Consider the following 57,671-nt stretch of genomic DNA (forward strand, 5'->3'; position numbering starts at 1 on the left):
GATCGAGTCGATCGCCGAGATGAACGAGAAGGCCCGTCCGGCAAGATAATCCGACGATCCGCTGCACCAGAACTCGATGTCGGTGCGGGCGATGCCGAGTTCGGCGTAGAGCTTGTCGAAGCACGGGATGAGCATCTCGACGCCATTGGTGGTGCCGTGGGTGCCGACGACGTTGGGGCTGTGGGCGAACCCGATGATCGCGATCGGTGGCAGTGTCATCAGAGGTGGTCCTTCGTCACAGGTGGGCTCGGTAGGTCTCGTACTCGGCATCGGGTTCGCCGGTGGGTGCGAAGTGGCTGATGTTGCCGATCGAGTGTTCCCACTCGTCCTCGGGCAGCCAGACGGCCTTGACGCGCATGCCCATTCGGACATCGGCGGCCTCGCAGTCGAGGATCAGGTGCAGGAAGGGGATGTCCGCACCGTCGAGCAACACATATGCGGCGACGTAGGGCGGCTTGATCCGCTGTCCCTGGAACGGCACGTTGACGATGCAGAACGTCGTCACGATGCCGGTGTGCGCGAGTTCGACGCGCTCGACGGCCCGTGACCCGTCGGCGGGACTCACCCCGCGGGGCGGGAAGTAGACGCGGCCGGCATCGACTCCCGAACCGATCCGGGTTCCGATCAGCTTGCCCGCCTTGAGGCCCTCGAGGTAGACGGACTCCTCCTCGTTGGCGGAGTGCGTGATCTCGGTCGTGACGGGTGTAGGGATGACGACGAGCCCGTCCTCGGCGCCTTTGGGGGCGTCGGCGGTGTTCTCCGGCGCGGCCTGGGGGCTCTCGCCGGGTGCGAAGTACGCGATGTCGTCGATCCGGCCGATCCGGGCGGCGGAGAAGACCGCGTGCACCCGCTGGCCGGTCGAGATGTCCGACGCGGAGTCCACCGAAACCGCGTGCAGCAGTGCGGTGTCCGCGCCGTCGAGTTTGATCAGGGCCCACGCGAAGGGCTTGTCGAGCGGCTGTCCGGGGACGGGATCGTCGTGCCATGTCCAGCTGGTGACGGTGCCGACGCTCGAGACCTCCACGATCTCCGTCGACTGCTTGCCGGTGACGGGATCGAACTCGACGGGCGGCACGGAGACCTTGCCGTCGCTGCCCTTCGACCCGACGATGCGGCCGTCGCGCAGTGCGAGCGCGAACTGGCTCAGCACCGGACCCAGCGACCGTGTGTAGTCGAAGGAGTTGATCAGGGGAGCGGTCAGGATCGGGGACTTCGGCTCGGGCACCTCGGCAGTGGGACTGCCGGCGGCCGGAGACGTTACGCTCATGCTCACATCTCGAGTAGAACACGTTCTAGTATTGGAAACAAGACGCATGTCAGGCCGTGGGAATCTCCGTGGCCCGGCGAGAGGGGAGTGCGATGAAGCTCGGTCTGCAACTCGGATATTGGGGTGCCGATCCGATCCCGAACGCGCCGGAGTTGATCGCGGTGGCCGAGGAATGCGGGTTCGACGCGGTGTTCACCGCGGAGTCCTGGGGGTCCGACGCGTATACGCCGCTCGCGTGGTGGGGTGCGGCGACCTCGCGCATCCGATTGGGTACCGCGGTGGCCCAGTTGTCGGCGCGGCCGCCGACGTCGCTGGCGATGCACGCGCTCACCCTCGATCACCTGTCGAGCGGCCGGCACATCGTCGGACTCGGTGTCTCCGGTCCGCAGGTGGTGGAGGGGTGGTACGGCGAACCGTTCGCAAAACCGTTGGCGCGCACCCGCGAATACGTTCAGGTGGTGCGTGACGTACTCGCCCGCGCCGACAAGGTCACGAACGACGGGCCGCACTATCCGCTGCCGTATCCGGCCGATGGACCCGGCGCCACCGGACTCGGCAAACCGCTCAAGCCGATCACGCATCCGCTGCGCGCCGACCTCCCGATCTGGCTGGGTGCCGAGGGGCCGAAGAACGTCGCGCAGACCGCCGAGATCGCCGACGGCTGGCTCGCCATCTTCTTCAGCCTCGGACTCGCCGACCAGTACAACTCCTGGCTCGACGAGGGATTCGCCCGGCCGGGTGCTCGTCGAAGTCGTGAGGACTTCGAGGTCGCCGCCACCGTGCAGGTCGTCATCACCGACGACGTGGCGTCGGCGATCGAACGGTACCGGCCGTCGACCGCGCTGTACGTCGGCGGGATGGGCGCCAAGGAGAAGAACTTTCACGCCGAGCTCTACAAGCGGATGGGATACGGCGACGCGGTCGACGAGATCGTCGGCCTGTTCCTGAGCGGCAAGAAGGCCGAGGCGATGGCCGCTGTGCCCGACGAGATGGTCCGCGAGACGATGCTCGTGGGTACCGCCGACGAGGTCCGCGCGCAGATCAAGGAGTGGGAGGCCGCGGGCGTCACCATGCTGATGGTCACCGCACGCGACACCGACACGATCCGGCAGCTGGCGGCGCTGGTGTAGCGACTCGGGGTCAGAGGCTGTCCATGATCTCCGCGAGCGTCTCGTCGGCGAGCGGAAACGGTTGGTAGATGGCCACATCCGTGGCGATGTCGTGCGACCGTGCCCGGATCGTCGCGGCGACATCCCGGGGGCTGCCGTGGGCGGCGATGAGTTCGAGCAGATCGTCGTCGACGAGCCCGACCATCTCGGCCCAGCGGCCCTGCTTGGACAACAGGTTCAGCTCGGTCTGGAGGTCGCCGTAACCGTGCATCTCGAGCACCGGTCGATAGGCGGGTGTCGAACCGTAGAACGAGAGCAGGCGCCGGGCCGCGTCGACGGAGGTGTCGAACTCCTCCTCGGTGCGGCCGGTGGCCACGATGATCTCCGGGACCACCGAGAAGTCCGCACGGGTGCGCCCGGACGCGGCGAGTCCGGCGTCGACGCGCGGCAGGATCGATTCGCGAACGAATCTGTCGGTGGTGAACGGCATCACCAGCAGGCCGTCGGCATGTTCGGCGACCGCGCGGGTGAGGCGCGGCCCCAACGCGCCGACGAAGATGGGCGGCACCCCGTGCGGGTTGGGTCCCGGGTTGAACATCGGCGTCATGAGTCGATGGCGGTAGAACTCGCCGTCGAAGTCCAGGCGGGTGCCGTTCTGCCAGCAGTCGAAGATCGCGCGCAAAGCGGAGACGAACTCGACCATCCGGTCGACCGGACGCTCGAACGGAACCCCGAACCGCTTCTCGATCTGCGGGCGGATCTGGGTGCCCAGGCCGAGGGTGAACCGGCCGCCGCTGAGTAGTTGCAGATCGTTGGCCTGGTGGGCGAGCGTGATCGGATTGCGCGGAAACGCGATGGCGACGTTGGTCATCAGCGCGACGTCGGCGACGCCGGCCGCGCCGAACAGCGGACTGAAGACGTCGTGCGGACCGTCGAAGGTGAAGACCCCGTCGAGCCCGACGTCTCGCAGTGCGTGGGTGCGTTCGGCCGCCTGCTGCGGGCCGAAGAGCGCGGTGTGGATTCTCACCGGTGGTGGGTGGCCCTCACTCGCCGGTGAACTCCGGGGTGCGCTTCTCGGCGAACGCGCGGGGGCCGACCTTGGCGTCCTTCGACTTGAAGACCGCGACGCCGATCTCGGCGTCGAGCTCGAAGGCATCGAGTTCGTGCAGGCCCTCGGTGTCGCGGATGGTCTTGAGGATGCCCTGGACGGCGAGCGGGCCGTTGGCGGCGATCTTCTCGGCGAGTTCGAGCGCCTTGTCGAGGGCTTTGCCGTCGTCGACGACGTGCCCGATGAGGCCGTACTCGAGGGCTTCGCGCGCGGTGACGTGACGGCCGGTGAGCAGGATGTCGCAGGCGACGGTGTACGGGATCTGGCGAACGAGTCGCACGGCGCTGCCGCCCATCGGGTACAGGCCCCAACGTGCTTCGGAGACACCGAACTTCGCGCTCTCACCGGCGATGCGGATGTCGGTGCCCTGCAGGATCTCGGTGCCGCCGGCGATGGCCGGGCCCTCGACCGCGGCGATGAGCGGTTTGGTGAGACGACGCCCCTTCAGCAGGGCCGGCAACGAGGCGGGGTTCCAGGCGCCGGAGTCGACGGTGTCGCCGGGGGCCTTCTTGTTCATGCTCTTCAGGTCGGCGCCCGCGCAGAAGTAGCCGCCCGCGCCGGTGAGGATCGCGACCCGGATGTCGGGATCGGAGTCGACCTGGTCCCAGGCCTCGGTCATGATCCGCATCATCTCGGTGGACAGCGCGTTACGCGCCTCCGGACGGTTCATCGTGACGATGAGGATGTGCCCGCGCTTCTCGACGAGGCACTCGGGAGCCCTGTCGGTGACGGACTCGGTGGGGGTGGCTGTGGTCATCGCTGTCTCCCGGTCATATTCCGCACTTGCCCAGAACGGTAACACGTTCTAATTTTGAGCCATGGCCTATACGATCGCCGACCTCATCGAGCATGCCGTCGACCTTGTTCCCGAGCGCGTCGCCCTGGAATCCGGCGACCGCTCCCGGACCTATGCCGAACTCGAGGCGCGGTCCAATGCCCTCGCCCACAAGCTCCGCGAGCTGGGTGTGCAGCCCGGCGATCGGGTGGGCCTGTACAGCAGAAACACCATCGAGTCGGTCGAGTCGATGATCGCCATCTTCAAGGCCCGGGCGGTCATGGTGAACGTCAACTACCGTTACGTCGAGGCCGAGCTCGAACACATCTTCACCGACTCCGGGCTGAAGGTGCTGATCCATGAGCGCCGCTTCGCGGGACGAGTGTGCAACACGTTACCGAAATCGCCCGCGATCGAGTACCGCATCGCCATCGAGGACGGCTCGTCGGAAGACCTGTGCTGTGAGGGTCACGGCGACGCGATCCGGTTCGAGGACGCGATCGCCGGATCGTCGGCGGAACGCGATTTCGAGGACCGCTCGAACGACGACCTGTACATGCTCTACACCGGCGGCACGACCGGGAAACCCAAGGGCGTCGTCTGGCGCCAAGAGGATGTGTGGCGGGTCCTCGGTGGCGGAATCGACTGGTACACCAGCGAACCCGTGCCCGACGAGTGGCACCTGGCGAAGACCGGTGCCGAGGGCGGCCAGCTCGTGCGGTACCCGATCCCGCCGTTCATCCACGGCGGCTCCCAGTGGGCCATCTTCCAGTCGCTGTTCGCCGGCGGAAAAGCGGTGGTGTACCCCGAATTCAGCGGCTCGTCGGCCTGGGAGATCGTCGAACGGCACAAGGTCAACGTCGTGTTCATCACCGGAGATGCCATGGGGCGCCCCATGGTCGAGGCGCTGGGGCAGGGCAAGGAGTACGACCTGTCGAGCGTCCTCTCCATCGCCTCGTCGGCCTGCCTCTTCTCGCCGAGCGTGAAAGAGCAGTTCCTGGAACGATTCCCGAACGCGGTGATTGTCGATGCGATCGGCTCGTCGGAAACCGGCTTCGGCGGTCTGGGCATCGTCGCGAAGGGCACGCCGCACACCGGTGGCCCGCGCGTGAACGCCGACAGCGAGACCCACGTTCTCCGCGAGGACGGTACGCCGGTGGAGCCGGGCAGCGGCGAGGTCGGGGTGTTGGCGCGGTCCGGGCATGTGCCGCTGCGCTATCACAACGATCCGGAGAAGTCGGCGAAGACGTTCAAGGTCTTCGACGGCGTGCGCTATTCGCTGCCCGGCGACAACGCGGTACTCGAGGCAGACGGCAGCATCACCATGCTCGGCCGCGGCTCGGTGTCGATCAACACCGGCGGCGAGAAGGTCTTCCCCGAAGAGGTCGAGGGTGCGCTCAAGGCACATCCCGACGTCTTCGACACCGTCGTGGTGGGCGTCGCCGACGACCGCTGGGGTCAGCGGGTCGCCGCGGTGATCGCGGGCCGCGACGGAGCACGCCCCACCCTGGAGAGCCTCAACGACGTGGTGCGCAAGGAACTGGCGGGCTACAAGTGCCCGCGCAGCGTCTGGTTCGTCGACGAGATCAAGCGGTCGCCCGCAGGTAAACCCGACTATCGCTGGGGGGCGGCGGTCACCGCCGAACGACCCGCCGACGAGGCGCTGTAGCGCCGGAAACGAGAAGAGCAGATGCGTACCGAACTGGCCGACAAGTTCGGCATCGAATACCCGATCTTCGGTTTCACCCCCAGTCAGGACGTCGCGGCGGCGATCAGCCGAGCCGGTGGACTCGGCGTGCTCGGCTGCGTGCGTTTCAACGAGGCCGAGGAGCTCGACGAGGTCCTCGAGTGGATGCACGAGAACACCGACGGCAAGCCGTTCGGCGTCGACATCGTGATGCCGGCCAAGATCCCCACCGAGGGTTCCAAGGTCGACCTGGATTCGATGATCCCGCCGGAGCATCGGGCGTTCGTCGAGCGCACCCTCGATGATCTCGGTGTTCCGCCATTGCCCGGTGAGGACCGCGTCAACGCGGGCGTCCTGGGCTGGCTGCATTCGGTGGCGCGTTCACACGTCGACGTCGCGATGGAGCACCGTCGTAAGTACGGGCAGATCAAGCTGATCGCGAATGCACTCGGTTCGCCGCCGGCGGATGTCATCCAGACCTCCCACGACAACGGCGTGCTGGTCGCGGCGCTGGCCGGCGCGAAAGATCATGCGCTGCACCACGTCGAGGCCGGCGTCGACATCGTCATCGCCCAGGGCTACGAGGGAGGCGGCCACACCGGCGAGGTCACCTCGATGATCCTGTGGCCCGAACTCGTCGACGCGGTCGGCGACACCGCACCTGTGCTCGCCGCCGGCGGCGTCGGAAGTGGGCGTCAGATCGCCGCCGCCATCGCGCTCGGTGCGCAGGGCGTGTGGATGGGCACGTACTGGCTGACCGCCGCCGAGTACAAACTCGGCGTACCCGAGGGCTCGGACCAGCCGTCGACCGTGCAGCAGGCGCTACTCAAGGCGACGTCGCGGGACACGGTGCGTCGTCGTATCTACTCCGGCAAGCCGGCGCGGCTGCTGAAGACCGCCTGGACCGATGCCTGGGACGCCGAGAACGCTCCCGACCCGCTGCCGATGCCACTGCAGAACCTGCTGGTCGCCGAGGCGCACGCACGGATCTCGGCGGCCGACAATCCCGACGTCGTCGCGATGCCTGCCGGCCAGATCGTCGGACGTTGCAACGCGATCACCCCGGTCGCCGACCTCATCGCCGACCTCGTCAGCGAGTACGAGGAAGCAGTCGGCCGGATGAACAAGACACTCCACGGCTGACCCGCCCCACAAACCCACCCTTTTTCGACAAACCCAGCACCCGGTCGGGTGGTGATTCTGCCGAAAAGGGGTGAGTTTGCGTGGACTAGCGCGAACCCGTCGGCCCTAGTTCAGAAAGAAGACGCCTGCTACAGCAAAGCCCACGACGAAGACCAGGGTGCCGGTCGCGATGCCGGTGCTCACTTGTCGCGTGCGTCCGTGGGCGACGGTTCCGACCGCGCCGATGACGAGGAGCAGGACGACGAACACGAGACCGAGGCCCCACAACAGTGCGTAAGCGAGAATCGAAACGGCCAGTGCCGCAGTCGCCGCGAACGGGGTTGCCGGACCGAAAAAGCGTTTGTCCATTTCGCTAGGCTCCTAACGGAATCAGGACGATGCCGCTGACGCATGCGGCGGCCGCGACGACTCGTCCCCACGGCCAGGTGCGTGGAGAGACCAAGAGCCCGCCCCGGTGACGAGGACCGCGGTGACGAGCACCAGGAACACGACCAACCCATTCGCGTCGAACAGGGACGGCACGCCGACGATCAAACCTACGAGGGCAACCACCGCGAAACGTCTGACCGGCATACGCGCGCTGTCCTGGACCGCCGTCGGATTCCACTGAAGGAGCGCGCGATTGTTCGGACATCGTCCCTCCCCTGAGCCTCCTGCTGACGCTCACACGGTAACGCCGGAGGACCGTGGCGCCGAACCGGTGTCCACATGCCCCGCAAACCCACCCCTTTTCCGTAAATCCGCCCCGTGAGCGAGGGGCGTGTTTACGGAAAAGGGGTGGGTTTGCGCTACGGGTAGTAGGCGCGGCCTTCGCGCCGCCAGGTCGGCGGCTCTGGATTCGCCGCGAGCAGGCGCTTCACCGTCTTGAACGTCGCGGTCTCGGGAAGCGAGTCGACGATCCGCACGCGATGCGGCCACTGTTTCGGGCCGAGATCGTCCTGCGCGGAGAGGAACTCGGTGAACTCACCGGAATCGAGGTCGCCGTCCGCGACGACCACCGCCTCGATCTCGTCGCCGATCTCCACCGGTATCCCGTGCACCGCGACCTGCCGGATCTGCGGATGCCGCAGCAGGATTCGTTCGATGGGACCGGTACCGAGGTTCTCGCCGTCGACGCGCAGCCAGTCACCGAGGCGGCCGGCGAAGTGTAGGTACCCGTCGTCGTCGACCCAGGCCAGGTCGCCCGTGTGGTAGATGCCGCCGCGCATGCGCTCGGCGGTCGCGTCCGGGTCGTTGTAATAACCGGCGAACAGTCCCGGACCGGAAGAGTTCACGATCTCGCCGATCGCGCCGGTCGGCACGGGTTCTCCGGTCTCGACGTCGACGACGGCCGTCGGTGCACGAAGCGGACCCAGCGCGTCGTGCGGGGTGTCCGGCGTGCGCGTGATGGCGACACCGCCTTCGGTGGAACCGAATCCGTCGACGACTCGGCAACCGAACCTCTCGGTGAAGCGCTGCCGGTCGACCGCCGACGCCTCGTTGCCGTACATGATCCGCAGCGAACTCGATGCGTCGTCGGGATGCGGGTCGGTGGCGAGGATGTAGTTGAGCGGCTTGCCGACGTAGTTGGCGTAGGTCACGCCATAGCGGTGGAGGTCGGCGACGAAGCCGCGTGCGGAGAAGCTGCGGCGCAGAGCGATCGACGCGCCGCCGGCGACTGCCACACTCCAGCCCGCGATCATCGCGTTCGAGTGGAACATCGGCATCGACAGATAGACGACGTCGTCGGCGCCGATCTCGAAACGCTCGGCGAGCATCGGTCCGCTGACCGCGAAGGTGCGATGCTTGCAGCGAACGGCCTTCGGGTCGCCGGTGGTTCCCGAGGTGAAGATCAGCATCAGCAGGTCGTCGGGCGCGGCGTCGACGACAGGTGCCGCGAGATCGTCGGACAGAGCCGCTGACCACTCCGGACCATCGACGTCGACGACGCGGACATCACCGAGATCGACGTCGGCGAGCAGGTCGCGGGTGTCGCTGCCGCACAGCACGATCTGGCAGTCGGCGCGCGCGACGTCGGCGGCCAGCGCGGTGCCGCGTCGGGTCGTGTTCAGCCCGACGAGCACGAAGCCGTGCCGCGCAGCTGCCGCGAACAGGGCGCTGAACTCCGGTGTGTTGGAGAGCAGTACGCCGACATGGGGAGGTCGGTCCGGCGACAACCACTCGAGCAGCACACCGGCTCGCGCCGCGGCATCGTGCAGATGGCGTGCCCAGGGCGTGAACTCCTCCTCGAAGTGCACCCCGCGGTCGGTGACCTCTGTCAGGTCGGCGAGCAGGCCGGTGACCGTGGTCGGCTGGGTCACGGCTCCGGGAACACTCACGCCGGGGTGGCGGCCAACTCGGAGCCGATCGCACGCACCGACGCCGTCGCGGAACCGTAGGCGAACTCGTTGTGCTTGGCGCGCAGGAAGTATCGATGGACCGGATGGCTGGTGTCCAGACCGACGCCGCCATGGACATGGACCGTCGTGTGCGCGACCCGATGACCCGCCTCGGCAGCCCAGAACTTGGCGGTGGCGATCGCGTTGTGGACCTCGGTGGCGTTGTCGGAGTTCGCCAGCAGCCAGGACGCCTGCGTGGTGGTGAGCGAGAGGCCCTGGGCATCGATGTATCCGTCGGCCAGACGCTGGGCGACGGCCTGGAACGAACCGATCGCACGGCCGAACTGCTCGCGCTCACGGGCGTATTCGGCGGTCAGTTCGAGTGCGCGCTGCACGACGCCCGACTGCTCGGCGCTACAGGCCAGCGTGGCCCGTGCCCACAGGGCCCCGGCCACGTCGACACCTGTCAGCACGGCGTCGGAATCGACCGGCACGGCGTCGAACTCGACCTGTGCGGTGGGGATCAGTCCGGTCGCTCCCGTGGGCGTCACCCGGACGCCGCTCGCGTCGGTGGGAACGGCGACCACCACGACGCCGTCGGGTCCGAGGGCATTGACCAGCAACAGATCGGCGGCCTCGGCGTAGGGCACATTGACCTTGACGCCGGACAGTCGCGAACCGTCGGACGAGAGGGTGGTGGTGGGGGAGTCGGCGGGCGAACCGAGGTCCTCCTCGATGGCCACCGAGACGACGACGCCGCCCGCGGCCCCCGAAGCCAGCACCCGCTGGCGGAGGCCCGCCGACCCGTGAGCTGCGATCACCGGCAGCGCCGCGACCGCGTGCGGCCCGAACGGAACCCGCGCGAGCACTCGTCCGAGTTCGGTTGCGACCAGCGTGTTCTCGACGACGCTCAGATCGCCACCCGCATCGCCCACGAGCTCCGCGGACAACTCGAGCCCCAGCAGACCGGCGCTGCCGAGTTGCTGCCAGAGGTCGGCGTCGATCGGTGCGCCGGTGGATTCGAGGTCGGCGACGCGTTCGGGCGTGCTGACGGCGGTGGCGATGTCGCGGGCCAGGCCGCGGACGTCGTCACCGGATTCGGGGAGGGAGAAGTCCATGGTTGCGTCTCCATGTTCGGGATCTGTGTGGTTTCGATACGCCTCGTGCTCGCTGCGCTCGCTCGGGGCTACTCAGCCAGCGGGGGTGGCTTGTTCGGGGCTGCTCAACCAGCGGGGGGTTGGGGCCGGCTCGGGGCTACTCAACCAGCGGGGGGCGGGTGGGGTCAGCGACGCTGATGCGGCAGGCCGAGGGCGAGCATGGCGATGATGTCGCGCTGGACCTCGTTGGTCCCGCCGCCGAAGGTGAGGATCAGCGAGGTGCGCTGGAAGCGTTCGAGCCGACCGTTGAGGTGGGTGCCGGGGCTTCCCGTGCGCAGCGTCGCGGCCGGTCCGACGACCTCCATCAGCAACCGATAGGCCTCGGTGGCGAACTCGGTGCCGTACACCTTGGTCGCCGAGGCGTCGGCGGGGCTCGGCGCCTCGCCGGAGCCGGCAATCGAGGCGATCTTCCAGTTGATGAGCTTGAGGAACTCGACCTTCGCGTGCACCCGGGCGAGGTTCTGCTGTACCCACGGGGCATCGATGACACGGTGGCCGTCGCCGGTCTTGGTGTGCTGCGCCCATGCGATGGTCTCGCGCAACGCGGTCTGGATCGGTGCCGCGCTGCACAGGGCGACCCGCTCGTTGTTGAGCTGGTTGGTCACCAGCGGCCACCCGCCGCCCTCGTCGCCGACGATCGCCGACGTCGGTACCCGCACGTCCTGGTAGTAGGTGGCGCTGGTGTCGACACCCGACATGGTGTGCACCGGGGTGTAGCTGAAACCCTCGGCCGTGGTCGGCACGATGAGCACCGAGATGCCCTTGTGCTTCTTGCCGCCTTCCTGCAGCGTCGACGGATCTGTCCGGCAGGCGAGCCAGATGTAGTCGGCGTAGGGGACCAGGCTCGTCCACATCTTCTGGCCGTTGATCACGTAGTCGTCGCCGTCGCGGACCGCGGTGGTGCGCAACGCGGCGAGGTCGGTGCCGGCGCCCGGCTCCGAGTAGCCGATGGAGAAGTGCAGCTTGCCTGCGGCGATGCGCGGCAGGAAGAACGCCTTCTGTTCCTCGGTGCCGTAGTGCATGATCGTCGGCGCCACGGAGTTGATGGTGAGGAAGGGGACGGGGGCACCTGCGATGGCGGCCTCGTCGGTGAAGATCAGCTGATCCATCATCGACCGGTTCTGGCCGCCGAACTCGGTGGGCCAGCCCAGAGCGAGCCATCCGTCGGCACCCATCTGCTCGACGACGTCGCGGTAGGCATCACCTTCGCCGAGCTCGCCGTCGCCGCCGGACAGCGCCGCCCGACGCTCCTCGGTCATCAGGTTCGAGAAGTAGGCGCGGAGCTCCCGCCGGAGCTCGGATTGTTGATCGGTATAGGCGATTCGCATCGAAACTCCATGGGTGGGTGGCTAGCGTCCGGTCCCCGCTTGTGGTCAAGTTATGGGGGTAAGGCTCGTCTAGTTTCTGAAACACGTTCTAACCTGTTCTGGCAGCCCCGTCAACAGGCGACGAGCCGGTGAGGAGAGGGTTCTGATGCGTATCAAGGCAGATTTCGACCTTTGCGAGTCCAACGCCATCTGTGTGGGGATGGCGCCGGATTTCTTCGACCTGGATGACGACGACTACCTGGTCATTCTGCAGGAGGAGATCCCTGCGGACCGCGTCGAGGAACTGCGGCAGGTGGCGGCCAACTGCCCCAAGTCCGCACTCTCGGTCGAAGAGGACTGACAGCGGCGGTATTCCCGTTCGGTTCCATCCGATCGGGAATCATGCTAGAACAGGTTCTAGTTTTAGCTCAGGAGGATGTCGGGTGGGTTACTCGTTGGACGGACGCGTCGCGGTCGTCACCGGTGCAGGTGCAGGTCTCGGTCGATCGGAGGCCATCGGTCTCGCGGCGGAAGGTGCCGCGGTCGTGGTGAACGACCTTCCGGCGGCGCTCGATTCGAGCGATGTCATCGACACGATCACGTCGGCCGGTGGCCGCGCGATCGCCATCGCGGGTGACATCGGCGACTCGTCCACCGCGAGCGCGATCATGACCGCGGCGACCGAGCAGCTCGGTTCGCTCGACATCGTCGTGAACAACGCGGGCGTGGTCCGCGACAAGATGCTGTTCAACATGACCGACGACGACTGGGATCTGGTCATCCGCGTGCACCTGCGGGGCCACTTCCTGCTCAACCGCAATGCGGCGTCGCACTGGCGTGCGGCGTCGAAGGCCGCTGGTGGTCCGGTCTACGGCCGGATCATCAACACCTCCTCGGAAGCGGGCCTGCTCGGTCCCGAGGGGCAGGCCAACTACGGTGCCGCCAAGGCCGGCATCACCGCGCTCACGCTGTCCGCGTCGCGAGCACTCAAGCGTTACGGCGTCCGCGCCAACGCCATCTGCCCGCGCGCGCGGACCGCGATGACCGCGGACGTCTTCGGAGAGGCGCCCACCGACGGCGTCGATCCGCTCGATCCAGCACATGTGGTCCGGCTCGTGACCTACCTCGCCGGACCCGAGGCCGACGGCGTCACCGGTCAGGTGTTCGTCGTGTACGGCCCCAAGGTCACCCTCATGGCGGCACCCACGATCGACGAGGTGTTCTCCGCCGACGGCGATGCATGGGACTCCGAGGATCTGGCCAAGACCCTCACGGGCTACTTCGCCGACCGCGATCCGGGACGCACATTCTCGGCAAGCGCTCTGGTCAACTGACCATTTCGTCGAGTTTCTGCGTGATAGGTTTCGCGATGGTGCGAGGGTGAAGGGGGTCCGCTTGTGCTGAACAAACTTGCAACGCCCCTCGGGGGGATCGGCGACTTCGTCGCGCTGGGTGTCGAATCGGCGCGCGAGTTGTTCCATCGCCCGTTCCAGTGGCGGGAGACCGTCGAACAGTCGTGGGCGATCGCCCGCGTGTCGATGGTGCCGACGCTGCTCGTCGCCATCCCGTTCACGGTGCTCGTGAGCTTCACGCTGAACATCCTGCTGCGCGAGATCGGTGCGCAGGACCTGTCCGGCGCCGGCGCGGCCCTGGGCACGATCACCCAGATCGGCCCGATCGTGACCGTGCTGATCGTCGCGGGCGCCGGTGCCACCGCCATCTGCGCCGACCTCGGAGCCCGCACGATCCGCGAAGAGATCGACGCGATGAAGGTCTTGGGCATCAACCCGATCCACCGTCTCGTCGTCCCGCGCATCGTGGCGTCGACGGGCGTCGCCCTGCTGCTGAACAGTCTCGTCTGCACCATCGGCATCGGCGGCGGCTTCATCTTCTCCGTCTATCTCCAAGACGTGAACCCGGGCGCCTTCGTGGCCAACCTGACCCTGCTCACCGGCTTCGGTGAGCTGATGATCTCCATGGTCAAGGCCGCCTTGTTCGGTCTCTTCGCCGGCATGGTTGGCTGTTACCAGGGACTCAACGTCAAGGGAGGCGCGAAGGGTGTCGGCGACGCCGTCAACGAGACAGTCGTGTACTCGTTCATGGCACTGTTCGTCGTCAACGTCGTCGTCACCGCCGTCGGACTCAAGGCAACGGCGGGCTGAGCGATGGTACTTCCCTTCACAACTCGCTTCCGCACCGCGCGCGTCGCGGTGAAACGCGCCGGCGAGGACTGGGATCAGATCGGCGATCAGGCACTGTTCTACTGGGACAGCGTCGTGTCGATCCCCCGGGCGATCAAGCAGTACAAGAAGGAGACCCTGCGGCTCATCGCCGAGATCTCCATGGGCACGGGGGCGCTCGCCATGATCGGCGGCACCGTCGTGGTCGTCGGCTTCCTGACGCTGTTCACCGGCGGCACCATCGCCGTCCAGGGCTACAGCTCGCTGGCCAACATCGGCGTCGAGGCGCTCACCGGCTTCTTCTCGGCCTTCATCAACGTGCGTATCGCGGTGCCGGTGATCTCCGGCATCGCGTTGGCCGCGACCATCGGCGCCGGTGCGACCGCGCAGCTCGGCGCCATGCGGGTGTCCGAGGAGATCGACGCGCTCGAGACGATGGCCATCTCCTCGATCCCGTACCTGGTCAGCACCCGGATCATCGCCGGCCTGATCGCGATCATCCCGCTGTACGCACTGGCCTCGCTCGCCTCGTTCCTCGCGAGCCGCTCGGCGACGGTGTTCCTCTACGGACAGTCACCGGGTGTGTACGACCACTACTTCGACACCTTCCTGATCCCGTCGGACATCCTGTGGTCGTTCGTCCAGGCCATCTGCATGGCCGTGGCGGTCATGCTCATCCACACCTACTACGGCTACAACGCCTCCGGTGGCCCGGTCGGCGTCGGCGTCGCGGTGGGGAACGCGGTCCGCGCATCGCTCGTTGTTGTGGTCGTGATCACACTGCTCACCTCCCTCGCCATCTACGGCGCGGACGGCAAGTTCAACCTGGCGGGCTGAACCATGAGCAGAAAACAAGAACGGACACGGACCACCCGTCGCCTCGCGGCCGTCGTCATGGTCGGGGTGCTTCTCGCCCTGATCATCGGCGCCAGCGCGTCGTTCCTCGGCGCATTCAAGGGCACCCAGCAGGTCACGCTGGTCGCTCCGCGCGCCGGCCTGGTGATGAACCCCGACGCCAAGGTGAAGCTGCGCGGGGTCGAGGTGGGGCGCGTCGGCGACATCACCGAACGTGACGGCAATGCCATCCTGACCCTCGACATCGCCGACAGCGAGATGTCGAAGATCCCCGGCAACGTCATCGCCGACATCAAGTCGAACACCATCTTCGGTGCCAAGGCCGTCAACTTCGTGGTCCCGGACGACGATCCCCAGGGGAAGCTCGCCGCGGGTGACGAGATCTCGGCCGATCGCGTGGTCGTCGAACTCAACACCGTCTTCCAGCAACTCGTCTCGGTGCTCGCCGAGTTGCAGCCGGAGAAGCTCAACGCGACGCTCGGCGCGGTCGACACCGCGCTGTCCGGTCAGGGCGAGGAGGTCGGTGTGGCCCTCGAGCAGCTGACCACGCTGCTGGGAAAGACCAACCCGCACCTGCCGGCGCTCAACCGGTTGTTCCGCGAGGGCGCGACCGTCACCAACGTGTACGCGGATTCGATGCCGGATCTGCTGCGCACCGTCGACAACTTCACCGTCGTGGGGAACACCCTGGTGGACAACACCTCCAACCTCGACGCGCTGCTGATCAACGCCACCGGGATGGCCAACACCATCGACGGTGTCATCGCGCCGACGAAGGAGACACTCATCGGCGCACTGTCGGATCTCAATCCCATTGCCGCGCTGCTCGGTTACAACGCGCCGGGCATCAAGTGCTTCCTGACCGCGGGCGCCGTGGCCTCGGAGGTCGCCGCCCCGTTCATGGGTGGGCGCAACGGCATGCTCATGCTCGACGCCGGTCTGCTGCCGGGCAAGGACCCCTACCAGTATCCCTACGACCTGCCCAAGGTCGCGGTCGAGGCACCGCCCACCTGTGCGGGCGGCCTCTCCGACCCGGGCACCACCGAACACGCCCCGTTCTTCGTGGGCGACAACGCACCTCAGCCCTACCAACCCAGGACCAAGCCGAAGGTGAACTCGAAGAAGCTGTTCCAGATCCTGTTCGGGGAGCCGCCCCGTGGATAACCGCGCACGCGCGTTCCGCGCGACCCTCATCAAGCTCGGCGCGTTCACGGTCGTGATGGTCCTGGTGTTCGTCGCGCTGGTCGTGGTCTTCAGCCGATACCGCTCCGGGGCGTCGAACGAGTTCTCCGCGGTCTTCACCAGTGCTTCGGCGATGAAGTCGGGCAGCAAGGTCAAGATCGCCGGCGTCGAGGTCGGGGCCGTCGGCGACGTGGGGCTGAACCGTGCCAACGAGGCAGTGATCACCTTCTCCGTCGACGAGCAGTACCCGCTCCCGAAATCCGTTCGGGCACTGATCCGTTACGAGAACCTCACCGGTGACCGCTATCTCGAGCTCCAGCAGGGGGCCGGCGACACCTCGACCTTCCTCGGCGACGGCGCGCAGATCCCGGTCACCCAGACCGAACCGGCGCTCGATCTCGACAAGCTCGTCGGTGGCTTCAAGCCGCTGTTCCGCACCCTCAACGCCGACGAGGTCAACGCGCTCACCAGCTCGCTGATCGCGGTGTTCCAGGGACAGGGCGGGGCGCTGAACACCCTGCTGTCCAACACCGCGTCGTTCACCGATGCCCTCGCCGACCGGGATCAGCTCATCGGTGACGTCATCGACAACCTGAACACCACGCTCGCGACGCTCGACGGCGACCGCGCGGGACTCGACACCAGCGTCGACCTGCTGCAGCAGCTGGTGACCGGGCTCGCCGAGCAGAAGGGCACGATCGGCAACGCCCTCACGCAGACGTCTCGGGTCACCAACGGTCTCTCCGACCTCCTCTCGACGACCCGGCCCACGCTGCAGTCGATGGTCACCAACACCGGCCGGGTGTCGGAGGAGCTGCTGGCTGCCGAGCCGTTCGTCCGGAACCTGCTCACGCGCCTGCCGGAGGACTACAAGACCCTGTCCAACCTCGGTTCCTACGGGGCGTGGCTGCAGATCTACTTCTGCCGCCTGCGTCTCCTGCTCCCCGCACCCGGTGGGCAGACGATCATCTACACCTCGAACAACGTGATGGGTGACACCACCCGTGCGGGCGGAAGGTGTGACGGCTCATGAGTCTTCCCTTCGGCGGCATGTTCTCCAGCCGCAGAACAGAATCGGACCAGGCCGACATCGCGCGCGAGGAGAAGCACGGCGGACGCACCCGCGCCCAGGTCGGTGTCATCGGCATCGTCGTCATCGCCTTGGTGGTCATCACCGCGATGCAGATGGACAAGCTGCCCTACCTGGCGCCCATCAGCACCTACAGCGCGTACTTCGACGACGCCGGCGGGTTGGCCAAGGGCGACATCGTGTCGGTCTCCGGTGTGCAGGTGGGGACGGTCGAGGGCATCGAACTCGCCGGCACCGACCAGGGCACCAAGGTGAAGGTGTCCTTCCGGATGGACGACACCATCGAGATGGGCGACGAGACACAGGCCGCCATCCGCACCGAGACCGTGCTGGGCCGCCGCAACCTGACGGTCATCCCGCACGGCGGCGAACGCATCAAACCGGGCGGATCGATCACGCTGGGCAACACCATCGCGCCGTACTCGCTGCAGGACGCGCTCGAAGGTGCCACCGACACGATCTCCGGAACCGACACCGACCAGCTCAACACCGCGCTGAACACCCTCACGGTCACCTTCTCCGAGACCCCGGATCAGGTGCAGGGCGCGGTCGACGGCGTCGCCCGACTGTCGAAGGCCGTCGCCGACCGCGACGACGAACTCCGGGCCCTGCTCGCCAAGGCCAACCAGGTCAGCAAGATCGTCGGGGACCGCAACGACCAGATCAACCGACTGCTCATCGACGCCAACGCACTCGTCGGCGAGATCGAGATGCGCCGGTATGCGCTCGACCAGCTGATCAAGGGGATCGGCGACGTCACCACGCAGCTGCGCGGCTTCATCGCCGAGAACAACGCCCAGCTGACACCGGTGCTCGAGAAGTTCGATCGCGTGGCGAACATCCTCACCGACAACGAGAAGAACCTGAAGGAGACGATCGACCGGTTGGGTCCGTTCGCCAACACCCTCGGTGAAGCCGTCGCATCCGGTCCCAACTTCGATTCCCTGGTCGGCCTGAACACCTTCGGCGACTACACCGCCATCTTCCTGAACGCGCTGCGCGGCCGGTACCCGCAGGTCTGGCAGTCGCTGATGTACTCTGCTTTCCCGCTGATCCCGGACAACTACAAGCTGGGCCCGCCGGACAACACCGACACCCCGCGCGGTCCGCTGCCGTCCCCGACCTATCCCAAACCGGCACCGACCACGAGAGGAGGACGGTGACCATGACCATCGGACGCAAAGTCCTGCTCGGCGTGCTCGCCGTCGTGCTCGCCATCGCCCTGGTCGTCGTCGGGTGGACGGTCTTCCTGAAGTCCACGACCAACACCTTCACCGCCTACTTCGGCTCGGTCGCCAGCCTCTACGAGGGCGACCCGGTGCGGGTGCTGGGCGTCAACGTCGGCAGCGTCTCGAAGATCACGCCGCGCGAGAACGACGTCAAAGTCGAACTGCGCGTGGACAAGAGCATCGACATCCCCCAGGACGCGAAAGCGGTCATCGTCGCGCAGAGCCTGGTGTCGGGGCGGTTCGTCCAGCTGACCCCGGTCTACTCGGGCGGACCGACCATGCCCGACGGCCACGACATCCCGATGGATCGCACCGCCGTCCCGATGGAATGGGACGACATCAAGGCCCAGCTCACCAAGCTGACCGAGGCAATCGGTCCGGAGGGACCGGATCAGGGCTCGGCGGCCAAGGCGGTCAACGTCTTCGACGAGAACCTCGCGGGCAACGGTGCCGCGATCAACAAGTCGATCCGTGAGGTGTCCGATGTGATCGGCACCCTCGCGGCCGGACGCGGAGATCTGTTCTCGACCATCCAGAACCTGCAGAAACTGACCGATGCCCTCGCGGGCAGTCACGAGCAGCTCGTGCAGTTCAACGGCCGGATCGCTTCGGTCAGTTCGGTTCTCGCCGACAACACGACCGAACTCGACGAGGCGCTCAAGGGTCTGGACTCGGCCATGACCGACGTACAGGTCTTCATCGACACCAACAAGGATTCGCTGTCGTCGTCGGTGGAGCGTCTGGCGTCGACGACCAAGATCGTCGCCGACAAGAACGAGCAGGTCGAGGGTGTGCTGCACTCCGCACCCAACCAGCTCGCGAACTTCTACAACATCTACAACCCGCTCTCCGGTTCCCTGTCGGGTGTCTTCGGCCTCGCGAACGGCACCAACCTGATCACGCTGCTCTGCGGCTCGATGGATGCCACCAACCGGCCGGGGACGTCCAAAGTGGACATCGACAAGTGTGTGGAGATCCTCGCGCCGGTGCTGTCGTCGATCTCGATGAATTACCCGCCGTTCCTCGCCAACCCGGTGCAGGGAGCGAATGCGTTGCCGAGCCAGCTGCAGTACCAGAACGCGGACGTGAAGGCCCGCGCCCAGGCCGGTGTGCGTCGCATCGACAACGAGACCCGGCGGGACAACGCCGGCTCTCCGCTCGGAAACCTGCTGGTACCGTTCGGGGGTGACCGATGATGTCGTCCCGCCTGCGGGGCGGACTCGCGGCGGGCGCGGTGGCGCTCACGACGCTGCTCGCCGGATGTTCCTTCGACGGACCGAATTCGCTGCCCGTCCCCGGTGCGGCCGGAACCGGCAGCGGGTCGTACCAGATCACCGCGCTCATCCCGTCGGCCGCAGGCCTTGTCAACAACGCACCGGTCCTCATCGACGACTCGACCGTCGGCAGCGTCGGCGACATCGAGGTCCAGGACTGGAACGCACTCGTGACGATCCGCCTCAACGAGGGCGTCATCATCCCGCGCGGATCGCATGTGATGGTCGGGATGACCAGCGTGCTGGGGTCGACGCACCTCGAGATCGTCCAGCCCGCCGAACCGGAGGGCGGACGCCTAGAAGAGGGCGACGAGATCCCGCTGACCAAGTGCCCCGAGCAGTCCAACATCGTCACCGATCCGAAGGTGCCGGCGGTGCCCGACATCAACGCCGCACAACAGGTTGCGGCCTGCACCTACCCCAGCACCGAACAGGTACTCAGCTCGCTGTCGGTGGTCCTCAATGGCGGCGGACTGTCGCAGGTCGGCGACATCGTGCACGAGATGAGCGAGGTGTTCGGCGGACGCGAGGACCAGATCAAAAAGCTCATCCCGCGACTGAACACCCTCGTCGCGGATCTGGATGCGCAGAAGGACAACATCATCCGCGCCACCGAAGGACTCGATCGGTTGTCCCGCACGATGAACGAGCAGAAGGACACAATCGAACGCGCACTCGACGCCAGCCCGCAGATCCTGCAACTGCTCGTCGACCAGCGTCAGCAGTTCCTCGACACCCTCGCCTCGGTGTCGAAGCTGTCGAAGACCGCCAACGACATCCTCGACGCCAACACCGAGGACCTCGTCACGATCGTCGAGGGTATCGAACCCGCCCTCGACCAGCTGCAGGCCTCGGGACCGGCGATGACGCAGTCGCTGAACATCCTGCTGACCTTCCCGTTCTACGAGCCGACCATCCGGACGATCGTCAAGGGCGACTTCGTGAACTCCGACCTCGTACTCGATCTCACGGTGGACCGCCTGAGCGAGACCATGTTCGCCAGCCTCGGCGTCACCGGACCCGAAGGCGTCTTCGGTAGGCCGGCCGGTGCGGCCGCCCGCGGACTCAATCCGTTCACCGCGCCGCTGATCCCCGGCGGGGAAAAGCTCCCGGACACCGCGGAACCGGTTCCGGCGAACCTCATCCCGCCGGTGCAGGTGCCTTCGCCCACCGCCCCGCCGACGGTGCCCGCCGATCAGAAGGGCGGCCGCTGATGAAGATCACCAGATTCGTCCGGATGCAGCTGATCATCTTCTCGATCGTCACCGTGATCGCGATGGTCGTGATGGCGCTGTTCTACATCCGCATCCCGTCGATGTTCGGCGTCGGCAGTTATCGCGTGCAGCTGAACATGGAGACCAGCGGCGGGCTGTACCAGAACGCCAACGTCAGCTACCGCGGCGTCTACGTGGGCAAGGTCGACTCGGTGAAGCTCACCGACGACGGCGTGCAGGCCACGCTCGTCATCGACTCCGGCACCGACATCCCGGCATCGGCCAAGGCATCGGTACGCAGCGTCTCCGCGATCGGCGAGCAGTTCGTCGAGTTCACCCCGAACCCGGACCCGCCGGCCGACGCTCCCACCGGATACCTGCACAACGACTCCGAGGTCACCGTCTCCGAAGTGCCCGTGGAGATCTCGACGATGCTGGACCAGGCCGATGCGCTCCTGAAGGAGATCGGCGACACCAAACTCCGCTCGCTCGTCGACGAGGCCTTCGTCGCCTTCAACGGCACCGGTGAGTCGCTGCAGCGCCTCCTCGACTCGATGACGCTTTTCATCGGCGAGGCCAACAAGAACACCGACACGACCATCCAACTGGTCGAGCAGGGTGCACCGTTGCTGGCGACGCAGTCCCGCACGGCCGACGACATCCGGGCGTGGACCCGCGACGTCACCGCGTTCACCGATCAGCTCCGGGCCGACCGCCCCGAGATCGGCGACATCCTCCGCAAGGGACCGTCGACGACGTCGAAGGCGCAGGACCTGTTCGAATCGCTGGGCGGTTCCTATCCGCTGCTGGTGTCGAACCTGGGCACGATCGCCGAGACCCAGGCGGTGTACCTGCCGAACTGGAAGCAGATCCTGGTGCTCTACCCGCGCCTGATCAACTCGTTGATCACCGCCCTGAACACCGGCACCAACAACTTCGGGCCGAACGTGAACTTCTCCCTGAGCTTCCAGGACCGGCCGGGGTGCAACATCGGATTCCTGCCCAAGGAGGAGTGGCGATGGGCATCGGCGCAGAACGCTCGCGAGCTGCCGCCGGGAATGCTGTGCCGGGTTCCGCAGAACTCCAACATCGCCGTGCGCGGCGCCCGCAACTACCCGTGTGCGGAGTTCCCCGGCCGCCGCGCGCCGACGCCGGCCGAGTGCCGCACGGGCTACAAACCGCTGCCGGGGTCGGTCGATCCGTTCCAGAGCGGTCTCCCGTTCGGCCTGAAATGGCAGCCGGCGTCCTCCGGTACCGTGACACCGGGCACACCGAAGGACTTCGACGCGGAGCCCGCGGTGTACGCCACGACATACGATCCGGAATCGGGCGACTTCATCGGACCGGACGGCAAGACGTACAACGCCGGCACGGGGCGTGAAGGGCAGGGACAGAGCAGTACATGGCAGACGATGATCAGCGGGACGGTCAGTCCGTGACGCCCGAGGGCACCGGCACCACGTCGACCCCGGTCAGCTCGACACCCGGCCGTACCGGTCAGAACGACCGTCGCACCACGAAGCGGCCGGTCCGGTCGGCACCGATCCGGCGCGGCCGCTCGACGTCGAAGAAGTCGTCCGGGCCGACGCCGCCCGTCGAGGCCCCGGCAGTCGGGACCCCGATCGAGGAGTCCCCGGCCGAGGAGGTCCCGGCCGAGAAGCCGACGATCTCCGCGGTGTCGCTCGCGAAGCCGGCGGCCGACCCCGAGATCGCACCCGATCCGTCCGACGTCGAGAAGACGGTCAGCTACCGCGAGCGGCGTCGGGCACGCCAGGCGTCGAGTTCCCCTGGGAAAGCGACCGGCGACGCCAAGGTCCGCTACCGCGGATCGGGACGGCGATCGCCGCGAGCCGTGGTCGGGGTCGTCATCGCGATCGTGGTCATCGTCGTCTGCGCGGTGGCCTCGGTGGTGTTCGCGCTCGGCATCGCGCGGCAGGACGAGCAGAACGACCTGCGCTCGGAGTACTCCGCATTCGCCTCGCAGGTGCTGATCAACCTGACGAGCATGAACCCCGAGACCGTCGACCAGACACTGAAATCGGTGCAGGAGGACACCTCCGGCAAGGTCAAGGAGGAAGTCCAGAACAACATCCAGCAGGTCGCCTCGCTCGTGCGGGACGGGAAGCTGGAGACCAAGTCGATCATCCTCAGTTCGGCCGTCACCAAGGCCGAACCCGACGAGGGCTCGGTGATCATGGTGTTCGGCTGGCATCAGCAGTCCCTCGACGGACAGACCCCCGCTCAGGACAAGGTGTTCCGCTGGCGCGTCGACATGACGCGGATCAACGGCGACCTGAAGATGACCGACTTCGAGTGGGTGGCGTGATGGCCGACAAGACCCCCGGGATCGACAAGGGGCGCCTCGGACTGATCGTGCTCGCCGTCCTGGTGGTGGCAGCCGTCGCGGCCACCGCGTTCCTCGGTTACCGGTACACCCAGGGCCGCTCGGTCGAGGAGGCGCGCGAGTCCTCGCTCGCCGCCGCCCGCGACTACGCGAACACGATGTTCGGGTACAACGCGGAGAACGTGAGCGAACACATCGACCAGTCGATGAGCGTGCTGACCGGCCCGGCGAAACCCGAGTACACCAAGCTGATCACCGAGAACAACCTGGCCGCCGAGGTCCGCAAGCAGGAGGTCGTGTCGGAGGTGACCATCCAGGACGCCGGCGTGGTCACCAACACCGCCGACACCTCGCAGGTGCTCATCTTCATGAACCAGTCGGTCACCCGCGGGCAGAAGGAACTCGTCAGCATCAACCCGTCGCGGCTGACCTTCGACATGGAGCGTCAGGGCGACCGCTGGATGATCAACCACATCGAGGTCATCACCGACGACACCTTCCGCTCCAAGCTCGAGGTCGTCGAGTCCCTGCCGCCGGATGCGAAGCCGGTGCCCGGACAGTCGCCCGCACCGTCGTCGGCCCCCGCGGCCCCGGCGCCGGGTTCCGGCGCTCCGGTCCCCGTTCCCTGAGAACCCGAAATCCCGTTGCGGGACGCCGAAAGCGGGCGTACGTTCGCGTGTACACAGGGAAGGAGGTGGTCTGATAGTGATTTCTCATCGGACAAGTGAGGTGACCACCCGTTAGCAGCTGACCGTGTGGCATTCGTGTCGCCGCTGGTGGGTCACCACCTCGTCAGCGCAACGAATCCCAGGTGGTCACCCGGCCCCCGCATCCCGACCCGGTCCGGTCGGCAAGTGGCTCGTATGAGCGATGCGGGGGCCGTTCCATGTCTGGAGCACCCGTGTCCGCCCACCACTCGTCTCCGGCAGGACGGCCTTCGGCTATTCGCGTAGCGCACTACTCGTGAGAAGCGGATGCAGCAGAGGTGAACTGAGCCAGTCCACCGATGTACGTGCCACGAATACCTGCTACAGGGAACACCCGGCCAGAGGGAGAGAACGATGGTCACCACGAACGCCGTCCGTGAACACCCGATCGAACCCGGTCTCGACGGTTCTGACATCGACGACACCGGCATCCGCGACAGCGGTTGGGACGACAGTTACTGGGGGCCGGGAGATCCGGACTTCGGGACCGCGACACCACCTCGCTTCACCTTCGCCGATCCGCACGCCGCCGGACTCTTCCACGCGGACGACGAGCACGTCTCGATCCACAACCGTGGTACCGGCTCGGCGGCCGCGCTCATCTTCCTCGACGACGGCCGCGTCGAACTCCGTCGTCTGGGGCCCGGTGAGACGATCACCCTGCCCGACGAGGACTCGTTCACGTATCTCCAGGCGCCGCGAGGTGACGACGGCCGCCCGGTCGTCTACGGAGGGGTGTGGGTCCACCAGGGGCGCGCGATGCCGGTGACCATCCCCATCCCGTCCGAGCGGGAGTTCCTCGCCCAGCGCTACCTCACGCCGTGGAGCACGGACTGGGTGGGGGGACTCGCCGGCTGCCGGCTGCGGGACCCTGCGGAGGATCACATCTCCTACCAATACCGTTCCGGGGGAACGACATTCACGGTCCGCAATGCCGGCGACACCTGGGTTGCGGTCGTTCATCGGGCCGGCTCGGAGTACACCGTCGTCGAATGCGGTCCGCACGAACGCGTCGACTTCTCGATCTCCCCGCACTCCGCTCACAGCGACGTCTTCTCGGTGGTGGGCCCGCGACTCGACGGCTCACCCGGACGAGCACCCTATGTCTCGGCGTCGGGCACGGTGCACCCCGGCTGGGCGGGGCGCCCGGGAGCTGCGACGGCCTACGGCTCGGTGGTGATCATGCTCGGGTCGCTGATGTACAGCGCGCTGCCCAAGCGGAACCTGTATCTGGCGTTCTCTGATCGCCGGCGCGGTTGCGGCCGGGTGCATCGCTGATCAGGGCCGCGCGAACCCGCGCGGACGAACCGGTCAGCCGACGTGGCGTCGGAGCTTGGCCGAGAGCCGGGGGATGAGGTCGCCGTCGGCATCGACCCGCTCTTCGACGTACGCGAGATCGCCGTCGGGGACCAGGCCGTAGAGACGCTTCGCCCCGCCGGCGCGACGGCCCGACTGGGACTTGATGACGACGTCGGTCGCCAGCTCCCAGGACGTCTGGTTCAGGGGAGCGCCGTAGAAGAGCTCGACCGATCCCTCGGCATGCGCCAGGAGCAGCTCGATGGTGTCGTCCTCGCCGATGCGCCAGAAACCGGATTCGCGGAGGTCCGGTCGCACGAAGTGGGCGTCGTCGTCGATGACCCACGACCGGGACTCCCAGGTGAGGAAGTTCTGGCCGTCATGGGAGACGACGATCTGCTGTGCGAAGTGGTAGTCGGTGTCGGTGTCCGCGTCGTGGCCTTCGCCCTCGCCGCGCCAGACACCCACCAGTGGCAGGAGAGCCAGCAGGCCGGGATGGAGATCCGCGCCGAGTCGGAGGTTCGCGGTGTCCGCGGGCAGCGGGAGATCGTCCCAGGTGGGGACATTGCGCTCGCGGCTGCCGGACTCGGCGGCGCGGGACTCGGCCTGGTTTATCGCCTCGTCGCCGGAACGGCGCGGCTGCCCGAAGGCTGCCGCGACACCGTCGCCGGAGGACGTGCCATCGCCCGAGGGCACGGCACCGGCCGGCTCGTCGCCGGCTCCCGGGTGGGACGTCACGACTCGTCGGTGACCAGGCGGTAGAGGGTGTAGACACCGAACCAGGTGATCAGCACGGCGGCCAGGATCAGCAGGATTTCGAAGAAGAGGACCACGAGGGAAATTCTAACCCGGGGTCGTCCGGAGGGTGCAGGGGGTGCCCTTCGAGACGCTTCGCTCCTCAGGGAACGGATCGGTGCTCCGGCAGGCGCTCCTCAGGGAACGGATCGGTGCTCCAGCAGGCGCTCCTCAGGGAACGAAACGGGCGGTCACTACACACGAAAGGGCGCCGGAAACGACGAAACCCGGTCACCGCGGGTGCGGTGACCGGGTGCGTCGTGAGGTCTCGGACCCACGACGAGGAGTGCATCACTTGGAGACGGTGATGTCCTGCTCGTGGATGCCGGGACCCTCGGGGCTGATCGACGCATCGCCGTTGCCCACGGACGACAGGGCGCGGAGCGTCCAGGTTCCGGGGGCGGCGAAGAATCGGAAGTCGCCGGTCGGCGAGGCGACGACCTCGGCGGTGAACTCGCCGGTCGAGTCGAGCAGACGGACGAAGGCGCCGGCGACGGGGTTACCCGAGCCGTCGGTGACCTGTCCGGTCAGGACGGTCTCCTTCTCCACGTCGACGCCCGCAGGCAGCTTCTGTCCCTGCTTGGGTGCAGCACACATAATCGTTACTTTCCTTCTCCGAGTTCGATCGGCGCACCGACCAGCGAGCCGTACTCGACCCAGCTTCCGTCGTAGTTCTTGACGTTCTTCTTGCCCAGCAGCTCGGTGAGCACGAACCAGGTGTGGCTCGAACGCTCGCCGATGCGGCAGTAGGCGATGGTCTCGCGGCTGTCGTCGAAGCCCTTCTCCGCGTACAGAGCGGTGAGGTCCTCGTCGGACTTGAAGGTGCCGTCCTCGTTGGCGGTGGTCGACCACGGGATGTTGATCGCGCCGGGGACGTGGCCGCGCTGCTGTGCCTGCTCCTGCGGGAGGTGCGCCGGCGCCAGGATCTTGCCGGAGAACTCGTCAGGGCTGCGCACGTCGACCAGGTTCTTGGTGCCGATGGCGTCGATGACCTCGTCGCGGAACGCGCGGATCGACAGGTCTGGCGAGGAGGCCTTGTAGTCGGTGGCCGGGCGGGTGACCGGGTCGGAGGACAGCGGACGGCCGTCGAGCTCCCACTTCTTGCGGCCGCCGTCGATCAGCTTGACGTCGTTGTGGCCGTACAGCTTGAAGTACCAGTAGGCGTAGGCCGCGAACCAGTTGTTGTTGCCGCCGTAGAGGATGACGGTGTCGTCGTTCGAGACGCCGCGCTCGGACAGCAGCTTGGAGAAGCGGTCGGCGTCGACGAAGTCGCGACGGATGCCGTCCTGCAGGTCCTGCTTCCAGTCGAGCTTGATCGCGCCGGGGACGTGGCCGCCGTCGTAGGCCGAGGTGTCCTCGTCGACCTCGATGAAGACGGTGTTGTCGGCGTTGAGGTTCTGCTCAGCCCACTCGGTGCTGACCAGGACGTCGGAACGTGCCATGTCTGGTTCCTTTCGGATGGATAACTGGTGATGGATGGATCTGGTGATGCGAAACAGCGGCGAGGCGCGGACTTCACGCCCGCGGGCTCTGATCTGTGATGAGCGAGGGAGGCGCATGAAAAGAGGACTCAGACCTCGATGAAGACGCACCCCGTCGTCATCGACGGTGCGCATGGCGCGGCTGCGGGGCAGCGCTTGTCATGGCACACCGTCAGCGGTGCGTGCGACAGCAACAATCGGCGACACGACAGAAGTCGATCGCCCGGCGGCGTGTGAGCAGGCACTCACTGCGCTGTTGCATGCCACGAGGGTACAACAGTGCCGATCGGGTTCCGAACCCCCGGGTGTATTGCGCTCTGACCTGCGCAAAAGGCTTCCAGTCCAGGTCGCCGGGGCGTCGCTCGCGCGGCTGCCGTCAGAACCGGTCCGGCCGGAGGTCGGCAGCGCCCGTCTCGCCGACCAGCTGTACGTCCCCGCCGAAACTCTCCGCCCGCTGTGCCTCGAGTCCCCAGGCCATCGGCAACCGGGGGAGCACCATGCTGAACCGGTCGAGCACGGCAGCGCGCATGTCCTCGGGAACGTCGGCGTCCACGTGACGCTCGGGTCCGGTGTAGAAGTCGGTGGCCCGGATCTCCAGGGCGCCTCCGGTGACCGAGAGGTCGACCGCGACGCTGACCCGCACCTTCGGGCCGGTGAACGACGACGCCGACGGCGGATCGTCGGCGTCGAGGCCGTCGCGTGGCGGCAGCGCGACGGTGCCCGTGAACACCACACCCTCCGAACGGGAGACGACGCCGTCCTGGGGGCCACCGCCACCGGCCCGGCCGTCGGGTGCAGGTGTGCTGACGGTCAGGTCGGTGATCCGCAGATAGCGTGCGAGGGTGACCGCGTCGAGGCGGGTGTACGCCGAGATCGACGAGGTGTGCAGAACATCACTCCCGGTGAAATCGCCCCGCTCCGCGCCTCGGAAACGGCCCAGGGTGGCGCCGAGTTCGCCTCGGCAGACGCCGCGGGCGGGCTCGCAACCGGGCAGTTCGACGCCGCGCGCGGCGATCGTCGCTCCCGAGTACTCGCCGTTCGCGGCTTGCGTGAGGAAGGGGAACCCGGCGAGTGTCACCTCGGGATCGAATGGGACGCGGGGGGATTCGGCGAGCGCCCGGGCGAGTCGATGTTCACTGCGGATGGCCGCGCCGACATCGACGAGCAGCACTGCCGCTGCGGCGAGGACCGCCACGGTCACCACGACGACGAGGATCTTCCGCATGCCCGGCATATCGGACGACCACCCTCTCCGTCATCTGCAGCACTTCCCAGAACGCCTTGTTAACAGCGAAGTGCGTCGGTGGCGCTATTCTGTCACCTATCGCGCACACGTTGGTAAGGCAGAGTAAACATTCTTCGGTGACGTGTGCGGAGGCGTTCACAGCGTGGTGAGCGGATTGGAAGGTCCGGGACGGGGACGAACGAGATCGGAGTTCTAGGTGGATCTCTTGTTGTTGACGGCCGATCCCAATCCGGAGTCGGTCCTGCCGTCGCTGTCGCTGCTCGCCCACAACGTGCGCGTCGCTCCGACGGAGGTGTCGTCTCTCATGGAGGCGGGCAACGCGGATGTGGCCCTGGTCGACGCGCGCGCCGACCTGGCTGCGGCGCGGGGACTGTGCCGGCTGTTGGGTAGCACCGGTTCCTCGGTGCCGGTTGCGGCCGTGCTGACCGAGGGCGGATTGGTCGCGGTCAATGCGGACTGGGGCATCGACGAGTTCCTGCTGCCGGGTACGGGGCCGGCGGAACTCGACGCGCGATTGCGCCTGCTGGTGGTACGCACCCGTGGAGTGGCCGCCGAGGAGACGTCGGGAAAGGTCACTCTGGGGAGCTGGTCATCGACGAGGGGACGTACACCGCGCGACTGCGTGGACGTCCCCTCGACCTGACTTACAAGGAATTCGAACTCCTGAAGTATCTGGCGCAGAACGCGGGTCGTGTGTTCACCCGCGCCCAGCTGCTCCAGGAGGTGTGGGGGTACGACTTCTTCGGTGGCACCCGCACCGTCGACGTGCACGTCCGTCGTCTGCGCGCCAAGCTCGGCAGCGAACACGAGTCGCTGATCGGCACGGTCCGCAACGTCGGTTACAAGGCGGTGCGACCGACGCGCGGCCGGGCATCGGCGGCCGAAGCCGAGGATTCGGCGGAAGATGATGCGCCGGACGTCGATTCGGCCGAGTTCGACGACGATCTCGACGGTCCCGATCCCTTCGACGAGGAGTTCAGTGCCAGCGCCGGAAACTGACGAATTGCAGGTACGACGAGGCGCGGCTCCCGCGGAGATCTCCGCCCTAGCGCACCGCCTGGTGCGTGCGGCGACGTCCGCCGACGGCGTCGGACCGTTGTCGGACGAAGCGGTCAAAGCGATTGACGCAGGCCCGGATTCGTCTGTCGTCCACGTGTGGTCGAAAGGTGCCTACGCGAACATCGTGCCCGGTCGCGATGGCGAGCCGTCGATGATCGAGGCGGTCGTCGACCCGGAGCGGCGACGACACGGGCTGGGCCGGTCTCTGCTCGACGCCGCGTTCGGCGCAGCGCGACAGCAAGGCCTCGAGGCCCGGGCCTGGGCGCACGGAGACCTCCCCGGTGCGGTCGCCCTCGCGTCGGCGATGGGACTCGAGAAGCGCCGCGAGCTACTGCAACTGCGACGCCCGGTCGGCGAGGGGCACGATCTGCCCGAACTCGTCGTCGACCCCGGTCTCACACTCCGGACCTACCGCGGGTCCTCCGACGACGCGGAGATCCTGCGCGTCAACAACGCCGCCTTCGACTGGCACCCAGAACAGGGCGGATGGACACTCGATCAGATCACCGAGCGGGTCGCGGCCGACTGGTTCGACCCGGAGGGTCTCTTCCTCGCCTTCGACACCGAGGACCCTGCACGGCTTCTCGGTTTTCACTGGACCAAACAGCACGACGCCGATCTGGGCGAGGTCTACATCGTCGGGGTCGATCCGCAGGCGCAGGGGCGTGGCCTCGGCCGGTTGCTCACACTGGCCGGTCTCCATCACCTCGCGCAGCGCGGTGTCGCCGAGATCAACCTCTACGTCGAAGGCGACAACACGGCGGCGTTGCACACGTATGAACGCCTGGGCTTCACCAGGTATGCCGTCGACGTCGCCTATGGCTGAGTCCCGCGGCGCAGCGCGTCGCGCATCGCGCCGACGATGTCGCCGATGTGCGGTTCCCGGACGATCGACAGATGGTCGCACTCCAGTCTGAGGATCTCGAGTTCCCCCGTCGCGATGTGTTGCCGCCAGATGGTCGGGTCGTCGTGATTCTCGCTGCCCTGCACGATGAGCACGCGCCCGCCGAACGGTCGTGGGCGATGTAGGCGTCCGACGCGGACGCCGAGTTCTTCGAGCGCCTGCGCGTCGGCCGTCGGCGATCCCTTCACCAGGCCCGCGAACGGAACCCGAAGACGCCTGCGCCACAGTTCTTTCGACGGAAGCGGTGCGTGTGACGGCGCGATTCTCACCGATGGGTCGGCGCGTTTGGCGTGGTGGATCACCCGCGGCGGCAGGAACGTGTCGACGGCGACCACGAGATCGACGCGCTGACCCTCGGCCTCCAGTCGGCGAGCGGCCTCGAGGGCGATGAAGCCGCCGAGGGAATGGCCGATGAGGACGTACGGCCCCTCCGGTTGGATGCGCCGGAGATCCCGGAGATGGCGCCGGGCCGCGGCCGCGACCGTCCAGTCCGGGATTCCGCGGTTCTCGAGGCCGTTCGGCTGGAACGCGAACACCGAACCGGTGCCGTCGATCTCGCCGATCCGGTCGGCGAGGGCGACGAAGGTGAGCGTCGAGGCGCCGGCACCGGTGAAGCAGAAGACCGGGCGTCCCTCGGCGCGGCGGAGCAGCACGGTCGTGGGTGCGAGATGTGACCGGGGCGACGAGGCGCCGGCCTTCCGGCGCTCCACGACCGAGGCCAGTTCCGCGACCGTCGGGGCGCCGGCGACGTCCGACTGTGTGAGGCCGACGGACAGGGAGTCGTTGAGCCGCACCATGATCTGTTGGATGGTCAGTGAGTCCGCGCCCAGCGCATAGATGTTCTCGTCGCGACCGACGTCGTCGAGCGAGAGCTCCGCGCCCCATATCTCGGCGATGGCCGTCTCCAGTGGTCCGGACGGGGCTTCGGGATTCCGGGTCGGTGCGGGCAACGCGGTGCGGTCGACCTTGCCGCGGGCGTTGCGGGGCAGCTCGGACAGCTCGACGATGTGCGCGGGGATCATCCACTGCGGCAGTGACGCGCGCAGGCGATTGCGCAGGACCGCGGTGGGCGGCGTGCGCCCATGTCCGGAAGGCACCACATAGGCGACGAGTTCGGTGTTCCCCGAGTGACTTTCACGGGGGACCACCACGGCCTCGGCCACGTCGCCCGCGCTCAGCAATGCCGCACCGACCTCGGCCGGCTCGACGCGGTAGCCCCGGATCTTGACGGCGTCCTCGGCGCGTCCCAGCAGGATCAGGTCGGTGCCGTCGAACATGCCGCGGTCTCCGGACCGGAAGGTCCATCTGCCCGACTCGTCGTGGAAGAACTTGTCCTCGTTGTTCTCCGGATCGAGGTAGCCGAGGGCGATGTGGGGCGACGAGATCAGCACGCGGCCGTCGTCGTCGATCGTCAGGATCTTGTTCAGCGCCGGCGTGCCTGCGGGGAGCGGTCCGGTTCGCGGCCGGCATCCGGCCCGGACATCGAAGTGGCCGATCGCGAGGGTTTCGGAGGACCCGACCCAGTTGGTGACCGTGGATTCCGGCGCGATGCTCACCGTCGCCGTGGCGACCTCGCCGCTGAGGGGTTCACCGGTGGTGATGATCCGGCGAAGGGATGCCCAGCCCGGGTGCTCGGTGCCCGCGGGTGTGGCCTGGTTCAGCGAACGCAGCAGCGACGGCGTGAGGAACACGGTGTGGGGCGCGGTCTCCGCCATCGACGCGAGCAGGTCGGTGGGTGTCCCCCGACGGGGATCGGCGAGGAGGATCTCGCATCCGTTGAGAAGTGAGCTGATCAGCACGTTCAGGCCGGCGGCGAAGCTGATCGGCATGCACAGCGCGACCGGCAGGCCGGGGGTGAGACCGAACGACGCCCGCATGTACAACGCGTCGTTCAGCCACATGGAGTCCGGCTGCAGAACGCCTTTGGGACCACCGGTCGAGCCGGAGGTGAACTGGATGTTGGCGATGGCCGACGGCGTCGTCTGCGTCCGGTCCGGGAGTCCGGTGGACGCGGCGTCTGGGGCGGACGCGAGGACGTCGGGGAACCCGACGGCGATGACACCGCGCCGGGCGGCGCAGACGCTCAGCGTCTCCAGGTGTTCCGCATCGGCCACGACCAGGCCCGGTCGGAGCTCGCGGGTGACGAGGGCGTCGACGATCGAGTCGATCCGCTCGGTCGGCAGCGCCGGGTCGAGGGTGACGAGCGGGCGCCCGGTGAGGAGGATTCCGACCACCACGGCCACCGAGTCGTGCGACAGCCCGAACTGGGCGACGACCGGTCCGCCGTCGGGACGGATCCGCTGGATGTGCGCGGCGACACCGCGGGCGCGTGCCAGCAGCTCCCGATAGGTGATCGCGTTGTCCCGCAGCCGTAGTGCCGGTGCTTCGCCGTAGGCGGCCGCCGCGCGCTCGAGGGCATCGGCCAGTGTGCCGCCGAGGTCGATGTCGACGGGGGTGACGGGAGCGTGGGTGCCGGCGGCGGGGATCACCGCTACGGGCTGTTGTCCGCTCGGGTCGGACGCGGGCTCGGAGATGGAGGGATGGGCGATCATCGCGTGGTCATCCTCCTGTCGGGCTCGGAAGCGGCGGTGGGGTTGCTCGCGGCGGTCGGTACAGGTGTGCCGGAAAAACTCGCCGAGGTGGTCGCCGGGTCGAGAGCGAGGCGGATCAGCCGCACACCCGGCACGAGAAGGAGGAGCACGACGGCGATGTCGGCGGCGAGGTAGACGTAGCCTACGCCGATGATCCCCCAGCGGTCGGCGGCGAAGACGATGCCGCAGAGGACGACCACGCCGAAGATGCACTGCACCACGACCGCGAGCCGGAGTCGGCGTCGTACCCGGGCGAGCGCGGTGTAGACGGTGACGAAGGAAACCGTCGGCAGGGTGAGCGCCATCAGGCGGATCAGGTCGGTGCCGGATTCCGCATACTGCGGTCCCATGATCGCGAGAATCCACGGAGCGATGCCGATCAGGATGAGGCAACCGGCAATCCCTGCGCCACCGCACAGTGCGATGAGGCGGATCGTTGCCGACCGGATGTCGGCGTCGGGTTCGGCGGCCGTCGCCACGAACGGGGCGGCGGTGGCGTGCAACAGGATGGCGGCGGTGCTGACCACCAGCCAGCAGATGGAGAAATAGGCGTTCATCTCGGTACCGAGCCGGGTGACGATCACCAGCGGTACGACGAGTGGAACGACGACGCCCACTGCGGTGATCCCGAGCGAGCCGGCGTAGAACTGGGCGATCTCGCGCGGCTGCGGCAGTGCTCCCGGGCCGGCCATGGCACGGGCACGACGTCGGATGGTGGACATCCCCACCCAGAATGCGATCAGGGAGGCGGGGATGACCCATGCCCAGACGACGGCGAAGCCGGTACCCACCGGGATCAGTGCGGTGACGAGGATGAGCTTGATCGTGGACTGCGAGATGTTCTTGGTGGCAACGGTTCGTGAACGTCCGAGACCGATGAGCGTCTGGTCCTGGATGGCGAAGATTCCCAGGATCACCACGAACACGGGAAACAGCCAGAGCTCCAGGGGTGTCGTGAAGAGTGTGTCCGTCGGGCCGACCAACACGAAGCAGGCCCCGAGTAGCAGTGCCGCACAGACGATGACGGTGCGGCCGGAAGCGATGATGCGGCGAGCCTGTGTGCCGGCGACCGGCAGGAAGCGTTCGTACAGGCTGCCGATGCTGAGGTTCGACAAGGTCGCGAGCAGGGTCGCGCTGGTGATCAGCGCGGAGGCGCGACCGACCTCGGCGGCACTGTATCCGCGCGCCGCGATAGTCCAGAACACGAAGCCGAGCACTCCGGTTGCGAGGCTCGCTGTCATGACCGCCACGATGTCGAGGCTCACGCCGTTTCGTTTCTCCCCGAGGGCGGCGAGGCCTCGTCGAAAAGGATTCTGACGGCGGGGGTCTCGGCTCGGACGTAGTGTCGCGGTCACCGCGTCGTCCCGGGACCGAGCGGGTCGGAGACGCGCCCTGGAGGCGACGGGTGTGCGTCGAACACTGGCGTATCTCCGTTCGTGATCCGGTGTGCGTGAATCTGGCTTCCCCGGATCCGGACATGAGGGTAGCCTATCCTGTACCCTGGCACCATCCGATGTCACGCTTTTGTGTGAAGCTCCGGATTCGACTGCGGGAGACGCTCTTTTCGCAGGTCGTGACCCTCATCACGTTGGTAAACCAAGCCTAACCTTACTGTTATGATTCTCTCGCTGCATGCCGCCGGGGGGCGCAGCTTCGAGCTATTGCGGGACTCCCGCTGGAGGTTACTGGTGACTGACATATTCGACGGTGCTGCAGCGCTTTCGCACGACGAGCCGGCGACTCTTGCCGACATGGCCGAGTTCGAGGACGAGTTCGAGGAGGGGGCGACGCCTGCCGACGCACCCGCGTCTGTCCCGACACCGACTGTGACAGTGGTGATCCCGGCCCGCAACGAAGCCCTCAACCTTCCCTACGTGGCGGAGCGGATGCCGCCGGTCGACGAGATCATCGTCGTCGACGGCTCCTCGGTCGACGACACCATCGCGGTCGCGCGGAAGCTGTGGCCGGAGGCAAAGATCGTGAGCCAGACGCGATCCGGCAAGGGCAACGCACTCGCCTGCGGGTTCGAGGCCGCGACCGGCGACATCATCGTGATGATCGACGCGGACGGTTCCACCGACCCCGCCGAGATCCCCGACTTCGTCGAAACCCTGATCAGCGGTTCGGATCTCGCGAAGGGGAGCCGGTTCTCACTCGGTGGGGGCAGTGACGACATCACCGCACTCCGGCGGGTGGGGAACAAGGGCCTGAACTGGCTCGTGAATCAGATCTTCGCGACGTCGTTCGCCGACCTCTGCTACGGCTACAACGCCTTCTGGCGCAAGCATCTCGAGGTCCTGGACCTGCCGGTCACCGCCGAGAGCGAACCCCAGTGGGGTGACGGCTTCGAGATCGAGACGATCATCAACGTGCGAATGGCGCGCAGTGGCTTGGTCATCCGCGAAGTGGGCAGCCACGAGTCTCGCCGTATCCACGGCCGGAGCAATCTCAATGCCTTCACCGATGGCTTCCGGGTCCTGCGGACCATCGGCCTCGAACACCGACTCCATCGCGCCGCCCGGCGCTGAGCTTCACCTACAGAGACCGATCCGGCCCGGTGGCATTGCCATCGGGCCGGATTCGTTTCTGTACGTGAGGCTCTGGGGAGGCCGCAGGAAGCGGGGATGCCTACTTCGGCTCGTAGATGAAGATGACGGTCTCGTCGTGGTCGTACAGGACCCGCCAGCCCGGTGCTTCACGAAGCGCCGCTTCCAGTTTCGCGGGTGCGCCAGGACGATAGGTGCCGTAGTACTCGCTGATACGTCGGGACTGCTCGGTGAAGGTCACCACTGTCGGCTTGTCGCTCTGTTCGACCTTCCAGAACAGGTCGCCGAGCTGTTCCGGTGTCGGGAAGACCATGCGGTCACCCGCGAGATCGAAACTCAGCGGATAGTCGAAGTACGGGTTCTTCAGGGTGAGCCAGGCGTAGTTGGCATTCGACCGGGTGGGCAATCCCGCCGGATGCATCGAGATGAATCGGGTGCCTTCCTCGGCGTTGGACGTGATGGCGTCGATCGCTTCGTATTGCACGCGGGTCTGCACGATGACCGGCCACAGCGCGGTGTAGCTGTACATGCCGGACAGCGCTGCCGCACAGACGAGGACGGCCGCGCCGGTGGCGCGCAGGAACCCCTTGAGCCCCTGGCCGAATCCGGTGAGCAGCCCGACGAGTACCGGGGCGATCAGCAGACCGCAACCGAGCAGTGCGTAGAGGTACACGCGGAAGATCGCCTCGCCGCCATAGCTCTGGCCGAGCAGCAGTGCCAGCGAGGAGAAGGCGAGAATCGCCAGGGTGAGGGTGTGCGGGCGCCGGCGCCGCCAGCCGATGACGGCGCAGATCGCCGCTGCGAGGACGACGCCGGCCGACAGTCCGCGACAGACCATCGAGGTGACCTCTTTGGCTCGCACACCGGCCATCGTGAAGTTGCTGGCGGCGTTGTCGATCGGGCTTCCGCCGGACAGGATGCCGTAGGGGGCAACAGCTTCGAGGTTCATCAGCAGGTATCCACCGGCGAGGGCCGCCATGATCGCCACCGCCCACCACGGCCGGATCCGGCGGAAGATCACCAGCAGAACGGCCGCGCCCAGCACCCAGAAGGGCGTGAGCTGATGGGTCGGCACGATGGCCGCGAAGGGGAGGATCGCCAGGAGCGCGGCGCTCGGGCGGCGCGGGGAGGCCAGCAGCAGGGCGATGAGCCCGTAGGCCAGGACGAACGCCCAGGCCTGCGGCGCGAAGTAGTCCTGCCCGACCCAGTTGACCGCCTCGACGATGAACGCGGCGGTCATCGCGACGACGCGATTCATCCCGAGAGTGCGTGCCGCGGAGAAGACGATCACGGTGACGAGTACGTGGATCACCGGCGCGAAGAGGTGGGCGAGGAGGATCGGGTCGAGGCCGGTGGCGTCGGTGAACCAGGTCGAGACCGCGAAGAAGGCCGGCCACTGGGCGTAGATGTCGGTGCCGTCCGGCGTGATCGAGCCGTACCGGTGGATGAAGTCGACGATCGCGAGGTGTTTGTATGTCCAGTCGTAGAGCGGTATCTCGGTGCCGACCCAGGTCGTGACGCGAGCGACGACGATCGCGGTGCCGGTGGCGACCGCCAGTCCGGTGACGCTGCGGGTGGCGATCGCGACGACGGCGGCAAGAGCGGTGAGCAGCGTCGCGGGGATCAGCAGTCGTCCGCTGCCGGAGAACAACAGCCCGTAGAAACTCGCCTCGGTGCCGGGCAGGCCGGGCATGGCCACCGCCCAGACGATCAGGGCGATCGTGCACAGCACGAGGGTCACGCGAAGACCTGTGACCCGGAATCCGAGGGCTCGTGTGGCGGCCAGTCGGTTCTCGGCGAGCCGCTCCCATCGTCGGATCGTCCGCTGCGCGTCGGGCCGTATGCCGGTGCGATGGTAGAAGAATGCGCTGCTCGCGGCGACGGCCGCGCACATCAGAAGGAGCAGCAGCGTCGGCTGCCACCACAGCGACCAGGCCGCGACGATTGTCGTGAGGGTGACGATCGAGAGGCTGAGTGTCGGCACGGCGGCGAGTCGCGTCGGGCGGGGTAGAACCACCCAGGTGCTCACCGCCGCACCCGGACCGCAGATCGCGAAGAAGGCGACGAGGATCGCGCTCAACGCGGGATGAAGGGGCAGGGCCCCGAGCAGGCCGGCCGCCGCCGAGGCGCCGGCGAGTGCCGCGGCGGTGGCACGCGGACCACCGGATGCCACTCGTGGCACGGCCTTCTCGTGGTCGGGGACCTCTGTGGGTTCGGTGACGGTCACGTCGTGACCCCGGGCAGCGGCGAGGCGCGACGACCGCTCATCCGTTCACGCGCGAGCGCGACGGGTCCACCGAGAACAGAGAACACCTCGCGGCGGCCCGCTTTGGCGGAGAGGCCGTCGGCGACGCCCTCGGGTGGCCTGGTGATCGCCCCGTATGCGGCGCCCGCCTCGGCCACCGCGCGGGTGCGCCGCCGCAGGACCTGCAGGGCCAGCACGAGATGGCGGCGATCGGTGGCGACCTTCGTCAGCCAGGCGCCGAGGCCGACGCCGTATCCCTTGGACTGGACGAGCAGCGCATCGTCGTCGCTACGGTGTCGATGCCAGATGATCGACGCCGGTTCGTTGGCCAGCTCGAGACCCGCGGTGAGAACCCGGAAGAACATGTCGATGTCCTCGCCGCCGCGGGAGCGTGTACCGGCGCCGAGCGCCTCGTCGAAACCACCGAGGGCGATGGCGGTCTCACGTCGGATCGCGAAGTTCGCCCCGGTGCCGTAGGCCCCGATCTGGAAGGGGAACAGCGGAAGGTCGGCTGGGGGTGCGTCCATGGAGAAGACCCGCGACTCCATCGAATCCGCCCATGACACCCGCCAGTCGAAATAGGCCTGCGACCGGGTCCGCAGTTCGCCGCTCGGCACCATGCCGCAGACACAGGCGACGCGGGGCGAGCGGGCGAAGCCTGCGGCGAGTCCGAGCAGCCAGCCGGGATCGGCGACGACGTCGTCGTCGGTGAATGCGACGATGCCGTGCGCGGCGGCGAGCACGCCGGTGTTGCGTGCATTCGACAGACCCGCAACGGGTTCGACGACACGCCGGAAGCGGGGGTCGTCCAGCGCCTCGACGGCATGCCGGGTCCCGTCGGAACGCGGGGCATTGTCGACGACGATGACCTCGTAGTCGGGATAGTCCAGGTGGCGCAACGACTCCAGGGCGGCGGCCAGCATCTCGGGTCGCTCGTGGGTGCACACGACGACACTGATCGCGGGCAACGCGACCACGGGGGTCGGCGCGGCGTCGAGGATCGGGATGTCGAGCCGTACGAGGCCGTCCTCGATGACGGTGTCGACGAACGAGATCGGTGCGGACCCGTTGCGGAGCAGGACGCGGGCGCGTGCATACTCCTCCGCCCCCTCCGGCCGGCACACGATGTCACCGGGCGGGAGGTCCGCGACGTCGAGGGTCCCGACCCAGGTGGCCTCCGGGAACTCGGGAGGGCCCCCGGCCGGCATGGCAGGCCGGATAACGGTCGGAATTGCCTTGATCCCAGAGACTTCGGCCGATGTCGCGGCCGTTGGCGAGTCGACGTTCATGGTGCGGTCACTCGTATCCAGTCGACGAGCATGGTGGCCTCCGTTGGTGTGGTGTGGTCGGTGGGTCCCGGCCAGGCGCCGCCGACGGCGACGTTGAGCAACAAATGGAAGGGGTTGTCGAGGACCCAGTGGGAGTCGGGGGCGAGGTCGGCGGGGGTGACGGTGAAGAGGGTCTGATCGTCGATGCCGGTCTCGATGCGCCCGGGCAGCTTGTTCACCCAGTAGGTGCGGAACTCCCCGGCCAGGGGCGACGACGGCACACCGGTCACCGAGATGCTCTGTCCCCGTTCGGATGAGTCCTGCGGCACGTGGACGCCGGTGTGGTACTCGGGTGCCTGGTTGAGGGTCTCGATGATGTCGATCTCGCCGGAGGCCGGCCAGCCGGCCCGGTCGATGTCGTCGCCGAGCATCCAGAACGCCGGGTGCAGCCCGGTGCCGGCGGGCATGGCGATGCGGGCGGAGATCCGGCCGTGACGGATGGACAGTTCCCCCTTGGTCGTCAACCGCGCGGAGGTGTACCCCCAGTCGTGGCGGCGGGCGGTGATCGCCAGGTGTCCCTGCCCGTCGATGCGGGCGTTGCCGAGGGAGTCGGTGTAGACCTGGGCTTCCTCGTTGCCCCAGCCGCCGCCACCGGTGACGGCGTGCCACGGGCTCTGCGGTGCGCGGGCCGGACCGTCGAAGTCCTCGGCGTAGATGACGTTCGGGCCCGTGTCGGGGTCGGCGTGCACGAATCCTGTCGAGCACCCGGACACGAGCAGGCCGGCGACCACGCACAACAGGATGAGGCGCCTCACCCGCGCAGCCTTCGTTCGAGCAGTCCGCGGGCGTAGCCGGTGCAGGTGCACACGAACCCGGCCACCAGCGCGGCGACCCGGGCAGGGGTGTGACGGTGGCGCCAGACCCCGGTCGGCAGGACCCGGGTGGTGTAGCGGCGTTCGCTGGCCAGTGCGGTGTCGGCACCGGTCAACGAGGTCAGGACCGCCTTGGAGCGGCCTTCGTGGTAGCAGCGGGAGGTGAAGTAGCCGAAGGTGCCGCGGTCGTCGGGAACGAAGTGCGTCACACGGAAAGTCGTGTCGCGCACGATCCCGGCGTCCGGATCGCGGTCGCGCAGAGCGATTCCCATCAGGGTTTCCTCGCATCCGGCCGGGAGGGTGCCGCGGCGTCCCAGGGCCGGGGAGAACCCGCCGATACCGAGCAGCGCGTCGCGGCGCACCGCCATCGCCGCGCCGATCGGATTGCGGATCGCCGCGCCGTGGTCGGGCAGCCCGCGGTAATCGCAACCGACGACCCAGCCGAACTCGTCGGGAAACCACCGCGGCGCAACGGTTTCCCACATCGCCTCGACCGCACCGCCGACCGCCACCACTCCGGTGTCGCGCATCCGGGTGCGGACCGCGTCCAGGGCGCCGGGGGTCGGGCACGCGTCGTCGTCGAGGAAGACCACGACGTCACCGGAGGCGGCGACGGTGCCGGTGTTGCGTGCCTCCGACAACCCCCGGGCGCCGGCGTTGGCGACCACGGTCAGCTCGGGGGCGCCTGCGGTGAGGTCGTCGAACAGCTCGGGGTTGTGATCGACGACGATGATCAACTCGTCGTCGGCACCGAGCTGGGCGATGGTGGCCACGATCGCCGCGTCCAGCTGCGGCCGACGCCGCTGGGTGTAGCAACAGATCACCACCGACAGCCGGATCACGCCGACTCCCTCCTCGCGCAAGGGATTCGACTCCCGATTGGCCGTCTCCGCTCCGGTGGAGGCCGACTCGGTCATGACGCGCCGACCAGGTCTGCGGCGTGTCGTTGCACGGAGTCGAGTGCTGAACGGATCAGCGTGGGATCGAAGACGTCGTCCCGGAACGCCGCTGTCATGGTTATGGCACCTTCCACGAACGCTGTGGTGACGGTGATCCCCGCCGCCGAGGGGGGTACGCCCGTCCCGATCACGGTCGGCTGCCCCGAACCGGCCCACTGCCATCCCCGGGTACGGCCCGGCAGATGTCCGACACTCGAATGCAGCAGTTCCGCGCGGATCGGTCCGTGGGCGGGAACGGTGAGTGCCGCCTGCATCGCGCGGCGGACCCGCGAGCGTGAGCGCATCTTGAGCGATGCCAGAGCCAGATTCGCGGTCGGTCGGCCCATACGCCCCGAGGCCGTCATGTCGCGCTGGAGATCGGCGGGGCGGGTTTGTATGTCGATCGGGAAGGCCAGGCCCGCCGCGAAATTGGCATGCGTCGTCCAGCCGCGCGGCAGTGCGCCGCGGGCGTTGAACGGCAGGGTCACCATGGGGTCGAGGTAGACGCCGGCGGCGGTCAGGCCCCGGACCAGTGCGACGGTGTACACCGAGAAGATGCCGGTTCCCGGAATCGATTCCGTGCGCGCGGTGCGGACGGCGTCCACCCGGTGCGCCGGAATTCGCACACTGGCCGACGCCGGGTGCCGCGGACTCAGCTCGCGGCGTACGGCCGGCGGCGAGACCGGGGCGCGCGGCCGATCGCGATGGAAGCGGGCCAGTGCGACGAGGCGGCGCGGATCGACGGCGACGGCTGCCGACGCGACGAGCAGCGGGGGGATCGCATGCGGCGACGGAAGGTCGTCCGGGTCGATCGCACCGACGAGAACGTCCACGATCAGGTGGAGGAGCGTGACGTCGCCGAGTCCATGGTCGAAGTCGAGCGCGAGGTGATCGCCGGCGATCACGATCCGCAAGGGCCGCTCCGGAAGTGCGGTCAGCTCGTCGAACAGCCGGGTGGGGGCCTCGCCCGGTGACAGGGGAGGCGCCTCGGTGACGGCCCGGGCCGCGGCGTCGGGTGCGAAGGCCCACCGGCGCTCGGTGGCCGAGGGGATCAGCCCGACCCGTGCGTGCGGACCGACGTGCGCGAGACGGATGATCCGCTCGACGGCCTCCGGCAGAACGGGCAGGTCGAGAGGTCCGATCACCAGTGCCCCGCGGTGATGACTGTGGGCCATGTCCAGCCCCGAGGCGCGGACCCGGGGCCGACCGGCGTCGGAGCCGGGGGCGTCGAGTCCCGGGAGGCGGGCGATTGGATACGAAAGGGCCTGCCGGGTGGGGGAACCGGGGAGTCGACGTGCCGGATGGTCGATGCCGGGGTGCGAGCAGTTCTGGACATTTCGGATCCGGAGAAATATAGCAAGGCTTGCCTAAGTCTCCGCACTCGCGTTGTGCAGATCACTTGCGGGCTGCCCGGAGGTCGGGACCGGATTCGAGCACCGGACCGCCTTGGCCGGTTCACCTTGCGTTCACCTTCCGTGAGGGATTCGGCCACCCGGCGCGCCTAACTTTCCCTTTCGGACACTCCGGACACCCGGGCCTCGGGACGGAGCACGAGACGGAAAGGCAACACCTGCGGTGAGAATCAAGCGGAACGGCGCTCTGGCGGCGGTGTCGGCGATCGCGGCATTGACCCTGGTGACGGCGTGTGGTGGGGGAGACACTCCGACGGTGAGCGGCGAGGGCTCGACGGCCCAGCAGAAAGCCATGGAGCACTTCAGTCAGATCCTCTCGGACGACAGCGACATCGTCCTCGACTACACCGGCAGTGGCTCCGGTGACGGCATCAAGAAGTTCATCGCCGGCGACGTCGACTTCGCGGGTTCGGACTCGGCCCTGAAGGGTGACGAGATCACCCAGGCCAAGGCGCGCTGCAACGGCAACGACCCCTGGCACCTGCCGCTGGTCGTCGGACCGGTTGCGATCGCCTACAACCTCCAGGGCGTCGACGGCCTCAAGCTCGACCCCAGCGTCATCGCGCAGATCTTCAACGGCAAGATCACCAAGTGGAACGATCCGGCGATCGCCGCACTCAACCCGGGCGCACAGCTGCCGGGTGGCGACATCGTCCCGGTCTACCGCTCCGACAGCTCGGGCACCACCGACAACTTCCAGCGGTTCCTGCAGAACTCGGCGCCGAACGACTGGCCGTATGAGCACAGCAAGGAGTTCGCTCCCAAGAACGTCGGCTCCGGTGCGTCGAAGTCGACCGGCGTCGGTGACACGGTCAAGAAGACCCCCGGCTCGATCAGCTACGTCGAGTGGGGCTTCGCCACCGAGAACGGCCTCGGCGTCGCCGACATCGACTTCGGAGCCGGCCCTGTCGCGCTGAACGCGGCGAGCGCGGGCAAGGCCCTCGACGCGCTGCAGTTCAAGAACCCGGACAGCAAGGACCTGGTCGTCGACACGGACGCACTCTTCGCGTCGAAGGCTCCGGGCGCCTACCCGCTGCTGCTGACCCCGTACTCCATCGTCTGCTCGGCGGGCTACGCCGACGAGGCGACCAGCACCACGCTGAAGGATGCGTTCACCAAGATCCTCAACGACGGCCAGACCGGCCTCGAGGAGATCGGCTACGTGCCGGTGCCGCAGAACTTCAAGGCCAAGTTGCAGGGCACCGTCGACGCGCTCGCCGGCAGCGGCAACGCCTGACGTGACACAACGGAACAGTGCATGCGGGGTCGCCACGGTTTGCGGCCCCGCATGTGCGGTTGACACACTGACACGACTCTTCGCGTGTCGCACGGACTGTGACCAGTGGACCGGGAAGTGGCCCCAATGACCAGAGCTGAAGCACAAGAGGGACGCATGACGTCGCTGAGCAAAGACAGTGGTGCGGTCCCGCCGGACACAGGTGGGACGGGCCTCCCCGGGTCGTCGCCCGACGGAACCACACCCAGCAACCTGCACTCTGCGGCGCGTCACCGTGTCGCCGACCAGATCTTCCGCAACCTGGCGGTCGGTTCGGGTTTCGTGGTCTCGCTCGTCATCGGGCTCATCGCGCTGTTCCTCGTCGCGCAGGCCGTTCCGTCACTGGCCAAGAACGAGGAGAACTTCTTCACCTACACCGGTGACTGGATCACCAGCGGCAATCAGCTCGCGTTCGGAATCCCGCAGCTGTTCTACGCGACGGTCGTCGTCTCCGTCATCGCCCTGCTCATCGCGATGCCGATCGCGCTCGGGATCTCGATCTTCCTCACCGAATACGCCCCCAAGCGCCTCGTCGGACCGATCACCTACACCGTCGATCTGCTCGCCGCGGTCCCCTCGATCGTGTACGGCCTGTGGGGCATCCTCGTCCTGGGCCCCGCGTTGGTGCCGGTGAACGAGTGGCTCGTCGGCCACCTCGGTTTCCTGCCCTTCTTCCAGCAGCCCACGCAGGTCGCGAACATGTCCACCGGTGGCACGCTGCTCACCGCGGGCATCGTGCTGGCGGTCATGATCCTGCCGATCATCACCGCGGTCACCCGCGAGGTCTTCATGCAGACCCCCAAGGGGCACCGTGAGGCCGCGCTCGCGCTCGGCGCGACGAAGTTCGAGGTCGTCAAGCTCGCAGTGCTGCCCTTCGGCTTCTCCGGATACATCTCCGGTTCGATGCTCGGCCTCGGTCGTGCGCTCGGCGAGACGATGGCGCTGCTGCTGATCATCTCCACGGCCGGCCCGATGAACTTCAACCTGATGGAGAGCGGCGAGACCTTCGCGACCAAGATCGCCAACAACGCCGCCGAATTCGACTCGCCCGCCAAGACCGGCGCATACATCTCCGCCGGCCTCACCCTCTTCGTCCTGACCTTCATCGTCAACGCCGCGGCCCGCGCGGTCGTCGCCGGAAAGAAGTGACCATGACCGTCACAACGTCCTCCCGAACGGCCGACCCGGTCAAGAAGCCGTCCGGCTTCACCCCGCTCGCGAAGCGCCGGCGCCTGACAGACATGACCGTGAAGGTGTCGGTCCTCGCCGCCCTGCTGGTCGCGCTCGTGCCACTGGTGTGGCTGGTCGGCACATTGGTCATCCGCGGTATCGAGCCGCTGCTCGACATCGACTGGTGGACGCTGCCCGAGCGTAAGGGCGGCGCCGCCAACGCGATCGTCGGCACGCTCATGCAGACCGCGATCGCGGCCGTGATCTCGATCCCGCTCGGCGTCTTCGTCGCCATCTACCTGGTCGAGTACGCGACCAAGAAGTCGGTGCTGGCGAGGGTCACGACCTTCATGGTCGACATCCTCTCGGGCGTCCCCTCGATCGTCGCCGCACTCTTCGTCTACGCGGTGTGGCGCACGACGCTGGGCCTGCCCCGTTCGGGATTCGTCGTGGCGATCGCCCTGGTGCTGTTGATGGTCCCGCTGGTGGTCCGTGCCACCGAGGAGATGCTCAAGATCGTGCCGCAGGACCTACGTGAGGCCTCGTACGCCCTGGGCATCCCGAAGTGGAAGACGATCCTCCGGATCGTGCTCCCGACCGCCCTCTCGGGCATCGTGACCGGCGTGATGCTGGCCATCGCCCGCGTGATGGGCGAGTCGGCGCCGGTGCTCATCCTGGTCGGTTCGACGCGCGCGATGAACTGGAATCCCTTCGACGGCAACCAGGAATCCCTGCCGCTGATGATGGTGCAGCAGTACAACAACGGACCCGGTGCCCTCGACACGGTGTGGGCGGCCGCCCTGTGTCTGGTCATCCTCGTGGCCATCGTCTACTTCGGCGCCAAGGTCGTGTCGAAGATCTTCGCGCCCAAATCCTCCTGAGCCCGAATCACCGACCCCGAGCGGGTCATCACTGTAGAAACGGACAACGTCATGGCAAAGCGCCTCGACATCAAAGACCTGAACATCTACTACGGCGACTTCCACGCGGTGAAGGACGTGTCCCTCGAGGTGCCGCCGCGCTGCATCACGGCCTTCATCGGCCCGTCGGGCTGCGGCAAGTCGACGGTGCTGCGCACCCTCAACCGCATGCACGAGGTCACCCCGCGTGCGTATGCCAGGGGCAGCGTCCTGCTCGACGGCGAGGACATCTACGGCCGCAACGTCGACCCGGTCAGCGTGCGCGCCACCATCGGTATGGTGTTCCAGCGTCCCAACCCGTTCCCGACGATGTCCATCCGCGACAACGTCGTCGCCGGCCTGCGGCTGCAGGGTGTGCGCAACAAGGCCGAACTCGACGAGGTCGCCGAGCGGAGCCTGCGCGGCGCGAATCTGTGGGAAGAGGTGAAGGATCGCCTCGACAAGCCGGGCGGCGGCCTGTCCGGCGGTCAGCAGCAGCGGCTGTGCATCGCGCGGGCCATCGCGGTCTCGCCGGATGTGCTGCTGATGGACGAGCCGTGCTCGGCGCTCGACCCGATCTCGACTCTTGCGATCGAGGATCTGATGGGTGAGCTCAAGAAGGAGTACACGATCGTCATCGTGACCCACAACATGCAGCAGGCCGCCCGGGTGAGCGACCAGACCGCCTTCTTCAACCTCGAGGGCGTCGGTCAGCCCGGCCAGCTGGTCGAGATCAGTGACACCGAGACGATGTTCTCCAGCCCGACGAAGCGGGAGACCGAGGACTACATCTCTGGACGTTTCGGCTGACGCAGCCGCAATCCCTTCGAACAGAGCCCTTCTCGTACACCGAGGGGGGCTCTGTCTGTTCACATGTTGATCAGCAGGATGATCAGGAGGGCGGCGAGCGAGGCGATGACGCCGAGGTACGTGATGATCTGCCGTCGATGGGCGGCGGCCGCGACGTCCTCGTCGGTCATCGCATTGAAATCGGGTTCGATCGGCTGATGCTGGCCCATGTCCGCCACCATAACCGTGACCTGGGCAGGTGTGAAATCGTTCCCGGCCGCTAACGGCCCGGGATGTTCACTGACATGAAGAGAGGCCGAGTTCAGTTCAGGTGACTGAATTCTCGGCCTCTCGGATTGTGTGCTCGGGCTCGCTCCGGGGAGACGAGCGAGGAACATCACCCCACGTTCTGGAACTGCTCGGGGGTCTTGCCGGTGGCGGTGAACACCACCCGCCGACCGATCAGCACGGCGTGGTCGGCGAAGCGTTCGTAGTAGCGGCCGAGCAGGGTCACGTCGACGGCGGCGGCGACCCCGTGCTTCCAGTCGCGGTCCATCAGGACGGTGAACAGGTGACGGTGGAGGTCGTCCATCGCATCGTCGTCTTCCTGAAGACGCAGCGCGGCCTGGGGATCGCGGGTCACGAGGACCTCGTGCGCGTTCTTGGCGAGGGTCACCGCCAGCCGGCCCATCTCCGCGAAGTAGCCGTTGACCTCCTCGGGGAGGGCCTTCGCCGGGTGGCGACGGCGGGCGACCTTGGCCACGTGAAGGGCGAGGGCGCCCATCCGGTCGGCGTCGGCGACGATCTGGAAGCCGCTGACGACTCCGCGGAGGTCGCCGGCCACCGGCGCCTGGAGAGCGAGGAGAGCGAACGACTGTTCCTCGGCACGGGCCGACAACTGTGTCATTCGCTCACTGTCGCCGATGACCTCTTCGGCAACGGCGAGGTCGGCCTGCAACAGCGCCTGGGTGGCGCGGGACATCGCGGTACCCGCGAGTTCACACATCTCACCCAGGACGTTGGTCAGCGCCTCGAGTTGCTCTTGGTAGGCGGTACGCATGCCCCCAGGATACGTCGGGGATCGGTCTTCTCCGCTCACGACCGATGAACGCAGCGTGAACGCCGGGTGCAGAGACTTCGACGCGGTACCGCCCGGGACAGGTCGTCCCCGGCCGAATCGCCTTACGTGCAGGTCGCCTCAGGTGCAGGTCGTGTCGCCCGCGTTGGTGACGGCCAGGTCGTTGGGCAGATCGCCGGTGTTCTCTGCGGGTGCGAGCTGCTCGACGTTCACCGTCGCCCCGGAAGCGGGCACCGTCCCGAGTTCGCCGGTGAAGTCGGACCCGAGGATGATCTCGACACCCGACTTGACCGTCCGGTCGAGCTGGATCTCGGCGCCGGGGAACATCGCCGCGAGCGTCGCGGCCGCGTTCTGCTGCCCGGGTCCGTACCGCACCACGGTGTCGTCACGGTTCTCCGACGCGTCGGCGACGCCGCGGACGTCGAAGCCATAAGGCGTCAACTGGTCGGACACCTCGGCGGCGAGGCCCGTGGTGCTGGTGCCGTTGAGCACGCGGACTCCGACGTTGCCGGGGTTCTGTGCCGTGGCGTTGACCCGTCCGGGGGTCGTCGTCGAGTTCCTCGAACTCGGTGCGCGAGAAGGCGCCTTCGACGTCGGCTTCTTCTTCTCGACCTTCTCGCCGGGCAGCGGGAGGTCGTCGATGATCGCGTTGAAGATCGCGTCGATGTCGTCGGTGCGCGGGATCTCGTTGTTCTGACCGTCCTCCGAGGTGCCGGAGGTGGGGATGGTCAGGAAGGAGACGCGACCGGCCTCGATTCCCTGCATCGACTCGGCGAGATTGATCAGCGACTGGGTGTCCACACCGTCGACGTAGCTGTACTCGATGAAGGTGTTGACGATGCTGTTCAGCTTGTTGGGGCTGGAGAGCACGTTGCCCGACAGCGTCGACCGCAGGAGCGATGACATGAAGAGCTGCTGACGCTTGATGCGGCCGTAGTCGCCGTTGCCCTCCGAGGCGATGTTGCGGGCGCGGACGTAGTTGAGTGCGCGGCGACCGGTCAGCTTCTGCTTGCCGGGCTTGCGGAGGATGTGGCCGATCTCGTAGTCGTACAGCGGCACCGTCGAACACACCTCGACACCGCCGATCGCCCGCACGACCTTCTCGAATCCGTAGAAGTCCATGCCGATGAAGTGGTTGATGTTGAGGCCGCTCATCTCTGTGATGACCCGGACGAGGCACTGCGGGCCGCCGTAGAAGTAGACGCTGTTGAGCTTCACGCCGCTCTCGGCGGGCATCTCGGCGCCGTACTTGCCGGTCTCGTTGTCCCAGGAGTTGCACGCCGGGCGATCCACCTGGAGGTCGCGGGGGAACGACACCGCGACGACGCGGCTTCGGTTGGCCGGGACGTTGACCAGGATGACGGTGTCGGAACGGGCGCCCTCGGCATCGGCCGTGGTACCCGCGCCCACCTTCGCGTTGTTGCCGCCACGCGTGTCGGTGCCGACGATCAGGTAGGTCTCGTCGCCGTGCTGGGCGTCCTTGTTACGGATGTTCTTGTCTTCGGGGTCGACGGCGGTGACGTTGCGCCAGTTGCCGTTCCACGACTGCAGGTAGTTCCAGACGAACCCGGTGCCGACCAGGGCGGTCACACACGCGATGGCCACCAGGATGCGTCCGGTGGCGGTGGTCTTGCGGACGAGTGAGCCGCGACGGTCGTCGCCGCGTCCGGGGTGGCGACGGGGAGCCTGGCGGAGCTGCAGCGGACCGGTCAGGTCGGGGGTGCGCTCCAGCGGTTCACGCGGGGTGCTCGGCGCCACCGGGGGAATCGACGCGTCCTGCGCGCGCGATTCCTCGATGGCGCGCTGCGCGGTGGCCCGGTCGGACAGGTCGGGCGCGGAGTCGGGGGTCTTCTTGTCACCGATCGTGGGGATCTTCTGGGTGACGTCGTTGTCGAAGCGGTGGATCTCGGTGGGGCGATCGTCGGCCGCGGGCTGGCCCTGATCGCTCCGGCCGAGCGGGGCCGAGGGGTTGCGTCTGATTTGGCTGAGCCGGGTCGAAGCGGCGGGACCGCCCGCGCGTCGTCGGCGGGATGTTCGCGTACGGACCGGCCGGCGGGGCCTGATCCGGGCGGTCGGCGCGTCGGCTACGGCGGCCCGGGGGCTCCGCAGCGGACGCGGGAGGTGTCCGGGGTTCCTCCGCGTTCATCTGCTCCATGAGCTCGCGGACGGTCAGGCGTGTGCGCCCGCGGACGAAACGGTCGGAGGAACTCGGCTCACGAAGGCTCGGATGCGCGCCCGACGCGGAGGCGTCCTGGGCGCGGGGCTCCATCGGGGGTCGGCTGTCGCCGGCATCCTCCGGGCGTCCGGCACGACGGCCACGACGAGACCTGCCGGCCTCGTTGCCCGCCTCCGGTTCGTCCGGTCCCGATGTCCAACGACTCAACGCACGTTCCTCATGCCCCGAGGTCTCGAAAACGTATGACCGCGCGTCGGGGCTGATCGACGCGGTGCGCACGCATAGACGGACCCGGGTGGCCGGGACCTTCGCGTCATACTACTGACCACACCTGAGAAGCGACCTCAGCCGGAGGCTCGTTGTGACGGTTTTCGCAGAATGTGTCAGCCGCCGGAGTGCATGATCTCGGCGCCGGCGGGGACCACGTCCTCGTCGGGGTCGTCGAGCCAGCCGTCGGGGAGTGCGACCTTCGCCGGGGAACCCTGGCGGCCGCGCGGACCGTGTCCGTCCGTCGGGAACGGGGCGTCGGCGGGCAGTTCGGACAGCAGTTCGCGCAGCTCGTCGACGCTGCCGACGAGTGCCATCCGGCGTCGGATCTCCGAGCCGGCCGGGAATCCCCGTAGGTACCAGGCGACATGCTTGCGGATCTCGCGGCAGCCCTTCATCTCGCCGTGGTGGTCGACGAGCAGCTGGCAGTGCCGGACCATGATCTCGGCGACCTCACCGAGGTTCGGCGGAGTGGGTGCGTCGAATCCGTTGAGTTCGGCGGCGAGCTCGGCGAACAGCCAGGGGCGTCCGAGGCAGCCGCGGCCGACGACGACACCGTCGCAGCCGGTGCGGTTCATCATCGCCACGGCGTCGGCGGGTTCGAAGATGTCGCCGTTGCCCAGGACCGGCACCGAGGTGACGTGTTCCTTGAGGCGGGCGATCTCATCCCAGTCGGCCTCGCCGGAGTACCGCTGCGACGCGGTCCGCGCATGCAGGGCCACCGCGGCGGCACCCTCCTCGGCGGCGATCCGGCCGGCGTCGAGGTGGGTCCGATGGTCGTCGTCGATGCCGATGCGGAACTTGACCGTCACCGGGATGTCGGTGCCCTCGGTCGCGCGGACGGCGGCCGCCACGATCTTGCGGAACAGCGTGCGCTTGTAGGGGATGGCCGAGCCACCGCCCTTGCGGGTCACCTTCGGGACCGGGCAGCCGAAGTTCATGTCGATGTGGTCGGCGAGGTTCTCGTCGACGATCATCTTCGCGGCCTGGTACGTGTACTCCGGATCGACCGTGTACAGCTGCATCGACCGCGGGTTCTCGTCGGGCCCGAAGGTGGTCATGTGCATCGTGACCGGGTGGCGTTCGACGAGCGCGCGGGCCGTCACCATCTCGCAGACGTACAGGCCGGAGACGGTTCCGGTGCGCGCGAGTTCGAGTTCACGGCACAGGGTGCGGAACGCGACGTTGGTGACGCCGGCCATCGGCGCGAGCACGACGGGGCTCGCCAGCTCGATGGACCCGATGCGGAGCCCGCCGCTGCTCCCTGAGGTGTGAGCGGCAGCCTCGTTCTCGCTCCCTGAGGTGTGAGCGGAGCGAGCCTCGTTCTCGCTCCCTGAGGTGTGAGCGGAGCGAGCCTCGTTCTTGCTCCCTGAGGTGTGAGCGGAGCGAGCCTCGAAGGGAAGGGTGGTGCTCAGGATGCCTGCTGCTCCCGCTTCTTGGCCTCGCGGGCGAGCGAACGGTCGCGCATCTCCTCGAAGCGGATGGTGTCCTTCTCGAGCTGCTCGAGGAAGGCGGCGAGCTCCTCACGGGTCTTCTCGCCCTCGGCGGTGAAGTCCTCGCGCTCGAAGACATTCCACTTGCGCAGAACCGGCATGACGACCTCTTCGAGGTGCTGGCGGAGGTCGTAGATGCCGTGCTTGGCCATGAGGACCCCGTGGCGACGGAAGTTGGGCATGCCGGCGCCGGGCATCTGGAAGTTGGTCACGATGTCGGTGACCGCACGCAGGGTCTGATCGGGGGCGATGTCCATGCCCGCGCCGCAGATGTTGCGGTAGAAGATCATGTGCAGGTTCTCGTCGGCCGCGATGCGCTGCAGCATCTTGTCGGCGATCGGGTCGTTGCAGGCCTTGCCGGTGTTGCGGTGGCTGACGCGGGTCGCGAGCTCCTGGAAGGTCACGTACGCGACCGAGTGGAGGAGGCCCAGTTCGTCGGCGTGCTCCTCGAGCTCGTCGACGCGACCGGCGGCCGCCAGCATCGGGTCGTAGCCGTTGGTCATGTGGATCATCCGGGCCTCTTCGAGGGCGACGGGATCCACACCGCGGGTGACGACGAGGTAGTCGCGCATCACGATGCCGTGGCGGTTCTCCTCGGCGGTCCAGCGACCGACCCAGTGGCCCCAGGCGGAGTCCATCGAGAAGTTGTCGGCGATGACGCGGTGGTACGAGGGCAGGTTGTCCTCGGTGAGCAGGTTGGTGATCATCGCGGCCTTGGCGACCTCGTCGAGCTGCGACTGCTCGGGGTCGTAGTCCACGCCACCGAGGGCGGCGAAGTTGCGGCCCTCATCCCACGGGACGTAGTCGTGCGGGTTCCAGTCCTTGGCGGTCTTCAGGTGGCGGTTGACGTTGTCCTCGGCAACGGGGGCGAGCTCCTTGAGAAGCTCGAGTTGCGTCAGCTCGCGTGCCATATAGATGTCCTCCGAAACGGTGTCCGCGTGTGTCGTTCGTGTGTCGTCGTGCTCGCGCCCCGCGCCGGTGCCGCGGGTGTGTTCGCGGCGTCGTCGTGGGCGGGTCCTGCCCGCCTGGGCGGACCTTTGTGCGGTCTCGGGCGCGCCCGGAGCGGTCCGATCCACTGGTCAAAGCTCTAGCCTACGGCACTCGGAAGCGGGTCCCAAGTCCGTCGATGATGCTGTCGTGTCCCGATGGTGCCGACGTTACGGCCGCACCGGGTGGTGTCGGTCACGGCCTGCGCGGCGACCCGTTCCGCCGAACCGTTCGCTGGTCAGCGGGGTCGTCGGTGGGCGTCATCCCTTCGATCGCGGCCTCGCGAAGAAGGCTCCGGTGGTCTCCATCCACTGCGCCGCGGCGTCGTCGAGATTGCCGTGCTCGCGTGCTTTCTCACACCACCGCATGGCCGCCCGGCCGAACTCCATCGGGTTGTAGACGTCCTCCTCGCGGCTCCACAGGCCATCTCCCGCATAGGTGAGGATGGTGATGTTGGTGGCGGTGATCAGGCTCTGGTCACCGGGGTCCCGCATCGGGTTGTCGACCTCGCAGATCACCCGGGCGGTCGGGGCGTCGACGACGTGCCACAGCGAGGGGAACCCCGTCATGTGGCTGCCGGGGAAGGCGGTCATCGTCTTCCACGCCCAGGTCCGGATCTCCTCGCGGCCCCGCAACGTACCGAGCGCGTGCTCGACGAAGTCGGCATCCTCGGTGAACAGGTCGGCATAGCGGTCCCAGTCGCCGCTGATCGCGATCTCGGCGACCGTGCGCTGGAACCCGGCGAACGCCTCGTCGAGCTCGGCGGCGCTGAAGGTCCCGGCGGTGTCGGTGGGTTTCTCGGTGGATTCCATCGACGACGATCGTAGGGTTCGGACGGCGTACCGGGTCGGACTTTCGCGACACTCGGTAGCATTCGGTGCCTATGCATCCGCCCGAAAAGGGGTATCGGTGAGGACGTCATGTACCAGGTAGGGGACCTGATCGCGGGATACCGCGTCCTCGACGTGCTCGGACGAGGCGGGATGGGCGACGTCTACAAGGCCGCCCACCCCCGGCTCCCGCGTTCGGATGCGCTCAAGGTCCTGCGGTCGGGACATGCCACCGACCCGGTGTTCCGCGCCCGGTTCGAGCGGGAGGCCGACATCGTCGCGCCGTTGCACCACCCCAATGTCGTCACGGTCTACGACCGCGGGGTGTTCGACGGGCAGCTCTGGATCGCGATGGAGTACGTGCCCGGTATCGACGTCGCGCGGATGCTCGCCGCCGACGCGCCCCTCGACCCCCGGCTGGCGTGCACGATCGTCACCGGCGTGGCGGCCGGGCTCGACGCCGCCCACCGTCGGGGGATCATGCACCGCGACATCAAACCGGCCAACATCCTCGTCACCCCCGGTGCCGGCAACCCCGGCACCACGGGTTTCCTCGCACCGGAGGCCGTCAAGGTCACCGACTTCGGCATCGCGCAGGTGCTCGACGAGGTGACGAACCTGACGGGGACCGGCATCACGATCGGCACGATGCACTACGCGTCGCCCGAGCAGATCGAGGGCCGCCGCGTCGACGCCCGCAGTGACATCTATTCACTCGGGGCCACCGCCTACGAACTCCTGACCGGTGCACCGCCTTTCGACTCGCCGTCGCTGCACGGCCTGATGACCGCGCACATGTACCACGAACCGTCGCCGGCGAGCAGTCGCAACGGGGCTCTGCCGGCCGCGGTCGACGGGGTGCTCGCCCGGGCGATGGCGAAGAAGCCCGACGACCGGTATCCGACCGCGGGCGAGTTCGCCGACGCCCTGCGCAATGCCTTCGACACGCGTCAGACCCTCGTCGGTCCGAGCATGCAACCGGATTCCCGTGCGTACCAGGGTCCGTCGGCTCCGGCGGTGACGGCCGCCGGACCTCTGGCGCCATCCGGGGCGTCGCATGACCAGCCGACCGATCCGGCCGCCCGGGCGCGGCCGGAACAGTCGATGGTCTCGACCGAGACCCTGCACGGGTGGGCGCCCGTGCCGACCGCGCCACCCGCCCGCCCCGTCCGGCGTGGTGTCGGAACGGTCGTGGCGATCGGCGCGGCGCTCGCGCTGATCGCCGGAATCCTCGGCGCCGGTGCCGGATTCGTGAGCACCTCGGCAGGAGATCTCGAGACCCCCAACCCGCCCGACGCCGAGGTGTCGACGACCGCCGTCGAACTGACCTGGAGTCACGTCGACGACGCGACCAACTACGTCGTCACCCAGAACGACGAGGTGATCTACTCCGGGCCCGACACGAGGTTCACCGCACCGCGCCCGATCCCGGGGACGTACACGTACCAGGTCGCCGCCCAGGACGAGGACGGCCGTACCTCGGAGCTCTCCCGCAACTCCGAGGCCGTCGACGTGTTCATGACGTGGGGTGAACTACAGCCCATCGCCGACCTCTACCACGACCTCGTCCCGGCATCGCCGTTGAGCACCAACGGTTTCGACGGCATGCGGTGCTGGGGCGAGGACGGCGACCTCGCGTTCGAGTCCTCCAAGCGCACCGTGTGGTGCACCCGCTACACCGACGACGACGCGCAGACGGCCGATTACCAGGTGATCGTCGACGTGTACGACACACCAGAGGAGGCGCGGGCCGCGGCGGACGTGACCGCGTACAACCTGCGCGGCACCGGCTACACAACGGCCCAGGGGTACACCGGGACGCTCTATCTCTCGGACAAGCAACGCGACCAGGGGCAGGCCATCCTCGCCTACGACACCGGGGATCGTGCGAGGTCGGTGGTGTGGATCGTTATGCCCGGCAAGCCGGCCGCCGCCGCGGCCGATCTGCTGAAGAGGTTGCCGATCTGATGGCGCGACCGATGACCCAACCGCCCGGCACGCCCGCCGCCGCGCGCGAACCGCTGGTCCGACCGTGGACGATCGCGGTGATCGTCGCGGCCGTGTTGATGGTGGCGGTCGGCTCCTTCTTCTCCGTGCGCGCTCTCACCAGCATCGACGTGCCGGATGCTCCCACGGGCCTCACCGTCGACGCCGGGACCGGACGCCTCGTCGCGACCTGGGACTCGGTGCCCGGTGCGTCGGGTTATCAACTCGTCCGTGACAACGGCGTCGTCGTGTACCGCGGTCCGCAGACCGAGGCCGTCGACGCTGCCGTGCCGGCGGGTGAACACACCTATCGGGTGGCCGCGCTGGACGGTGACGCGGTCTCGCCGCCGAGCCCGCCGCAGTCCGTGCGGACGGGCGCGACCTGGGGCGTCTATGCGCCGCTCGTCGCGCAGTTCCCCGAACTCCTCCCCCAGACCCCCGACACCGCCGCGAAGTGGAACAACGCCGAGTGCGTCCGCCGATACGCCGGCGGCCGCGACGAGGTCGGACCGTCGGAGACCGGAAACGGCCAGGTGCGCTCCGTGTTCGTCGTCCGATGTGCCGCCGGGGCGGTCGACCGTCCGTTCGGCGTGTTCTGGTTCGCCTCCAAGGACGCCCTCAACGCCGAGTACTCGCGTTCGTCGGCGACCTCGCGTCCGGTGCGGTGGAAGCACGGCACCGGCCTGATCGACGAGAACGGCCGCGGCGTCTTCAAGATCACCGACGACCCGGCGCGGGAACTGGCGATGATCGTGGTGCTCCGGACCCCGGCCCAGGATGTCCTCGGGATGGTCGATTCGATGCCGATCTGAGTCCTGCCCGGTGGGCGGATGACAACTGGTCAAGCGTCTGAGACGAACACACATCCGGAGTCTCTCGTGTGCGGCATGATGACGTGGGGGCCGTGCGGGCCGGGAGACGAGAGGCTGGTGTCATGCAGCGGTTGAGTGGTCTGGACGCGTCATTTCTCTACCTGGAGACCCGAAGCCAGCTGATGCACGTCATCGGTCTCGTCGAGATCGATCCGAGCACCATGCCGGGCGGGTACGACTTCGCCGAGCTGCGTTCGGAGATGGAGCGTCGCGTCGCCGCGATCCCGGCCTTCCGCCGCAAGCTCGACAACTCGGTCTTCAACATCGACCACCCGGTGTGGATCGAGGACGAGGACTTCGACATCCAGCGGCACGTCCACCGCGTGGCGGTGCCCGCACCGGGCGGTGCCGGTGAGGTCGCCGAACTCTGCGGTCATCTCGCGGGACAGACCCTCGACCGCGGTAAGCCCCTCTGGGAGCTGTGGATCATCGAGGGACAGTCCAACGGCCGCATCTGCGCGATGCTGCGCATGCACCACGCCAGTACGGACGGCGTCACCAGCGCCGAGATGCTCGCCCAGATGTGCACCGTCACGCCGGAACCGCCGGAACTCGATTCGTCCAAGGTCCGTGAGACGGCGGGCCCCCCGTCGCGGGCGACGATCGCCGCGACCGGCGCGATCAACTACTTCGTCCAGCGGCCGCTGGCGATGGCCAAACTGCTGCCGCGGACGGTGACCGTGCCGGTCGGGTGGCTGCGCCGCGCCCAGAAGCAGTCGGCCATGCCAGCCCCGTTCATGGCACCCCGGACCCGGTTCAACTCGACGATCACGCCTCATCGCAGCATCGCCGTCAGCCAGTTGTCCCTCGACGACGTCAAACGGGTGAAGAACCACTTCGGGGTGAAGATCAACGACGTCGTCCTGTCACTGGTCGGCGGTGCCCTGCGCACCTACCTCGTCGAACACGACGAACTGCCCGACAAACCGCTCGTCGGGATGGTGCCGGTGTCGGTGCACGATGCCGACGAGTCCGATCTCGTGGTCGAGGGGACCAACAAGGTGACGGGGATGTTCACCCAGTTGTCCACCGACATCGACGACCCGGTGCTACGCCTCGAGAAGCAGGCGGAGTTCAGCCGTACGTCGAAGGAACACCACGCCGAGATCGACGCCAACATCCTGCGGTCCTGGGCGCAGTTCGCGCCGGGCACCACGCTGTCGACCGCGATGAAGGTCTACGGCAACCGGAAACTGGCGACGGCGCATCCGCCGATCTTCAACGTCCTGGTCTCCAATGTCGCCGGTCC

General features: G+C 67.6%; 50 protein-coding genes and 2 pseudogenes (2 of these 52 running past the window's edge). 27 read left to right on the plus strand and 25 right to left on the minus strand.

Annotated elements, in window-relative coordinates:
• Window positions 1-219: the beginning of a thiolase domain-containing protein gene (locus tag BLU62_RS28985; RefSeq protein ID WP_074853951.1), read on the minus strand. 831 nt of this gene lie to the left of the window's left edge; the window shows 219 of its 1,050 coding nt (coding positions 1-219); its start codon is at window positions 217-219; the stop codon falls past the left edge of the window.
• A 16-nt stretch (window positions 220-235) separates the two neighbouring features.
• Complete coding sequence (locus BLU62_RS28990) at window positions 236-1,267, minus strand: Zn-ribbon domain-containing OB-fold protein (RefSeq protein ID WP_074853952.1); 1,032 nt, start codon at window positions 1,265-1,267, stop codon at window positions 236-238.
• A gap of 92 nt (window positions 1,268-1,359) precedes the next feature.
• Here BLU62_RS28990 and BLU62_RS28995 point away from each other — a divergent pair, with 92 nt between their 5' ends.
• Complete coding sequence (locus tag BLU62_RS28995) at window positions 1,360-2,397, plus strand: LLM class F420-dependent oxidoreductase (protein ID WP_074853953.1); 1,038 nt, start codon at window positions 1,360-1,362, stop codon at window positions 2,395-2,397.
• Window positions 2,398-2,407: 10 nt separating this feature from the next.
• On the opposite strand, the gene BLU62_RS29000 is transcribed toward BLU62_RS28995, so the two are convergent.
• Both BLU62_RS29000 and BLU62_RS29005 read right to left on the minus strand, forming a co-directional pair.
• Window positions 2,408-3,403: a TIGR03617 family F420-dependent LLM class oxidoreductase gene (locus BLU62_RS29000; protein WP_074853954.1), complete on the minus strand. Its 996-nt coding sequence runs from the start codon at window positions 3,401-3,403 to the stop codon at window positions 2,408-2,410.
• A gap of 16 nt (window positions 3,404-3,419) precedes the next feature.
• Window positions 3,420-4,241 (minus strand): crotonase/enoyl-CoA hydratase family protein, encoded by an 822-nt coding sequence (locus tag BLU62_RS29005; protein ID WP_074853955.1) that lies wholly within the window; start codon window positions 4,239-4,241, stop codon window positions 3,420-3,422.
• A gap of 61 nt (window positions 4,242-4,302) precedes the next feature.
• On the opposite strand from BLU62_RS29005, the gene BLU62_RS29010 reads away from it, so the two are divergent.
• Entirely contained in the window at window positions 4,303-5,928 is a 1,626-nt protein-coding gene (locus tag BLU62_RS29010) for an acyl-CoA synthetase (RefSeq protein ID WP_074853956.1), read from the plus strand.
• A 21-nt stretch (window positions 5,929-5,949) separates the two neighbouring features.
• Window positions 5,950-7,089 carry an NAD(P)H-dependent flavin oxidoreductase gene (locus tag BLU62_RS29015; protein WP_074853957.1) on the plus strand — a complete coding sequence of 380 codons (1,140 nt, stop codon included), beginning with the start codon at window positions 5,950-5,952 and terminating at the stop codon, window positions 7,087-7,089.
• Between the two features lie 105 nt (window positions 7,090-7,194).
• On the opposite strand, the gene BLU62_RS29020 is transcribed toward BLU62_RS29015, so the two are convergent.
• On the minus strand, window positions 7,195-7,437 hold the full coding sequence (locus BLU62_RS29020; RefSeq protein ID WP_074853958.1) for a hypothetical protein: 243 nt from the start codon (window positions 7,435-7,437) through the stop codon (window positions 7,195-7,197).
• A gap of 121 nt (window positions 7,438-7,558) precedes the next feature.
• On the opposite strand from BLU62_RS29020, the gene BLU62_RS32990 reads away from it, so the two are divergent.
• The gene (locus BLU62_RS32990) at window positions 7,559-7,699 is read left to right on the plus strand and encodes a hypothetical protein (protein ID WP_159441589.1); all 141 of its coding nucleotides are present in this window, start codon (window positions 7,559-7,561) and stop codon (window positions 7,697-7,699) included.
• A gap of 178 nt (window positions 7,700-7,877) precedes the next feature.
• On the opposite strand, the gene BLU62_RS29030 is transcribed toward BLU62_RS32990, so the two are convergent.
• The 3 genes from BLU62_RS29030 to BLU62_RS29040 form a co-directional block, all read right to left on the minus strand.
• Window positions 7,878-9,407: a long-chain-fatty-acid--CoA ligase gene (locus BLU62_RS29030; protein ID WP_074853960.1), complete on the minus strand. Its 1,530-nt coding sequence runs from the start codon at window positions 9,405-9,407 to the stop codon at window positions 7,878-7,880.
• Window positions 9,404-10,525, minus strand: a complete 1,122-nt coding sequence (locus BLU62_RS29035) for an acyl-CoA dehydrogenase family protein (protein ID WP_074853961.1) — start codon at window positions 10,523-10,525, stop codon at window positions 9,404-9,406. The genes BLU62_RS29030 and BLU62_RS29035 overlap by 4 nt, the downstream gene beginning before the upstream one ends.
• A 164-nt stretch (window positions 10,526-10,689) precedes the next feature.
• Complete coding sequence (locus BLU62_RS29040; RefSeq protein WP_074853962.1) at window positions 10,690-11,892, minus strand: acyl-CoA dehydrogenase family protein; 1,203 nt, start codon at window positions 11,890-11,892, stop codon at window positions 10,690-10,692.
• Between the two features lie 145 nt (window positions 11,893-12,037).
• Here BLU62_RS29040 and BLU62_RS29045 point away from each other — a divergent pair, with 145 nt between their 5' ends.
• From BLU62_RS29045 to BLU62_RS29105, 13 genes are all read left to right on the plus strand, one after another.
• Entirely contained in the window at window positions 12,038-12,232 is a 195-nt protein-coding gene (locus tag BLU62_RS29045; protein ID WP_006866217.1) for a ferredoxin, read from the plus strand.
• An 82-nt stretch (window positions 12,233-12,314) separates the two neighbouring features.
• A complete protein-coding gene (locus BLU62_RS29050) occupies window positions 12,315-13,205 on the plus strand; it encodes a 3-oxoacyl-ACP reductase (RefSeq protein ID WP_074853963.1) in 891 nt (296 codons plus the stop codon).
• A gap of 63 nt (window positions 13,206-13,268) precedes the next feature.
• The gene (locus BLU62_RS29055; RefSeq protein ID WP_074853964.1) at window positions 13,269-14,033 is read left to right on the plus strand and encodes an MlaE family ABC transporter permease; all 765 of its coding nucleotides are present in this window, start codon (window positions 13,269-13,271) and stop codon (window positions 14,031-14,033) included.
• 3 nt (window positions 14,034-14,036) lie between these two features.
• Window positions 14,037-14,888 (plus strand): MlaE family ABC transporter permease, encoded by an 852-nt coding sequence (locus tag BLU62_RS29060; RefSeq protein ID WP_074853965.1) that lies wholly within the window; start codon window positions 14,037-14,039, stop codon window positions 14,886-14,888.
• A gap of 3 nt (window positions 14,889-14,891) precedes the next feature.
• Window positions 14,892-16,070, plus strand: a complete 1,179-nt coding sequence (locus BLU62_RS29065; protein ID WP_280141573.1) for an MCE family protein — start codon at window positions 14,892-14,894, stop codon at window positions 16,068-16,070.
• Window positions 16,063-17,121 carry an MCE family protein gene (locus tag BLU62_RS29070; RefSeq protein WP_074853967.1) on the plus strand — a complete coding sequence of 353 codons (1,059 nt, stop codon included), beginning with the start codon at window positions 16,063-16,065 and terminating at the stop codon, window positions 17,119-17,121. The genes BLU62_RS29065 and BLU62_RS29070 overlap by 8 nt, the downstream gene beginning before the upstream one ends.
• Complete coding sequence (locus tag BLU62_RS29075) at window positions 17,118-18,341, plus strand: MCE family protein (RefSeq protein WP_006358678.1); 1,224 nt, start codon at window positions 17,118-17,120, stop codon at window positions 18,339-18,341. The genes BLU62_RS29070 and BLU62_RS29075 overlap by 4 nt, the downstream gene beginning before the upstream one ends.
• Window positions 18,342-18,343: 2 nt before the next feature.
• A complete protein-coding gene (locus tag BLU62_RS29080; protein WP_074853968.1) occupies window positions 18,344-19,603 on the plus strand; it encodes an MCE family protein in 1,260 nt (419 codons plus the stop codon).
• Window positions 19,600-20,895 carry an MCE family protein gene (locus tag BLU62_RS29085; protein WP_074853969.1) on the plus strand — a complete coding sequence of 432 codons (1,296 nt, stop codon included), beginning with the start codon at window positions 19,600-19,602 and terminating at the stop codon, window positions 20,893-20,895. The genes BLU62_RS29080 and BLU62_RS29085 overlap by 4 nt, the downstream gene beginning before the upstream one ends.
• Window positions 20,895-22,334: an MCE family protein gene (locus BLU62_RS29090; protein WP_074853970.1), complete on the plus strand. Its 1,440-nt coding sequence runs from the start codon at window positions 20,895-20,897 to the stop codon at window positions 22,332-22,334. The genes BLU62_RS29085 and BLU62_RS29090 overlap by 1 nt, the downstream gene beginning before the upstream one ends.
• The gene (locus tag BLU62_RS29095) at window positions 22,331-23,221 is read left to right on the plus strand and encodes a hypothetical protein (RefSeq protein WP_074853971.1); all 891 of its coding nucleotides are present in this window, start codon (window positions 22,331-22,333) and stop codon (window positions 23,219-23,221) included. The genes BLU62_RS29090 and BLU62_RS29095 overlap by 4 nt, the downstream gene beginning before the upstream one ends.
• On the plus strand, window positions 23,221-23,868 hold the full coding sequence (locus tag BLU62_RS29100) for a hypothetical protein (RefSeq protein ID WP_074854314.1): 648 nt from the start codon (window positions 23,221-23,223) through the stop codon (window positions 23,866-23,868). The genes BLU62_RS29095 and BLU62_RS29100 overlap by 1 nt, the downstream gene beginning before the upstream one ends.
• A 432-nt stretch (window positions 23,869-24,300) precedes the next feature.
• Window positions 24,301-25,224, plus strand: a complete 924-nt coding sequence (locus BLU62_RS29105; RefSeq protein WP_074853972.1) for a hypothetical protein — start codon at window positions 24,301-24,303, stop codon at window positions 25,222-25,224.
• Window positions 25,225-25,257: 33 nt separating this feature from the next.
• Here the strand turns inward: BLU62_RS29105 and BLU62_RS29110 are convergent, their stop codons facing one another.
• The 4 genes from BLU62_RS29110 to BLU62_RS29125 all read right to left on the minus strand — a co-directional run bounded on the left by BLU62_RS29110 (window position 25,258) and on the right by BLU62_RS29125 (window position 28,752).
• Entirely contained in the window at window positions 25,258-25,980 is a 723-nt protein-coding gene (locus BLU62_RS29110) for a heme-binding beta-barrel domain-containing protein (protein WP_425284624.1), read from the minus strand.
• Window positions 25,981-26,328: 348 nt separating this feature from the next.
• Window positions 26,329-26,634 (minus strand): DUF1416 domain-containing protein, encoded by a 306-nt coding sequence (locus tag BLU62_RS29115; protein WP_006436976.1) that lies wholly within the window; start codon window positions 26,632-26,634, stop codon window positions 26,329-26,331.
• 5 nt (window positions 26,635-26,639) lie between these two features.
• Window positions 26,640-27,479 (minus strand): sulfurtransferase, encoded by an 840-nt coding sequence (locus BLU62_RS29120; RefSeq protein ID WP_074853973.1) that lies wholly within the window; start codon window positions 27,477-27,479, stop codon window positions 26,640-26,642.
• 415 nt (window positions 27,480-27,894) lie between these two features.
• Complete coding sequence (locus tag BLU62_RS29125; protein WP_074853974.1) at window positions 27,895-28,752, minus strand: LmeA family phospholipid-binding protein; 858 nt, start codon at window positions 28,750-28,752, stop codon at window positions 27,895-27,897.
• A gap of 208 nt (window positions 28,753-28,960) precedes the next feature.
• On the opposite strand from BLU62_RS29125, the pseudogene BLU62_RS29130 reads away from it, so the two are divergent.
• Both BLU62_RS29130 and mshD read left to right on the plus strand, forming a co-directional pair.
• Window positions 28,961-29,763: pseudogene (locus BLU62_RS29130) on the plus strand (winged helix-turn-helix domain-containing protein).
• Window positions 29,744-30,649 (plus strand): mycothiol synthase, encoded by a 906-nt coding sequence (gene mshD / locus BLU62_RS29135; protein ID WP_208863712.1) that lies wholly within the window; start codon window positions 29,744-29,746, stop codon window positions 30,647-30,649. Before BLU62_RS29130 ends, mshD begins: the two are co-directional and overlap by 20 nt.
• Here mshD and BLU62_RS29140 read toward each other — a convergent pair.
• Complete coding sequence (locus tag BLU62_RS29140) at window positions 30,640-33,279, minus strand: alpha/beta fold hydrolase (RefSeq protein WP_074853976.1); 2,640 nt, start codon at window positions 33,277-33,279, stop codon at window positions 30,640-30,642. The two genes, mshD and BLU62_RS29140, sit on opposite strands and share 10 nt — an antisense overlap.
• Entirely contained in the window at window positions 33,276-34,559 is a 1,284-nt protein-coding gene (locus BLU62_RS29145) for a lipopolysaccharide biosynthesis protein (RefSeq protein WP_244278428.1), read from the minus strand. The genes BLU62_RS29140 and BLU62_RS29145 overlap by 4 nt, the downstream gene beginning before the upstream one ends.
• 447 nt (window positions 34,560-35,006) lie before the next feature.
• Here BLU62_RS29145 and BLU62_RS29150 point away from each other — a divergent pair, with 447 nt between their 5' ends.
• Window positions 35,007-35,846 carry a glycosyltransferase family 2 protein gene (locus BLU62_RS29150; protein WP_074853977.1) on the plus strand — a complete coding sequence of 280 codons (840 nt, stop codon included), beginning with the start codon at window positions 35,007-35,009 and terminating at the stop codon, window positions 35,844-35,846.
• Between the two features lie 100 nt (window positions 35,847-35,946).
• On the opposite strand, the gene BLU62_RS29155 is transcribed toward BLU62_RS29150, so the two are convergent.
• From BLU62_RS29155 to BLU62_RS29175, 5 genes are all read right to left on the minus strand, one after another.
• Window positions 35,947-38,091: a hypothetical protein gene (locus tag BLU62_RS29155; RefSeq protein WP_244278429.1), complete on the minus strand. Its 2,145-nt coding sequence runs from the start codon at window positions 38,089-38,091 to the stop codon at window positions 35,947-35,949.
• Window positions 38,088-39,317 carry a glycosyltransferase family 2 protein gene (locus BLU62_RS29160; RefSeq protein WP_074853978.1) on the minus strand — a complete coding sequence of 410 codons (1,230 nt, stop codon included), beginning with the start codon at window positions 39,315-39,317 and terminating at the stop codon, window positions 38,088-38,090. Before BLU62_RS29160 ends, BLU62_RS29155 begins: the two co-directional genes overlap by 4 nt.
• A 77-nt stretch (window positions 39,318-39,394) precedes the next feature.
• Window positions 39,395-40,192 carry a glycoside hydrolase family 16 protein gene (locus BLU62_RS29165; RefSeq protein WP_244278430.1) on the minus strand — a complete coding sequence of 266 codons (798 nt, stop codon included), beginning with the start codon at window positions 40,190-40,192 and terminating at the stop codon, window positions 39,395-39,397.
• Complete coding sequence (locus tag BLU62_RS29170; protein WP_074853979.1) at window positions 40,189-41,166, minus strand: glycosyltransferase family 2 protein; 978 nt, start codon at window positions 41,164-41,166, stop codon at window positions 40,189-40,191. The genes BLU62_RS29165 and BLU62_RS29170 overlap by 4 nt, the downstream gene beginning before the upstream one ends.
• Window positions 41,163-42,332 carry a hypothetical protein gene (locus tag BLU62_RS29175; protein ID WP_074854318.1) on the minus strand — a complete coding sequence of 390 codons (1,170 nt, stop codon included), beginning with the start codon at window positions 42,330-42,332 and terminating at the stop codon, window positions 41,163-41,165. The genes BLU62_RS29170 and BLU62_RS29175 overlap by 4 nt, the downstream gene beginning before the upstream one ends.
• 430 nt (window positions 42,333-42,762) lie before the next feature.
• Between BLU62_RS29175 and pstS the strand changes: the two genes are divergently transcribed.
• From pstS to pstB, 4 genes are all read left to right on the plus strand, one after another.
• Entirely contained in the window at window positions 42,763-43,836 is a 1,074-nt protein-coding gene (gene pstS / locus BLU62_RS29180) for a phosphate ABC transporter substrate-binding protein PstS (RefSeq protein ID WP_074853980.1), read from the plus strand.
• A gap of 156 nt (window positions 43,837-43,992) precedes the next feature.
• Entirely contained in the window at window positions 43,993-45,024 is a 1,032-nt protein-coding gene (gene pstC, locus BLU62_RS29185) for a phosphate ABC transporter permease subunit PstC (RefSeq protein WP_074853981.1), read from the plus strand.
• Window positions 45,025-45,026: 2 nt separating this feature from the next.
• Window positions 45,027-45,926 carry a phosphate ABC transporter permease PstA gene (pstA, locus tag BLU62_RS29190; RefSeq protein WP_074853982.1) on the plus strand — a complete coding sequence of 300 codons (900 nt, stop codon included), beginning with the start codon at window positions 45,027-45,029 and terminating at the stop codon, window positions 45,924-45,926.
• A gap of 51 nt (window positions 45,927-45,977) precedes the next feature.
• Complete coding sequence (gene pstB / locus BLU62_RS29195) at window positions 45,978-46,754, plus strand: phosphate ABC transporter ATP-binding protein PstB (protein WP_074853983.1); 777 nt, start codon at window positions 45,978-45,980, stop codon at window positions 46,752-46,754.
• Window positions 46,755-46,813: 59 nt separating this feature from the next.
• Here the strand turns inward: pstB and BLU62_RS33115 are convergent, their stop codons facing one another.
• The 6 genes and pseudogenes from BLU62_RS33115 to BLU62_RS29220 form a co-directional block, all read right to left on the minus strand.
• Window positions 46,814-46,963, minus strand: coding sequence for a hypothetical protein (locus tag BLU62_RS33115; RefSeq protein ID WP_167544045.1), 150 nt, complete (start codon window positions 46,961-46,963; stop codon window positions 46,814-46,816).
• Window positions 46,964-47,130: 167 nt separating this feature from the next.
• Entirely contained in the window at window positions 47,131-47,793 is a 663-nt protein-coding gene (gene phoU, locus BLU62_RS29200) for a phosphate signaling complex protein PhoU (RefSeq protein WP_074853984.1), read from the minus strand.
• A 138-nt stretch (window positions 47,794-47,931) separates the two neighbouring features.
• Window positions 47,932-50,194 (minus strand): annotated as a pseudogene (locus BLU62_RS29205) (LCP family protein).
• Between the two features lie 176 nt (window positions 50,195-50,370).
• Complete coding sequence (dusB, locus tag BLU62_RS29210; protein WP_208863720.1) at window positions 50,371-51,498, minus strand: tRNA dihydrouridine synthase DusB; 1,128 nt, start codon at window positions 51,496-51,498, stop codon at window positions 50,371-50,373.
• A 167-nt stretch (window positions 51,499-51,665) separates the two neighbouring features.
• Window positions 51,666-52,658 carry an acyl-ACP desaturase gene (locus tag BLU62_RS29215; protein WP_074853986.1) on the minus strand — a complete coding sequence of 331 codons (993 nt, stop codon included), beginning with the start codon at window positions 52,656-52,658 and terminating at the stop codon, window positions 51,666-51,668.
• A 336-nt stretch (window positions 52,659-52,994) separates the two neighbouring features.
• Entirely contained in the window at window positions 52,995-53,546 is a 552-nt protein-coding gene (locus BLU62_RS29220; RefSeq protein WP_074853987.1) for a nuclear transport factor 2 family protein, read from the minus strand.
• 108 nt (window positions 53,547-53,654) lie between these two features.
• On the opposite strand from BLU62_RS29220, the gene BLU62_RS29225 reads away from it, so the two are divergent.
• The 3 genes from BLU62_RS29225 to BLU62_RS29235 all read left to right on the plus strand — a co-directional run.
• Complete coding sequence (locus BLU62_RS29225; protein ID WP_074853988.1) at window positions 53,655-55,532, plus strand: serine/threonine-protein kinase; 1,878 nt, start codon at window positions 53,655-53,657, stop codon at window positions 55,530-55,532.
• Complete coding sequence (locus BLU62_RS29230; RefSeq protein ID WP_074853989.1) at window positions 55,532-56,362, plus strand: fibronectin type III domain-containing protein; 831 nt, start codon at window positions 55,532-55,534, stop codon at window positions 56,360-56,362. Before BLU62_RS29225 ends, BLU62_RS29230 begins: the two co-directional genes overlap by 1 nt.
• Before the next feature lie 122 nt (window positions 56,363-56,484).
• Window positions 56,485-57,671 carry the 5' portion of a WS/DGAT/MGAT family O-acyltransferase gene (locus tag BLU62_RS29235; RefSeq protein ID WP_074853990.1) on the plus strand. 214 nt of this gene lie beyond the right edge of the window, so 1,187 of the gene's 1,401 nt are visible here — the first part of the coding sequence; the start codon lies at window positions 56,485-56,487; its stop codon lies beyond the right edge, outside the window.

It is taken from the genome of Gordonia westfalica (assembly GCF_900105725.1).
Lineage (GTDB): Bacteria > Actinomycetota > Actinomycetes > Mycobacteriales > Mycobacteriaceae > Gordonia > Gordonia westfalica.

Bases quoted from the DNA above. Each gene is read 5' to 3' on its own strand.
- BLU62_RS28990 (WP_074853952.1), bottom strand. From the start codon at position 1,267: ATGAGCGTAACGTCTCCGGCCGCCGGCAGTCCCACTGCCGAGGTGCCC.
- BLU62_RS28995 (WP_074853953.1), top strand. From the start codon at position 1,360: ATGAAGCTCGGTCTGCAACTCGGATATTGGGGTGCCGATCCGATCCCG.
- BLU62_RS29005 (WP_074853955.1), bottom strand. From the start codon at position 4,241: ATGACCACAGCCACCCCCACCGAGTCCGTCACCGACAGGGCTCCCGAG.
- BLU62_RS29010 (WP_074853956.1), top strand. From the start codon at position 4,303: ATGGCCTATACGATCGCCGACCTCATCGAGCATGCCGTCGACCTTGTT.
- BLU62_RS29015 (WP_074853957.1), top strand. From the start codon at position 5,950: ATGCGTACCGAACTGGCCGACAAGTTCGGCATCGAATACCCGATCTTC.
- BLU62_RS29020 (WP_074853958.1), bottom strand. From the start codon at position 7,437: ATGGACAAACGCTTTTTCGGTCCGGCAACCCCGTTCGCGGCGACTGCG.
- BLU62_RS29035 (WP_074853961.1), bottom strand. From the start codon at position 10,525: ATGGACTTCTCCCTCCCCGAATCCGGTGACGACGTCCGCGGCCTGGCC.
- BLU62_RS29040 (WP_074853962.1), bottom strand. From the start codon at position 11,892: ATGCGAATCGCCTATACCGATCAACAATCCGAGCTCCGGCGGGAGCTC.
- BLU62_RS29045 (WP_006866217.1), top strand. From the start codon at position 12,038: ATGCGTATCAAGGCAGATTTCGACCTTTGCGAGTCCAACGCCATCTGT.
- BLU62_RS29060 (WP_074853965.1), top strand. From the start codon at position 14,037: ATGGTACTTCCCTTCACAACTCGCTTCCGCACCGCGCGCGTCGCGGTG.
- BLU62_RS29065 (WP_280141573.1), top strand. From the start codon at position 14,892: ATGAGCAGAAAACAAGAACGGACACGGACCACCCGTCGCCTCGCGGCC.
- BLU62_RS29075 (WP_006358678.1), top strand. From the start codon at position 17,118: ATGAGTCTTCCCTTCGGCGGCATGTTCTCCAGCCGCAGAACAGAATCG.
- BLU62_RS29080 (WP_074853968.1), top strand. From the start codon at position 18,344: ATGACCATCGGACGCAAAGTCCTGCTCGGCGTGCTCGCCGTCGTGCTC.
- BLU62_RS29085 (WP_074853969.1), top strand. From the start codon at position 19,600: ATGATGTCGTCCCGCCTGCGGGGCGGACTCGCGGCGGGCGCGGTGGCG.
- BLU62_RS29090 (WP_074853970.1), top strand. From the start codon at position 20,895: ATGAAGATCACCAGATTCGTCCGGATGCAGCTGATCATCTTCTCGATC.
- BLU62_RS29100 (WP_074854314.1), top strand. From the start codon at position 23,221: ATGGCCGACAAGACCCCCGGGATCGACAAGGGGCGCCTCGGACTGATC.
- BLU62_RS29105 (WP_074853972.1), top strand. From the start codon at position 24,301: ATGGTCACCACGAACGCCGTCCGTGAACACCCGATCGAACCCGGTCTC.
- BLU62_RS29115 (WP_006436976.1), bottom strand. From the start codon at position 26,634: ATGTGTGCTGCACCCAAGCAGGGACAGAAGCTGCCTGCGGGCGTCGAC.
- BLU62_RS29120 (WP_074853973.1), bottom strand. From the start codon at position 27,479: ATGGCACGTTCCGACGTCCTGGTCAGCACCGAGTGGGCTGAGCAGAAC.
- BLU62_RS29125 (WP_074853974.1), bottom strand. From the start codon at position 28,752: ATGCCGGGCATGCGGAAGATCCTCGTCGTCGTGGTGACCGTGGCGGTC.
- BLU62_RS29140 (WP_074853976.1), bottom strand. From the start codon at position 33,279: ATGATCGCCCATCCCTCCATCTCCGAGCCCGCGTCCGACCCGAGCGGA.
- BLU62_RS29145 (WP_244278428.1), bottom strand. From the start codon at position 34,559: ATGACAGCGAGCCTCGCAACCGGAGTGCTCGGCTTCGTGTTCTGGACT.
- BLU62_RS29160 (WP_074853978.1), bottom strand. From the start codon at position 39,317: ATGCCGGCCGGGGGCCCTCCCGAGTTCCCGGAGGCCACCTGGGTCGGG.
- BLU62_RS29170 (WP_074853979.1), bottom strand. From the start codon at position 41,166: ATGACCGAGTCGGCCTCCACCGGAGCGGAGACGGCCAATCGGGAGTCG.
- pstC (WP_074853981.1), top strand. From the start codon at position 43,993: ATGACGTCGCTGAGCAAAGACAGTGGTGCGGTCCCGCCGGACACAGGT.
- pstA (WP_074853982.1), top strand. From the start codon at position 45,027: ATGACCGTCACAACGTCCTCCCGAACGGCCGACCCGGTCAAGAAGCCG.
- pstB (WP_074853983.1), top strand. From the start codon at position 45,978: ATGGCAAAGCGCCTCGACATCAAAGACCTGAACATCTACTACGGCGAC.
- BLU62_RS33115 (WP_167544045.1), bottom strand. From the start codon at position 46,963: ATGGGCCAGCATCAGCCGATCGAACCCGATTTCAATGCGATGACCGAC.
- phoU (WP_074853984.1), bottom strand. From the start codon at position 47,793: ATGCGTACCGCCTACCAAGAGCAACTCGAGGCGCTGACCAACGTCCTG.
- BLU62_RS29215 (WP_074853986.1), bottom strand. From the start codon at position 52,658: ATGGCACGCGAGCTGACGCAACTCGAGCTTCTCAAGGAGCTCGCCCCC.
- BLU62_RS29220 (WP_074853987.1), bottom strand. From the start codon at position 53,546: ATGGAATCCACCGAGAAACCCACCGACACCGCCGGGACCTTCAGCGCC.
- BLU62_RS29225 (WP_074853988.1), top strand. From the start codon at position 53,655: ATGTACCAGGTAGGGGACCTGATCGCGGGATACCGCGTCCTCGACGTG.
- BLU62_RS29230 (WP_074853989.1), top strand. From the start codon at position 55,532: ATGGCGCGACCGATGACCCAACCGCCCGGCACGCCCGCCGCCGCGCGC.